Here is a 53,924-nt window from a genome sequence, read left to right as displayed (position 1 = left end):
GATGGCAGTGCACGGCCACGTCCCAGCCCTGCGCCGCCAGTTCAAGCGCGATGGCGCGGCCCAGGGGGGGCGCGCCGCCGGTCACCAGCGCCACGCCGCGGGCGGTGGCGCGCTGGCTACCAGTCTGGCTATGGGTCTGGTCAGCGGTCTGGCTGGCAGGAGTCTTGGATGCGGGCATTGCTACAATCGCAGGATGCAGAAAGCCGCTAGTTTACCCCTTCCCCCCGCCGACGCGCAGGCCGCGTCAGATACCCTTACGGCCCGCATTGGCGAATCCATCGATGCGGCCGGCGGCTGGATCGGCTTTGACCGCTATATGGCGCTGGCACTGTATGCGCCCGGCCTGGGCTATTACAGCGGCGGTTCGGCCAAGTTCGGGCGCGATGCCCGCGACGGCAGCGACTTCATCACCGCCCCGGAGCTGAGCCCGTTCTTCGCGCGCACGCTGGCGCGCCAGTTCGCGCCGCTGCTGGCACAGGGATTGCCGCGCATGCTGGAATTCGGCGCCGGCACCGGCCGGCTGGCGGCGGACCTGCTGCTGGGGCTGGAGCAGGAAGGCCAGTTGCCGGACACCTACGCCATCGTCGAACTCTCGGGCGAACTGCGCGCGCGCCAGCAGGCCACGCTGGCGCAGCGCGCGCCGCACCTGGCGGACCGCGTCACCTGGCTCGATACGCTGCCTGCCAGCTTTGAAGGCGTGATCGTCGGCAATGAAGTGCTGGATGCGATGCCGGTGCAGCTCTATGCACGCAGTGGCGGCCGCTGGCATGAGCGCGGCGTAGTGCACAGCGTAGCGCGCAGCGACGATGCCGCCCCCGCCTTCCGCTTCGAGGACCGCCCACTGGCCGATGCCGACGTGCCCGAGGCACTGCGCGCCATCCCCGGCGACCACGACCTCGTCACCGAGACCCATGCCGAGGCCGAGGGCTTTATCCGCGCGGTCGGCGCCATGCTGGCGCGCGGCGCGGCCTTCTTTATCGATTACGGCTTCCCGGCGGGCGAGTACTACCACCCGCAGCGCGCCGGCGGCACGCTGATGTGCCACTACCGCCATCACGCGCACCCGGACCCGTTCCTGTACCCGGGCCTGCAGGACATCACCGCGCACGTGAATTTCAGCGGCATTGCGCTCGCCGCGGTGGATGCGGGATTGAGCGTGGCGGGCTTTGCCTCGCAGGCGCGCTTCCTGATGAATGCAGGCATCACCGAGCTGCTGATGGCGCTGGACCCGTCCGACGCCCGCGCCTTCCTGCCGCAGGCCAATGCGGTGCAGAAGCTGCTGTCGGAAGCCGAGATGGGCGAGCTGTTCAAGGTGATCGCGCTCACGCGCGGCCTGGACGACAGCGAACCGATGGACGGCTTTGCCCGCGGCGACCGCTGCCATACCCTGTAACGGCACCGGAGCCGCCATGCTGCGCTGGACCCTGACCATTTTCCTGAGCGTGATCATCCTGTCCGCGGCGCTGCCATGGCTGCAGAAGATCGGGCTGGGACGGCTGCCCGGCGACGTGCGCTTCCGCGTTTTCGGGCGCGAATTCGTGCTTCCGTTTGCGTCGACGATCCTGATTTCGCTGATGGCGCTGGCGATCGGCAAGCTGCTGTAGTTTTCGGAATCACTTCGACGGCAGCGGCACGACCAACTTCAGGAACGCGCCGGCCAACGATCTACCCGATCCACTCAAGCGCTGGCCTCATTTCATGAATAGGAATCCGCGGGAACACCTCATGGAGTGATGGACCCGTGACATACGGGCACTTCCCCTTTCAGAAACGGGTCCTACGTTGAAGAGAGTGAGGAGGTGATCATGAGAAGCGCATCCACACAACGCTCGCCAGGCGACCGCAGGCCCGCTATCCATTTACGCCATGCCACCGTCTGCGCCCTGGCCGGTCTTGGCCTGGCCGTGTCGGTCCCCGCCGCCGCCAAGGTCGAGGGCGACACCATCATCCTCGGTGCCGCGGTTTCCCTGACCGGCAAGTACTCCACCAATGGCAAGAACACCCAGGACGGCTACAACCTTGCCGTGAAGCGCGTCAACGAGATGGGCGGCGTCAAGGTTGGCGGCAAGGCCTACCAGTTGAAAGTCCTCTACTACGACGACGAATCCACCTCGGCACGCGGCGCGCAGCTGGCCGAGCGGCTGATCAGCCAGGACGGCGTCAAGTTCGTGCTGGGGCCGTACAGTTCCGGGCTCACCAAGGCGATCGCACCAGTGACGGAGAAGTACAAGATTCCGATGGTCGAGGGCAACGGCGCGGACCGCAACCTGTTCACGCAGGGCTACCGCTACATGTTCGCGGTGCTCAACACCTCCGACTACTACCTGCGTTCGGCCGTCCAGCTTGCCGCCGAGGAAGCGCAACGGGCAGGCAAGTCGCCGAAGGACCTCAAGGTGGCCATCGCCATCGAGAACGACAACTTCTCGCAGGACGTGCGCGACGGCGTGGAAGAGGATGCGAAACGCCTCGGCATGAAGGTGGTGATCGACGACAAGCTGCCGCCCGAGCTGAACGACATGTCGGCCACGCTGGCCAAGGTGAAGGCGCTCAAGCCGGACATCCTGGTGGTATCCGGGCATGAGAAGGGCGCGGTGCTGGCGGTGCGGCAGGTGGCGGAGATGCGCATCGATGTGCCGATGCTGGCGCTGACCCACTGCGACTCCGCGCAGATCATCGAGAAGTTCGGCAAGAGCGCCGAATTCGCGGTGTGCGGCTCGCAATGGGACCGCACGCTCAGCTACAAGGACCGCTGGTTCGGCACGGCCGACCAGTACGCGCAGCGCTTCGAGAAGGAGTACCACTACGAGGCGCCATACCAGGCGGCCGAGTCCACCGCCGCGGTGCTGGCCTTCGTCGACGCCTTCGAGCGCGCCGCCTCGTTCGATACGGAGAAGGTCCGCGATGCCCTGGCAAAAACCGACCTGATGACGTTCTACGGCCCGCTCAGGTTCGACCAGAGCGGCAAGAACATCGCCAAGTCGATGGTGCTGTACCAGGTACAGGACGGCAAGTTCAAGGTGGTCGCGCCGGGCAAGTGGGCGTCGTCGAAGGTCATCTATCCGGCTCCTGCCTGGGCGCGGCGCAAATAGAGGGCTGCCGCGCGGCCTGACGCAGATGACCAATCTCGCGGTCCTGTTCCAGAGTCCTGAGCTGAACCTGCAGCTCGTAGTGGATGGCCTGCTGGCCGGCGCGATCTTTGCGCTGGCCGCCTACGGCATGGCGCTGGTATGGGGCGTGATGAACCTCATCAACGTGGCCCAGGGCGAGCTGGTGATGCTGGGCGGCTATATCGTGATCTGGCTGGTTGGCAAGGGCGTGCCCGCAATGCTGGCCGTGCCGGTTGCCGCAGCGGTGATGTATTGCGTGGGCTGGGGACTCTATCGCATCGTCATCTTCCGGCTGGTCGAGCGCGATCTCTTTGTCTCGGTGCTGGCCACCTTCGGACTGAGCATCGTGCTGCAGCAGCTCGCCAACCTTGCTTTCGGCGCCAACGTGCGCACGCTCGATGCGGGGCTGGGCAGCCTGTTGCTGCCGGTCGGACTGGTGGTGCCGAAGATCAAGCTGGCGGCGTTCGCCGCAGCCCTGGCGCTGGGCGCCGGCCTGATGCTGTTCCTCAGGCATTCGCGCCGCGGCCAGGCGATCCGGGCGACCGCCCAGAACGCGCGCGCTGCCCGTGTGCTGGGGGTGGACGCCGATCGCATCTACGCCTCGACCTTCGCCCTCAATGCCGCCATCTGCGGCGCGGCGGGTGGGCTGGTGGCAATGACCTGGATCATCCACCCCTACCTGGGCCTGCCCTATACCGTGCGCGCCTTCATGATCGTGGTGGTGGCCGGGCTGGGCAGCATGCTGCCGGTGCTCGGTGCGGGAGGCGGGCTGGGCATCGCCGAGAACTATGCCGGCTTCCTGCTCGGCACCGAATACCAGACCGCCTTCCTCTACGCGCTGCTGGTGGTGATCCTGGTAAGCCGCAACCTGATGCTGCGCCGGCGGCGCGGCTACCTGCGATGAAGCTGCACCTGCGCGGCGCGCGCCGGTCCGCATCGGATGTTCCCCCCACCTCCCCGGTGGCCTGGCTGGCGCTGCTCGCGGGCAGCCTGGGCGCGCTGATCGCGCCGTGGCTGTTCGCCGGCATCACCACGCAACTGACCTTTCTCTGGCTGATGGTGCTGTTCGCGCTGACGTGGGACGTCATGGGCGGGCAGATGGGCTACAACTCCTTCGGCAATATCGTGTTCTTCGGCGTTGGCGCCTATGTCTGCGCGGTGGTGCAGCGCGACTTCGGGCTGGGCTACTTCGCCGGCCTCGCGGCGGGTACCGGCCTGGCGGCGCTGGTGGCCGTGGCCGCGGCGCTGGCGCTGGGCCCGGCCATGCTGGGCTTGCGCGGCCATTACTTCGCCATCGGCACGCTGGGCCTGGGCATCGCCTGCGCCGATGGCGCCGCCGGCTGGGACTTCATCGGCGCGGGATCGGGCATGACGCTGCCGCTGTTCCCGGGCGCGGCCGGCAGCCGCGAGCCGTTCTTCTACTACGCGATGCTGGTGCTGGCCGTGGTGACCCTGCTGTCGCTGCGCTGGCTCTATGCGCGGCCATTCGGCCTCGCGCTCAATGCCATCCGCGACGACGAGGACAAGGCCGAGGCGCTCGGCCTGCACACCACGCGCTACAAGATCCTGGCCTGGTGCGTGTGCGCCGTCTTCCTCGGCATGGCGGGCGCCCTGACGGGCAACCTGGTGGGCTTCATCGATCCGCGCGAGCTGGCCTTTGCCGGCGCCACCTTCGGCGTGTGGATGGTGGTGATGGCAATCCTGGGCGGCAAGGGCACGCTGTGGGGGCCGGTGATCGGCGCCGCGCTGTTCCACCTGACCCAGGAGCTGTTCTGGACTTACCTGCTGAACTGGCAGCGCGTTGCGCTCGGCGTGCTGATCGTGCTGATCGTGGTGCTGTTCCCGACCGGCATCATGGGCTGGCTGCGCGATTACAGCGCAAACCGCCGCCCCATGACGGGGAGTGCCGCGCCATGACCGACCTGCTTGCGGTGCGCGGCGTCACCAAGCGCTTCGGCGGCGTTGTCGCCAACCATGACATCTCCGTGCAGGTGCCGCACGGCAGCATCGTGGGCCTGATCGGGCCGAACGGTTCGGGCAAGACGACCCTCTTCAATTCGATCGTCGGCTACCACCCGATCGACGGCGGATCGATCGCGTTCGACGGCCGCGAGATTTCGCGGCTGCGCGTTCCCGAGATCGCCCGCCTGGGCCTGGTGCGCACCTTCCAGCAGACGCGGGTGTTCGGCAAGATGAGCTGCCTGCAGAACCTGCTGGTCAGCGTGCCCCATATGCATGAAGGACTCGCCGCGATGTGCACGCGGCAGGCACCAGCAGTGACGGAGCGGGCCCGGCAGACCCTGCGCATGGCCGGGCTGCAGGACCACGCGGACCAGCGCGGCGCCGACCTGTCGTTCGGGCAGCAGAAGCTGCTCGAGATCTGCATGGCCCTGATGAACGAACCCAGGCTGCTGCTGCTCGATGAGCCGACCGCCGGCGTGAACCCGGTGATGATCGACAGCCTGATCGCACTGCTCACGGACATCAACGCGCGGCTCGGCATCACCCTGCTGGTGATCGAACACAATATGCGGGTGATGATGCAGCTGGCCGGCCACATCTATTGCCTGGCGCATGGCGAGGTGCTGGCGCAGGGATCGCCGGCGCAGATCACCACCAACCGCGCGGTGATCGAGGCCTACCTGGGAGGACAGCCATGAGCAGCGCGCACACCGCCCGGCCGGTTGTCCACGCGCCTGCCGCCGCGCTCGCCGCAGCGCTCTCGCGCCCCCGGCCAACGATCGAGCAACTCGAGCAACTGGCCGGCGGCACGCCGATGGTCGCGGTGGACAACCTGGTCGCCGGCTATGGCGGCATGGAGATCGTGCACGGCTTCAGCCTGCGCGTGGCGCGCGGCGGTTCGCTGTGCCTGATCGGCCCGAACGGCGCGGGCAAGTCCACCGTGCTGCGCGCCATCTACGGCCTGGCCCGGGTCATGTCGGGGACCGTCACCGTGGCCGGCGCGCCGGTCACCCACCTGCGTGCCGAGCGGAAGCTGCGGCAGGCAGGCGTGGCCTATGTGCTGCAGGAGGGTTCGATCTTCCCTGACATGACGGTCGAAGAAAACCTGCTGATGGGCGGGTACCTGATGCCGCACCCGCGCGATGCCAGGGTTGCGGCCGAGCGCATCTTCCAACGCCATGGCGCGCTCGCGCAACGGCGCGGCCAGCGCGCCAGCGTGCTCTCCGGCGGCGAGCGCAGGCTGCTCGAAATCTCGCGCGCGCTGATGATGGACCCCGCCGTGCTGCTGGTGGATGAGCCCTCGATCGGGCTGGAGCCGCGCTATGTCGATCTGGTGTTCGAACACCTGCGCCAGCTGCAGCAGGACGAGGGCAAGACCATCCTCCTGGTCGAGCAGAACGCCCGCAAGGGGCTCGCTTTCGCCGACCTCGGCTATGTCCTGGTGGCCGGCCAGCTGGCCATGGCCGGAACGGGTGGCGAACTGGGCCGGGATCCGGAGGTCGGCAGGTTGTTTCTTGGCGCCTGAGCCACCGCTGCGGCGCGGTGACGCCGTACAAGGAGATCCAAATGTTCAAGCATCTGCTCGTAGCGGTCGACGGCTCGGACCTGTCCGATACGGCCTACCGCAAGGCCATCGCGCTGGCCAGCTCGATACAGGCCCGCCTTACCGCGATCCAGGTCGTTGCGCACTATGACGTGATGCGCCTGCAGACCGCCATGCTCCAGGAAACCCGGCAACGCTTCATGCAGGAAGCCTACCGGCAGGCCGAGGCCTACCTGGCGACGATCGTGCAGGAGGCCGCCGCGGCCGGCGTGCCCTGCGAAACCGCCTGCCCCACCGGCGACCACATCTTCCAGGCCATCGTCGACGAGGCCGAGGCGAGGAAGTGCGACCTGATCGTGATGGCCTCGCACGGGCGGCGCGGGGTGCAGGCGCTGGTGATCGGCAGCGAGACGCAGAAGGTGCTCACGCACACGAAGATCCCGGTGCTGGTCTACCGCTAGTGTCCTGTTCCGCGAATACCTTGCCATGAAATCGCCCAGTTGGCCGCCATGCGTCGTTGCTCGTCGTTGCCATAGCTACGGCTATGGCGCCTCCTCGCGCCTAGCCTGACAGCCAACTGGACGATTTCACTTTGGCAAGTTATCTGCGCAACAGGACCTAGCGCGCCGGTGCGCCCGGTGCGCTGCGCTCAACCGCCGATGCGCGCCGCCACCGCCGCCACGCGCGCCGCTTGGACACGGTCGCGGATCTGGCCGACGTCATCGCCGCAGGCACGCGCGATCGCGCCGGCGTCGACCGCCGCCGCCGCTTCCAGCGCCGCCAGCAGGCGCGCCGCCTGCGGGTAGGCGCTCGACTCGAAGCCCTTGCGCCCGCGCAGGTCGGCCTCGCAGGCCTGCAGCGCCTCGGCGAAGCGTGCCGGCTTGCGCAGCGCATCGCAGCGCTCGAGCAGGCGCATCACCGCTGCGGCGCTGAACTCGAGCGAGCGGTGGATATTGCCGTGCTCGCGCGCCACCACCAGCGCCAGGTCGCGGCACTCATTGGGTACGCGCAGGCGCACGCAGACGTCTTCGAGCAGCTGCGCGCTGCGCGTTTCGTGACCGATATGGCGCGGCAGCACGTCCGCGGGCGTGGTGCCCTTGCCCAGGTCATGCACCAGCGCGGCAAAGCGCACCGTGAGCGGCGCGCCCATGGCGGCGGCCTGGTCGATCACCATCATCACGTGCACGCCGGTATCGACTTCCGGATGGTAATCGGCGCGCTGGGGCACGCCCCACAGGCGCTCCAGCTCGGGCAGCAGCCGCGCCAGCGCGCCGCATTCGCGCAGCACCTCGAACATGCGCGACGGCTTCGCTTCCATCAGCCCGCGCGCCAGCTCCTGCCAGACGCGCTCGGGCACCAGCGCGTCGACCTCGCCGGCGGCGACCATCTCGCGCATCAGCCGCATGGTCTCGGCGGCAACGCCGAATTCATGGAAGCGCGCGGCAAAGCGGGCCACGCGCAGGATGCGCACCGGGTCTTCGGCAAAAGCGTCGGAGACATGGCGGAACAGGCGCGCGGCCAGGTCACGCTGGCCGCCGTGCGGATCGATGACCGGGCCGGTCAGGTTACCGTCGGCATCGACCGCGCGCGCCATCGCGTTGATGGTGAGGTCGCGCCGCACCAGGTCGTCTTCCAGCGTGACATCGGGCTCGCAATAAAAGGCAAAGCCCTTGTAGCCCATCGCCGTCTTGCGTTCGGTGCGGGCCAGCGCGTATTCCTCTTTGGTGCGCGGATGCAGGAACACCGGGAAGTCCTTGCCGACCGGCTTGTAGCCGGCAGCTTCCATCTGCGCCGGGGTCGCGCCCACTACCACGTAGTCGCGATCCTGGCTGGGCTTGCCCAGCAATTCGTCGCGGATCGCGCCGCCGACGGCATACACCTGCATCGTTCTGGCCTCGTCATGTGCCGGCGCCCGGACCTGGCCCGCCGGCGGTATTGCTCAGTGGTTGATGATTATCGCATCGGGACGATCCGGGGCCAGCCGGTAAGGTTCGTCGTCGGCCAGGAAGTCGCGCTCCTCGCGTGCGCCTGCAATCCATTGCTGCATTGCCGGCAGCGCCAGCATGAAGTCGGCGTAGGCCTTGGCGTCCTCGGCGTCATCGGGCAGGTGGATGCCGTAGGTGGCAAAGCGGCTCACCACCGGCGCAAAGAACGCGTCGGCGACGGTGAACTCGCCGAACAGGAACGGCCCGTTCGCACCGTGCTGCTGGCGCAGCCCTTCCCAGATCGCGGCGATGCGCTCCACGTCGCGCTGCACCGCCACGTTCCAGCCGCGCCCGGGCAGCACCGCGGTCACGTTCATCGGCAACTGGCTGCGCAGGTTGCCGAAGCCCGAATGCATCTCGGCGCAGACGGCGCGCGCCACCGCGCGCTGGGCGCGGTCGGCCGGCCACAGGTTCTTTTCCGGGAAGCGCTCGGCCAGGTATTCGCAGATCGCCAGCGAATCCCACACCGTGACCTCGCCATCGACCAGCGCCGGCACCTTGCCCGCGGGCGAGTAGCGCGCGATCTCGGCGGCGAAGCTGCCGGTGAACAGGCGCACCTGCACTTCTTCGAAATCAATGCCGGCCTGGCGCAGCAACAGCCATGGGCGCAGCGACCAGGAGGAATAGTTCTTGTTGCCGATGACGAGCTTCATCGTGGGTCCTTGGGGGAGGAAACGGAGGGAGACGGCGCAGGCGCGGCGCCTGCGGGCCTGCAGGACGGCATGGCGGCCGCGCGCCGGACTGGTCATTCTGCCAGTGCTGCCGCCCGCGTCAAAGTGAATTGCGCTAGCAACCGATATGAAATCCGGTCACATAGGGCGCACCGGGACGCCGGCGCGTCAGCGGTGCACGCTGGCCCGCATATGCGTCATCGCGGTATCGCGGTTGCGCCCCGCCAGCGCGTCGGTCATGACCGACTCCAGGCTGGCCGGATGCAGGTTCAGTTCGGGTGCGACCGGGTGCTCCAGCACATTGTCGAGCTGCATCGAGTCGAGGTTGTCGCGCGACAGCATCGGTTCGCCCGGCATATGCTCCATGATGCTGGCCTGCACCCGTGCCAGCGCATCGGGCAGCGCGATCACCGGGCGCGGATGCCCGGAAGCGCGGCCGGCAAAGCGCACCAGCTCTTCCAGGGTATAGACCTGCGGGCCGCCCAGCTCATAGCCGTGGCCGATGGTGGCCGGGTTCACCATGGCATTCAGGTAGGCCTGCACCACATCCTGCACGAATACCGGCTGGAAGCGCGCATGCGCGCACGCCAGCGGCACCACCGGGGCCATCTGCTGCATGTGGGCGAACAGGTTCAGGAAATGGTCGTCGGGGCCAAACACCACCGAGGGCCGGAAGATGGTCCAGTCCAGCCCGCTGGCGCGCACCACGCGCTCGCCGTCGCCCTTGCTGCGCAGGTACATCGATGGCCCGTTGCTGTCCGCGCCCAGCGCGCTCATATGCAACAGCCGGCGCACGCCGGTGGACAGGCACGATGCCGCGATCTGCCGCACCATCTCCACATGCGCGCTGGCAAAGGCTTCGCCGTAGGGGTCGGCGCGCTCGCCGTGCAGCACGCCCACCAGGTTGACGACGATGCCATCCACGCCCAGCGAGCCGATGGCATCGTCCAGCGCGGCATTGTCGGCCAGGCCCAGCTCCACCACCTCCACGCGCGGCAGCAGCAGCAGGTGCTGCGCATGCTCGATATTGCGCGTGCCGACCACGATGCGGTCGGGGGCGATGGGCGAATCGGGGTTGGCGCCAGGCTCAAGCGGCGCGCCCGAGGCCGAGGCAGCCCCGGCCAGGCGCGAGACGAGGTGGCTGCCGATAAAGCCGGCGCCACCGATAACGAGGACGTTGCTGGTCTGCATGATGCCTCCGTGCCAAGAAAACTGCACGCCGCGGCACCCTGCGCCAGCCCGGGCCCGCCGGATCGTCCCGGCAGGGGCCGTCCTGCCCGCCCCCGCAGGGGTGACTTCAGGGCAGGCTGGTGGTAGTCACCGCCGACGGCGCGACCATGCCCAGGCGCGATTTCAGCGACTGCGGACGGCCACTCATCAATGCAGCATAGTACGTGGCGTTGGAAAGCACATTCTTCACATAGCCGCGCGTTTCATTGAACGGAATGGTCTCTGCAAAGATCGCGCCTTCCACCGGCCGCGCCAGTGTGCTGCGCCAGGCCTTGGGCCGGCCCGGGCCGGCGTTGTACGCAGCCGAAGCCAGCGTCCACGAACTGTCCAGGTCGGTCAGCACCATGTTCAGGTAATTGGTGCCAAGCAGGATGTTGATATTGGGATCGCCCATCATCGACGGCGAAAAGTCGTTCATGCCGATCTTGCGCGCGACGTACTTGGCCGTGGCCGGCATTACCTGCATCAGGCCATGTGCGCCCGCCGACGAGCGCGCATTCATGATGAAGCGCGATTCCTGGCGGATCAGGCCGTAAACCCACGCCATGTCCAGGCCGACATCGTCGGTGGCGCGCTGCATGATGTCGCGATACGGCATCAGGAAGCGCAGCGTGAAATCATGTTCGTTGCGGGTCCGGTCGGCGGAGTTGACGGTGCGGTCCAGCAGCTCCAGGCGGCGCGCATACTCGGCCGCGGCCAGCAGTTCGCGGTCGCTCATATTGCGCAGTTCCCAGTTCCACTCGCGGTTGCCTTCGAAGCGCAGGTTCATGTTGTAGAACTTCTGCGCCCGCTGAAAACCGGGGCGCGAACGCATGGCCATGGCCTCGGCGTCGCTGACGGTGGTGCGCGCCGGCAGCGTGATGCGGTTGCCCAGCTCTTCGCTGGCCAGCTGGCCGTAGAAGTTGAACTGGCCGGCGATCTGCTGGAAGTTCTGCTGGGCCTCGGTGTCGCGGCCGTCGGCCTTGAGCGCGCGGCCATACCAGTAGATCCAGGCCGGGTCCTTGGCGCGCAGTTCGGGGCGCATCAGCTCCACCGCCTGGCGCACCTGTTTCCAGTCGCCCTGGCGCAGCGCGGCGCGCACGCGCCACTCCTGGGTGTCGTCGGAGAGCCACTGGTTGCCGCCCAGGTCCATCTGGCGGCGGTAGTAGCCGGCCGCGTCGGGCAGCAGCTTCTTGGCCGCGAACTGGCCGATCACGCCCCAGGCCGCGCCTTGCTCGTCGCGCGACAGCGCGCCCTGGGCCGTGCCGAGGTAGGCGGCAGCCTGCGACGGGTCGTTGCGCGCCATCTTGACGATGGTGGCGAGCGTATCGCCATCCGCGCGCGCGTCGGGCACCAGCGCGAGGATCTTGCCGGCCAGCGTGACATAGTTCTGCTCCAGCGCCAGCCGCGCCTGGTAGGCGACGTCGCTGCGCTGGATCTGCTGGCTTTGCGCCAGGTAGCCGATCAGGTCGACACAGCCTTCGCCGTAGTACCTGGGGTCGCTCAGCACATTGCGCGCATCGGCGGCCACGTTCTGGCCCTTGAGCGCGCGCGACAGCAGCGCATAGCACTCGACCTGGGTATCGTCCTTGAGCGCGAACTGCGGGTATTCGACATCGAAATTGGCCCAGTCGCGCTTCTTGCCCAGCACCAGCAGCCAGTCATTGCGCATGCGGTCGGCAATGGCGTCGCCCTTGTAGCGCTGCAGGAACACGCGCACCTGGTCGTCGGGCGCATCGATGCGCGCCAGGCCGCTGGCGTCGAACAATTGCGGCTTGATGCGGAAGTACTCGACATAGGAGGGGACCGGGTAGTCCACCAGCGTGGCCGAGATCGCGTAGGCACGCTCCACATCGTTCTTGCGCGCGGCTTCGCGCAGCGCGGTGAAGGCCTCGTCGGGATCGCTCGGGATCACCGCCGCCTGCGGGCGCGACACCGCCTGCGGGCGCTTCTGCGCATGGACGGGCGTGACAAGCAGTGCACATGCCAGCGCGATCCAGGCGGCCCGGCCGGCACGCTGCAGATATACTCCCTTCAGCATTCTTTGCTTCCTTGTCGATGACGGCGGCGCCGGCGCCTGCAACCTTGTGCCCAGCCGCGGTTCCGCCGTTCGTGTTGGTTCGGACGAGGGGCATTATCCCACGCCATGTCATCCACTCCTGCCACGACCGCACCCAACCCCGCCGCCGAAGACCGTCGCGCACTGCGCACGCAGTTGCTGGCGCAGCGCGCCGCCCTGCCCGCACGCGCCGAAGCCGACGCGCGCATCGCCGCCGCGCTGTCCGGATTGCTGGCCGGCCTGGCCGCGCGCTGCCTCGGTTTCTACTGGCCGATCCAGCAGGAGTTCGACGCGCGCGACGCGGTCGGCATCTGGCTAGCCGCCATGCCTGGCCGCAGCGCCGCGCTGCCGTCGGTCAGCCGCCCGGGCGCGCCGCTGGATTTCCACCTGTGGACACCGGACACGCCCATGGCCACCGGCCACTACGGCATCCCGGTGCCGGACGGCACTGAGGCCGTGACGCCCGATGCCCTGCTCATTCCCTGTGTCGGATTCAGCCCGGACAAGTTCCGCCTGGGCTACGGCGGCGGCTTCTACGACCGCACGCTGGCGGCCATGGCGCAGCGGCCGGTGGCGATCGGCATTGGCTACGAAAACTGCCGGGCACCGTTGCAGGCGCAGCCGCATGACATCGCCATGGACTGGATCGTCACGGAATCCGGCGCGTTCTAACCTTGCTCGGCCTCGTCGCGCCGCACCAGCTCGTCCACCAGCGCACGCATGCAGCGCCAGTGCGAGCCCTCCCAGAACACGCGCCGGCACTGGTCGCAGGTGACAAAGCTGCGATGGCGCTCCAGCACCCCTTGCGGCACGCGCCCGGCCGCGCCCGCCGCATCCAGCGCGCGCAGCGGCGCATTGCAGTCCAGGCATAGCGAAAACGGCCGTGCGCTGCGCGCCAGGTCCAGCCGCGCAAAGATTTCCCGCACCTGCAGTTGCGACTTGATCGCGCGCACATAGCAGCCGTGGGTGATGCCGCGGCGCTTGAGCAGCTCGCGGTCGCGCGTCAGCACGACGCGGCCCTGGTCGACGGCGATGCGCTCGATCTCGCTGTCTTCGAAATGGTTGTCGTAGAGGGTGTCGAAGCCGGTCATGCGCAGCAGGTGCGCCAGGCCGCCCAGGTGCGCGTCGGCGACAAAGCGCATCACCCGCAGCGGCTGCTCGCGTACCCGCAGCAGCGGGGACACGTCGAGCCGTTCGAACTTGGGATAGACCGAGACCCGGTCGCCATCGCACAGCGGCCGCTCGAACCCGGACGATTCGCCATTGACCAGGATCAGCTCGACTTCGGTATGCGGCACGCCCAGCGCCTCGATCATGTGCTTGACCGTGGCGGCGCGCGCGCAGGCGCAGGACAGGTCACGCCGGCGCTGGTCCGGCGCGAGGAAGTCGTTCAGTTCCTCGTAGAAGCGGAAGGTGGCGGTGACCATGGTGCCGAGTATGGCACCGATCGCAGGCATCGTGGGAGCACCACAAGCGCCCGCAGCAGGCTCCCCTCTCCCGCACGCGGGAGAGGGAAGCAAACACTCAGCCCGCGTTCCCCAGCCGCAGCGCCGCCTCCACCGCCAGCTTCGCCCAGGGCGTCATCGCGCCGGGCGATTCCAGCGCCGCCGGCGGCAGGCTCAGGTAGTGGCGCATGGTGACCTCGCGCTTTGCCGACTGGTAGCGGAAGGGCTCGCTGCCCTCGGCCTCGAACTTGCCGCGCGTGGCGTCATCCGCCTTCAGGTAGCAGGTGCCTCCCGACACCAGCGCAAACATCAGCCCGTCATAGAACAGGCCATGGCCGCCAAACATGCGCTTGGCCGCAATGGGACCGATGCGCGCCGCCAGCGGCCCCATCAGCTCGAGCAGATGTTCGATGAAGGGATCGGGGCGGCGCGTGGCCATGGCGGGCTTTACAGCTTCAGGCGCTGCCAGATCGCCTTGGTGGCGCCGGCGGCATTGAGCGTGTAGAAGTGCAGGCCCGGCACGCCCGCGGCGAGCAGGCGCTCGCACAGCGCGGTGACCACGTCCAGGCCGAAGGCGCGGATCGATTCGCGGTCGTCGCCGAAGCTCTCCAGCCGCTTGGCCACCCAGCGCGGCACTTCGGCGCCGCACATCTCGGAGAAGCGCATCAGCTGCGAGTAGTTGGTGATCGGCATGATGCCCGGCACGATCGGCACCTCCACGCCCTGCGCCCGCACATCGTCGACAAAGCGGAAGTAGGCGTCGGCGTTGTAGAAGTACTGCGTGATGGCGGAGTCGGCGCCGGCCTTGACCTTGCGCACGAAGTTGTCCAGATCGTGGCGCGGGGACTTGGCCTGAGGGTGGTACTCGGGGTAGGCCGCGACCTCGATGTTGAACCAGTCGCCGGTCTCGGCGCGGATGAACTCGACCAGTTCGTTGGCGTAGCGGAACTCGCCGATCTCGCCCATGCCCGAGGGCATGTCGCCGCGCAGGGCGACGATATGGCGGATGCCGCCCTCGCGGTACTGCTGCAGGATCGCGCGGATGCTCTCGCGCGACGAGCCCACGCACGACAGGTGCGGCGCGGCCTCGATGCCTTCGCGCTGGATTTCCAGCACCGCGTCCAGCGTGCCCTGCTGCGTGGTGCCGCCGGCGCCGAACGTCACCGAGATGTACTTGGGCTTGAGCGGGGCCAGCTGCGCACGCGTGTTGCGCAGTTTCTCCGTGCCCTCCGCCGTCTTGGGCGGGAAGAATTCAAAGCTGAAGTAGCGGTCTTGCATAATGGTGGCGCGCCGCGTTGGCGCGGCGCGCGGTATGGGATTCGTGTCAGTGCAGGCCGCGTCAGGCGGTGCGTTCGCCCAGCAGCAGGCTGGCCAGCAGCCACGAGATCACGCTGTACAGGATGGAGCCCAGCAGGGCCGCCCAGAAACCGCCGACGGTAAAGCCCGACAGCAGGTTGCCGACAAACAGGAACAGCAGCGCGTTGATGACGAAGATAAACAGCCCCAGCGTCAGCAGCGTGACCGGCAGCGTCAGGATCACCAGGATCGGACGGATCAGCGTATTGACCAGGCCCAGCACCAGCGCCGCCAGCATCGCCGAGCCAAAGCTCTGGATGTGGATCGACGAGATGATGTACGGCAGCACGAACAGCGCAACAGCGTTGATGATCCAGACGACCAGTAATCTCATGACGGCTCCTTGAATGTGGTTTCTCCCCCTCTCCCGCAAGCGGGAGGGGGAGCCCTGCCTTCCTGTGCGGATCAGTAGCGGTAGTGGTCGGCCTTGTACGGGCCTTCCTTCTTCACGCCGATGTACGCGGCCTGCTGTTCGGTCAGCTCGGTCAGCTGCGCGTTCAGCTTGCGCAGCTGCAGGCGCGCCACCTTCTCGTCCAGGTGCTTGGGCAGCGTGTAGACGCCGACCGGGTACTTGCCGCTGTCGCGTTCCTGCCAGAGTTCGATCTGGGCGATGGTCTGGTTGGCGAACGAGCTGCTCATCACGTACGACGGGTGGCCGGTGGCGCAGCCCAGGTTCACCAGGCGGCCCTTGGCCAGGATGATCAGCTTCTTGCCGTCCGGGAACTTGACGTGATCGACCTGCGGCTTGATCTCATCCCATTCGTACTTCTCGATCGAGGCGATGTCGATCTCGTTGTCGAAGTGGCCGATATTGCAGACGATGGCCTGGTCCTTCATCTTCGCCATGTGGTCATGGGTGATGACATGGTAGTTGCCGGTGCAGGTGACGAAGATATCGCCATGCTCGGCGGCGTAGTCCATGGTCACCACGCGGTAGCCTTCCATCGCGGCCTGCAGCGCGCAGATCGGGTCGATCTCGGTCACCCACACCTGGGCCGACAGCGCGCGCAGCGCCTGTGCGCTGCCCTTGCCCACGTCGCCGTAGCCGGCCACGATGGCAACCTTGCCGGCGATCATCACGTCGGTGGCGCGCTTGATGCCGTCCACCAGCGACTCGCGGCAGCCGTACAGGTTGTCGAACTTGCTCTTGGTCACCGAGTCGTTGACGTTGATGGCCGGGAAGCGCAGTTCGCCCTTCTGGGCCATCTGGTACAGGCGGTGCACGCCGGTGGTGGTTTCCTCGGTCACGCCGCGGATGGCTGCCAGGTTGCGGCTGTACCAGCTCGGGTCCTTGGCCAGCTTTTCCTTGATCGCGGCGAACAGGTAGGTTTCTTCTTCGCTGGTGGCCTTGGCGATCACCGACTCGTCCTTCTCGGCACGCGCGCCCAGGTGCAGCAGCAACGTGGCGTCGCCGCCGTCATCCAGGATCATGTTGGGGGTGCCGCCATCCGCCCAGTCGAAGATGCGGTGGGTGAAGTCCCAGTATTCCTTCAGCGATTCGCCCTTGAACGCGAACACGGGCGTGCCGCCGGCGGCGATCGCGGCAGCGGCGTGGTCCTGGGTCGAGAAGATATTGCACGAGGCCCAGCGCACGTCGGCGCCCAGTGCCTTGAGCGTCTCGATCAGCACGGCGGTCTGGATCGTCATGTGCAGCGAGCCGGCAATGCGCGCGCCCTTGAGCGGCTGCGCCGCGGCGAATTCGTCGCGGATCGCCATCAGGCCGGGCATCTCGGTCTCGGCAATGGCGATTTCCTTGCGGCCCCAGCCGGCCAGGTTGATGTCGGCGACGAGGTAGTCTTGCTTCAGGTCGGTCACAGCGTTCATGTTTCACTCCCGGTGAAGAGTGGCACGCAGGTGACGAGTACGGGGAATCTGGCAGCCGTGGCATGGCGCAAGGGCACATGCAAAGCACGCGGATAGGTCGACTCGCCTCCGTGCGGACCACGGATCAGCGAGCGCCGTTGAAGACAGTCCGAGCCTGGCGGATGGCATGGGGCGGCTGTGCCGCCGGCCGCGCGATGTGCTTCGCAGGCCGCCATCCGTTGCAACGCTCCTCGGAGTGGCGGTATTGTAGCGTGCCCGGGCGCCTTGCGCACCGGCTCCCTCCGATTCCTGCACAGATGATCCCAACGCCACCCCGTACCCTGACCATCGCCGGTTCCGACTCCGGCGGCGGCGCCGGCATCCAGGCCGACCTGAAGACCTTTTCCGCGCTGGGCTGCTTTGGCATGAGCGCCATCACCGCGATCACCGCGCAGAACACGCTGGGCGTGACCGGCGTGCACGCCATTCCCGCCGACATGGTGGCCGCGCAGATCGATGCCGTGGCCAGCGATATCGGCGTGGACGCGGCCAAGACCGGCATGCTGGGCACCGCCGCCATCGTCGAGGCGGTGGCCGCGGCGGCGGACCGGCACGCCATCCGCAAGCTGGTGGTGGACCCGGTGATGATCTCGACCTCGGGCGCGACGCTGTCCGATGACGCCACCACGCAGGCCATGGTGCGGCTGCTGTTCCCGCGCGCGCTGCTGGTCACGCCCAACCTGCCCGAGGCTTCCTACCTGCTGGGCCGCAGGATCACGCGCCGTGCGGAGATGGAACAGGCCGCCGCCGACCTGATCGCGATGGGCTGCCCCGCGGTGCTGCTCAAGGGTGGCCACCTGGAAGACGGTGCCGCCGCCGGCGGCCTGGATGACCTGCTGATGCTGGCCGACGGCAGCGTGCGCGTGTTCACGCATCCGCGTGTCGATACCCGCAACCTGCACGGCACCGGCTGCACGCTGGCCGCCGCGATTGCCGCTCAGCTTGCGCGCGGCGATGCGCTGGAGGCGGCGGTGGGCACGGCGCTGGACTACGTGGCGCAGGCCATCGCGGCGGGCGCGGGGCTGCGGCTGGGTGCCGGCAACGGCCCGCTGAACCATTTGTTCGCGCCGCGCGCGCTGGGTTGACGGACATGCCGATGCTGGCCGATATCGACCTGCGCAGCGACCCGGCTGCCGCGTTCTACCTCAAGCATGAAGTTGTCGACGTGGTGTTCGCCACCGAACCCGGCGAGCTGATCAGCCGCGAGGGACCCAACCGCTACCAGCCTGGCGATGCGCTGATCACCAGCCGCGGCGGCGACCGCTGGTGCGTCTCGCGCGACCGCTTCGACCCCAAATACGAGGCCGTGCCGCCGCTGGCGCACGGCCAGGACGGCGCCTACCGCAACAAGCCGATCCCGGTACTGGCGCGCGAAATGCACGAGGCCTTCAGCATCGCGCGCAGCGCCGGCGGCGACGTGCTGCACGGCAAGCCGGGCGACTGGCTGATGCAATACGCGCCCGGCGACTATGGCATCACCGAGCGCGCACGCTTCGAACAGGTGTACCGGCCGCTGCAGGACTGAGCGGCCAGGCCGACGCCAGGGTCAGTTGCCGCCGGCGGACAGCGGCACCAGCTTGAATGCGGCCCGCGCCACGCACACCACTGTGCCGGCAGCATCCTTGACCTCGCCCTCGCAGAATGCAATGCGCGCGCCGCGGCGCAGGCAGCGCGCCTCCAGCGTCAGCTCGCCGCGCGCTGCCGCCAGGAAATGCGTGGACATGTCGATCGTGATCACGCCGGTTTCCAGCGGCGCATGCGAGCGCGCGGCTCCGCTCAGGGTGAAGTCCAGCGTCGCCATCAGCGTGCCGCCATGCACATCGCCACGGCTGTTGACCAGCGACGGGTGCGCCGGCAGCCGCGTGCGGCACAGGCCCTCCTCGATCTGAACCGGTTGCAGGCCGAAATAGCGCATCAGCGGCACGTCGATGCCGAAGTAGGGCTTTTCGGGCGTGCCGGGGGCGACGGGGATGATTTCGGGGGCGGTCTGGCTGGACATGATGGGGGATGCTGGATGGTTGGCGGGGAATGCTGCCCAACATCATAACGGCGGGGCCCCGTTCGGTTCCCGCGGCTGGGCGAATGTCGCACAAATCCTGGCGCCGCGCGCGCCCTTCAGAGCACCTTCCGCATCGCCACCCGCTGCCGCAGCCCCGCAGCACGCTGCGCCGCCAGCGCGTCGGCCAGCAGCGGACACAGCTCGTCGTCACGCAACTGGCGAAACCCGAGCGATGCATAGAACGGCGCATTCCAGGGCAGGTGGGCAAACGTGGTCAGGTTGAGCGAGTGCGATCCCCCCGCCCGCGCCCAGCCCTGCACCGCCCCTACCAGCGCCCGCCCGATGCCGCGGCGCCCGTGGTCGGGGTGCACATCCATTTCATCGAGATAGGCGCACTCACCGTTGCGGCTGGCCAGCGCAAAGCCGGCCAGTTCCCCATCGCGCTCGGCTACCCACAGGCGCGCTTCGCGCTGCGCGGCGGCCAGCACCGGCTCGGGCGTGCTGACCAGGCGCAGCAGCGCCGGCAGATCCGTATCAGGGAAGAGCGCCGCGGCGGCCAGTTCGATATCGGCCAGGCGCGGCACCTCGTCCGCCGCTGCCAGGCGGATGTGCGCAGCAGCAGCCATGGCTGGCTCCGCGCTCAGACAGCGGGGAACAGGCTGATCAGTTGGGCCACCGCGGCCGGCACGTCATCAGCCTCGGTCACCGCGCGCACCACGGCGGCACTGCCGACGCCGACGGCCAGCACCTCGCGCATATTGGCCGCGTTGACGCCGCCGATGCCCACCAGCGACGGGATCACCGGCTGCATCAGCTTCACGTAGGCGCGGAAGCGGCCCATGCCCTGCGGCTGGGTCGGCATCACCTTGGTGGTGGTCGGGAAGATCGCGCCCAGCGCCAGGTAGCTGGGGCGGATCGCGGCCACGCGCAGCATCTCGGCATAGCCATGGGTGGAGACACCCAGGCGCAGGCCCGAAGCGCGGATCGCATCGAGGTCGGCATCGTCCAGGTCTTCCTGGCCAAGGTGGATGCCGTAGATGCCGCTCTGATCGCCGCCGTTGGCGGCGCGGTAGTCGATCGCGGCCTGCCAGTGGTCGTTGACGAACAGGCGCGACGACGAGCCCTGCATGGCCTTCGCCGCGCGTGCGATCTCGGCACGCACCGCGGCGGGGTCGTCGGACTTGAAGCGCAGCTGCACCGTCGGCACGTTCAGCGGCGCCAGGCGCTCGATCCATTCGGCGCTTGGCACCACCACGTACAGGCCCAGCGCGGGGCACGGCGCGAACGGCGCCGCGGCCTGCTCGGGTGCCACCAGGGCGGCGTGCCGCACATGCGGGAAGCGGGCAAAGTCAGACGGCCAGTCGGCCGAGCCCGGCTCCCAGGCGCGCGCCAGGCACAGCGCGTCGTGCGCGGGGAAATGCAGCGACAGGCTGGCCAGCAGCACCGCGACGAAGGCGGGCGAATGCGGCTGGTCGGTGTCGGCGGCGACGGAGAAGACCCAAGTGCCCATCGGCGAGCGCACCGTGTCGATCCACTGGCCGCCCTCGCGGTCGGTCTCGATCAGCGTGGCGCCCGCGGCGGCGACGCGCGCGATCGTGCCTGCGTCGGCTTCGCCGTCGAACAGCAGCACGTCGTGGGCGCCGGGTTGCGCGGGCGCGTCGGCCAGGCGCCAGGCCTGCCACGGCTTGTCATCGACGCCGAAGGTCTCGCCATAGTGTTCCAGCACCGCCTGGCGCAGCGGGCCGTCACTGGCGGCATGCACGGCGCGGCGGGTCATGCGCGCTGCTCCGTGCTGTCGGCGTGCCAGAACGGCATGCCAACGACAGGGGTGCTGGCCTGCGCCACCTCGCGCTCGGGCATCGGCCCGGCCAGGTAGGCGGTGCGGCCGGCCTCAACGGCCTGCGCAAAGGCGCGCGCCATATTGACCGGGTAGGCGGCCTGCGCCACCGCGGTATTGAGCAGCACGCCGTCGTAGCCCCACTCCAGCACCTGCGCCGCATGCGACGGCAGGCCCAGGCCGGCATCGACGATCAGCGGGGTGTCGGGCAGGCGCTCGCGCAGCACGCGCATCGCGTGCGGGTTGACCGCGCCGCGGCCGGTGCCGATCGGGGCGGCCCAAGGCATCAGCGCCTGGCAGCCCACGTCGAGCAGGCGGCGGCACAGCACCAGGTCCTCGGTGCAGTACGGCAGCACCTTGAAGCCTTCCTTGATCAGGGTCTCGGCCACGGCCGGCAGGTTCAGCGTATCGGGCTGCAGCGTGTAGTCGTCGCCGATCAGCTCCAGCTTGATCCACGGTGTTTCGAAGACCTCGCGCGCCATCATCGCGGTGGTGATCACTTCCTGCGCGGTGAAGCAGCCAGCGGTATTGGGCAGCACCGGCACGTCCAGCGCCTTGAGCATCTGCCAGAAGGCCTGGCCGCCCTCGCCGGCGCCTACCGCGCCCTGGCGGCGCAGCGCGACTGTGATCATGGCGGGCCTGGAGGCCTGCACGGCCGCCTCCAGCGTGGCCGGCGACGGGTAGCGCGCGGTGCCCAGCAGCAGGCGCGAGCCGAACGACTCGCCATACAGCACGAACGGGTCGCGCAAGGTTTCGGAAGGTTCGAATGTCATGGGTCAGCCTCCCGTCACGGGTTGCACGAGGTCGATGCGGTCGCCGGCCGCAAGAATGGTGTTGGCGTGGGCGCCGCGCGGCACGAACTGGCCGTTGACCGCCGCGGCAAAGGGGGGCGCGATCTGCGCCGCGCTCACCGCGTCCGCCAGCGTGGCGGAATCGGCAAGGGCGAGCGGTCGGCCGTTGAGCAGGATTTCCATGTCAGTCATGCGTTAGTGCAGCAGCCCGCCAGGTGCGGCCATGGTTGCGGCGGCGGGCGCTTCGGTCACGGCTTCGATCATGCCAGGCCAGCGCAGCGCGGCCGGCACCGCATGGGCCGCGGGATCGCCCTTGAGCAGCGCGCCAACCACCGCGCATGCAGCCTCGGTCACCGCCGGCGCAATCAAAAAGCCATGCCGGTACAAGCCGTTGACGCGCACCACGCGCGCGCGCTGGTCCACGCGGATCGCCGGCAGGTGGTCGGGCCGCGTCGGGCGCCGCTGCACGTTCAGTTCCAGCACGCGCGCCTCGCCGAAGGCGGGATGCAGCGAATGCGCCGCCGACAGCAGCTCCAGCGCGGAACGCACGCTCATGGGCGAATCATCCTCGCTTTCCAGCTCGGTGGCGCCGATCACGTACAGGTCGTTGGGCTTGGGCGCGATATAGATCGGGTAGCGCGGATGCAGCAGCCGCACCGGCCGGTGCAGCCTGACGTCGGGCGCATGCACGCGCACCACTTCGCCACGCAGGCCGCGCAGGCCCGGCTTGTCGCCGCCCGGCTGCGCGGGCCACGCCGAGCGCGCGCCCAGGCCGCGGCAATCCAGCACCACGTCGGCACGGATGCCGAGCTTGGGCAGCGATTCGGCATCGACCTCGCCAGCCTCCCAGACGCAATGCACCCCTTCGCTGACCGCGCACGACAACAGCGCGCGCAGCGCGCCACGGTTGTCGAGCTGGCCTTCGCCGGCCAGCAGCAGGCCCTGCGGGAAGCGGCCCGCCAGCGCGGGCTCGACTTCGCCCACGCCCTTGCCGTCCAGCGCGCGCAGCCGCTGCGACACCAGTTCGGGCGGCGCCACCGCGCGCACGCGGCTGGTGAACAGCGACATCTCGGCGCGGTCACGCGCATGCCAGACCACCAGCGTGCCGTCCTCCTGGAAGAAGACCGGCTCAGGCAATTCGGCCAGCCACGCGCGCCACAGGTCGACGCTGGCGATGCCCAGGTCGACGATGCGGCGCTCGGCAATGGCCGATTCCGCCAGCGGCGCCAGCATGGCCGCGGCCACATAGGCGGCCGAGCCCGCACCGTCCGGACCGGCCCGCTCCACCAGCGCCACGCGGGCGCCGCTGCGTACCAGTTGCCAGGCGGCCAGGCGGCCGGCAAGACCGGCCCCGAGGATGGCGACGTCAAACGACTGCACTGCTGTCATGAGGGGTGTTGTACCGGACGGGCGTGCGGCCGCGCCGGCCTCCTTGTTGTCGGTGCCGCCGCGCGAGGCGCTGCGCGGCGGCGAAACACGAGCGGGCATGGGTGCGAAGCCATGCCCGTACTGCCAGTCACTGCATCACGAGTAGATCTTGCTGCCCTTCTTCAGGAACTCGATCGACTTCTCTTCCATGCCCTGCTTCGCTTCCTTGGGCAGCGACGCCGCGTAGTCGCGCACTTCCTGCGTGATCTTCATCGAGCAGAACTTCGGCCCGCACATCGAGCAGAAGTGGGCGATCTTGGCGCCCTCGGCCGGCAGCGTGGCGTCGTGGTACGAACGCGCGCGTTCCGGATCGAGGCCCAGGTTGAACTGGTCTTCCCAGCGGAACTCGAAGCGTGCCTTGGACAGCGCGTTGTCGCGCAGCTGCGCGCCGGGCCAGCCCTTGGCAAGGTCGGCAGCATGGGCCGCGATCTTGTAGGTGATGATGCCTTCGCGCACGTCTTCCTTGTCCGGCAGGCCCAGGTGCTCCTTGGGCGTGACGTAGCACAGCATTGCCGTACCCATCCAGCCGATATTGGCCGCGCCGATGCCGCTGGTGATGTGGTCGTAGCCGGGGGCGATGTCCGTCACCAGCGGTCCCAGGGTATAGAACGGCGCCTCGTAGCAATGCTTGAGCTCTTCGTCCATATTGGCCTGGATGCGCTGCAGCGGCACGTGGCCCGGGCCTTCGATCATCACCTGCACGTCGTGCTTCCACGCCTTGGCGGTCAGTTCGCCCAGCGTGCGCAGTTCGCCGAACTGGGCGTCGTCGTTCGAGTCCGCGATGCAACCCGGACGCAGGCCGTCGCCGAGGCTGAACGACACGTCATAGGCCTTCATGATCTCGCAGATCTCGTCGAAGTGCGTGTACAGGAAGTTTTCCTTGTGGTGTGCCAGGCACCACTTGGCCATGATCGAACCACCGCGCGAGACAATGCCCGTGACGCGGTCGGCGGTCAGCGGCACGTAGCGCAGCAGCACGCCCGCGTGGATGGTGAAGTAGTCCACGCCCTGCTCGGCCTGCTCGATCAGCGTGTCGCGGAACATCTCCCAGGTCAGGTCCTCGGCGATGCCGCCGGTCTTGTCCAGCGCCTGGTAGATCGGCACCGTGCCGATCGGCACCGGCGAGTTGCGCAGGATCCATTCGCGGGTTTCATGGATGTGCTTGCCGGTGGACAGGTCCATGATGGTGTCGGCGCCCCAGCGGATCGACCACACCATCTTTTCCACTTCCTCGGCCAGCGACGAGGTCACCGCCGAGTTGCCCAGGTTGCCGTTGATCTTGACGCGGAAATTGCGCCCGATCGCCATCGGCTCCAGCTCGGTGTGGTTGATGTTGGCGGGAATGATGGCGCGGCCCGAGGCAATTTCCTGACGCACGAATTCCGGCGTGATGTCTTCCGGACGCAGCGGCAGGCCGGCGCCCAGCGCGTTGCCGGGGTGCTGGCGCAGCAGCGCCTTGTAGTCGGGCTTGTCGTACAGCGCCTGCAGGTTCAGCGATTCGCGCAGCGCCACGTACTCCATTTCAGGCGTGATGATGCCGCGGCGCGCATAGTGCATCTGCGACACGTTGGCACCGGCCTTGGCGCGGCGCGGGTTGGTCAGCTGGGCAAAGCGCAGGTGCGCGGTGGCGGGGTCGTTGGCGCGGTCGCGGCCGTATTCCGACGACAGGCCCGGCAGCACTTCAGTGTCGCCACGCTCGTCGATCCACTTGGCGCGCACGGCGGGCAGGCCGGCCTTCAGGTCGATATGCACGTCCGGATCGCTGTACGGGCCCGAGGTGTCGTACACCGGGATCGGCGGATTCTGCATCTCGCCCTTGTCGGTGCGCGTCGACGTTTGCAGGATGGTGCGCAGCGGTACGCGGATATCGGGGCGGCTGCCGGTCAGGTAGGTCTTGCTGGAAGCCGGGTAGGCGAATTTCTGGTCGAGGTCGCTTTCGAGCGATTCGAAGGATGCAGCGGGGGCAGTACGGGCCATGGGTGTCGTCCTCTCTCTTGCGGGGTGGACGAAACCAGGAGCCTTGTGAGCGCTGCCCGGGGCCTGAGGCCTGAGGCGGCGAGTCCCGGAGGGACTGGAGACTTGGTCTTGTGAAACTTCCCACGCCGGTACTAGCCGGATCGGGTTCGAAGGGACTCTCTCAGCCGCACGGCCCATCCGTACAGCACCCCTGTTTCATCCAACGGGGTGAATTTAAGCACAAGGTGCCGGTGGGCGCCAGTGCCAGTTCCCTGCCGTTTGTGGTGCCACACCTGTTCGAAAAGGTATCGAATCGCGCATGCTGCGGCGCAATAATCACCCGCAAGGGGACAACCGCGCACTCAAACGCCGGCGACGTGCTCTACCATGCAGTAAGACGCGTCCATCTTCCGATCCCGCCATGACTGAAGCTGCCACCCACCGCGTGTTCAACCAGGTGCCCGATCTCGCGCACTACAACCTGTTCGCCACCGATCCGGCGCTGCGCGGCGCGCTGGAACGGCTGGGAGGCGGCTGGCACGCCGGCGCGCTGGGCCAGTTCGGCGCGCGCCTGGGCGAGCCGGAAGTCCAGCAATGGGCAGCCGATGCCAACCGCCACACGCCCGAGCTGCACACGCACAGCCGCACCGGCGAGCGCATCGACGCCGTGGATTTCCACCCGAGCTGGCACGCGCTGCTGGCCCTGTTGCGCAGCCAGCAACTGCAGGCCCTGCCCTTCGCGCAGCCGCGCGCGGGCGCATGGGCGGCGCGCACCGCCGGCTACTTCCTGCAGGCGCAGGTGGAATCCGGCTCGCTGTGCCCGCCCACCATGACCTTCGCCAGCATCCCGGTGCTGCGCAAGGAAACCGCATTGTTTGCCGAGCTTGAGCCGCGGCTGTATGCGACCGAGCACGATGCGCGCGACCTGCCGTGGCGCAGCAAGAGCGCGATCATGATCGGCATGGGCATGACCGAGAAGCAGGGCGGCTCGGACGTGCGCGCCAACACCACCGTGGCGCGCGCGGTGCGCGGCGAAGGCCGCGGCGCGGAATACGCGCTGACCGGGCACAAGTGGTTCTTTTCCGCGCCGATGTGCGATGCGCACCTGGTGGTCGCGCGCATGGGCGCCGAAGACGGCCCGCTGTCGTGCTTCTTCGTGCCGCGCTTTCGCGACGACGGCAGCAAGAACGCGGTGCTGATCCAGCGGCTCAAGGACAAGCTCGGCAACCGCTCCAATTCCAGCAGCGAGGTGGAATTCCGAGACGCCACCGGCATCCTGATCGGCGAGGAAGGCCGCGGCATCCCGACCATCATCGAGATGGCCACCGGCACGCGGCTGGACTGCGTGATCGGCAGCGCCGCGATCCTGCGCGCGGCCCTGGTGCAGGCGCTGCACCATGCGCGCCACCGCAGCGCCTTCGGGCGCCTGCTGGCCGACCAGCCGCTGATGCGCAATGTGCTGGCCGACCTGGCGCTGGAATCCGAAGCGGCCACGCTGCTGATGATGGAACTGGGCCACGCCTTCGAGCACGCTGACGATGATCCGCTCGCGGCGGCGTGGAAGCGCGTGGTCACCCCCGCGGCCAAGTTCTGGGTCTGCAAGCGCACGCTGGAAGCCACCGGCGAAGCCATGGAAGTCTGGGGCGGCAACGGCTACGTGGAAGAAGGCCCGATGGCGCGCCTGTACCGCGAGGCGCCGGTCAACTCGATCTGGGAAGGCTCGGGCAACATCATGTGCCTGGACGTGCTGCGCGCGATCCAGCGCAATCCCGACGATGCCGCACGCTTGCTGCAAGACCTGTCGCGCCGCGCCGGCGGCCATCCGGCGGTGCGCGCGGAACTGGCATCGCTGCAGGCGCTGCTGCGCCAGCCGCCGGAATTGCTGGAAGCCAGCGCCCGACGCTTTGCGCAGGGGCTGGTGCTGACCGCACAGGCCGCGCTGATGCTGGCGCATGCCGATACCGAGAATGCCGAGCTGTTCGTCGCCAGCCGGCTGGGACGGCAGCACGGGCGCGTGTTCGGCACCCTGGATGCGGATGCCGACGTGCTCAAGCGGGTGTTTTCGCGCGGCTTCGAAGGCTAGCGATTCAAGCCTCCATCGATTCCAGCACCCGCAGCATCACGCGCGGCGCGTAGCGGATCAGGTCATGCGCGCGCTCGCCGATCATGATGGCGGGTGCATTGATGTTGCCGCCGACCAGGGTCGGCATTACCGACGCATCGACCACGCGCAAGCCCTCGACGCCGCGCACGCGCAATTGCGGGTCGACCACCGCCATCGCATCCATGCCCATGCGGCAGGTGCCCACCGGGTGGTAGATGGTGTCGGCATGCTCGCGGATCATCTCGCGCACGGCAGCGTCGTCACTGCCATCGGCACGCAGGCCGGCGGAATAGAGTTCGCGCCCGCCGAAGCCGGCCAGCTGCGGCTGCGCAAAGATGCTGCGCACGATGCGAACGCCGGCGACCATGTCGTCCAGGTCGCGCGCATCGCTCAGGTATTGCGGGTCGATCAGCGGCGCGCGCCGGATATCGTGCGAGGCCAGCCGCACCTCGCCGCGGCTGCGCGGGCGCAGCACGCAGACATGGCAGGAATAGCCGTGGCCGAAGTTCAGCCGGCGCATGTGGTCATCGGCCATGCCGACCACGAAATGCAGCTGCAGGTCGGGTTCGGGCAGATCCGGGCGGCTGCGCAGGAAGCCGCCTGCCTCGGCGAAGTTGCTTGACATCATGCCGGTGCGCTCGCGGCGGTAGCGCAGCATTTCAGGCACCAGCCGCGCCAGGCCGCCGAACGACACGCCGAACAATTCAGGCACGGCCACGCGCTTGTGCAGCACGATGTCCAGGTGGTCCTGCAGGTTGGCGCCCACGCCGGGCAAGTCATGCACGACGGCGATGCCATGTTCGCGCAAGTGCGCGGCGGGGCCGACGCCCGACACCATCAGCAGCTGCGGCGAGCCGAACGTGCCCGCGCACACGATCACGTCGCGGCGCGCGCGCAGCAGTTGCCGGCGGCCCTCGCGCACCACCTGCACCCCGGCCGCATGGCGGCCTTCGAAGACAATGCGCAGCGCCTGCGTATCGGTCAGCACCCGCAGGTGCGCGCGGCCGCCATTGCAGGCCCGGTCGCGCTTGTTGCCACCGTGCAGGTAGGCACGCGCCGCGTTCCAGCGCTCGCCCGCGTGCTGCGTGACCTGGTACCAGCCCACGCCCTCCTGTTCTTCGCCGTTGAAATCGTCATTGCGCGGGAACCCCGCCTGCTGCGCGGCCTCGATGAAGCGTTCGGCAAAGGGGTTGGGGGTGCGCAGGTCGCTCACGTGCAACGGCCCGTTGCCGCCGTGCAGCGGGTCGTCGTCGCTGCCGGCCAGGCGTTCATTGCATTCGGCGCGGCGGAAGTACGGCAGCACGTCGTCCCACGACCAGCCGTCGCAGCCGGCGGCGGCCCACGCGTCATAATCGGCGGCGCGGCCGCGCGTGTAGATCATGGCGTTGATCGAGGAACTGCCGCCCAGCCCGCGCCCGCGCGGCTGGTAGCCGCGGCGGCCGTTCAGGCCTGGCTGCGGCACGGTTTCATAGCCGTAGTTGCGTGCCCCCGCGCGCGGCAGCAGCGCGGCAAGCGCCGCGGGTGTGCGTACCAGCACATGGTGATCGTGGTGCCCGGCCTCGACCAGGGCAATGGTGTCGTCGCCGCTGTCGGCAAGCCGCCCCGCCAGCGCACAGCCCGCCGAGCCCGCGCCGACGATGACGTAGTCAAAGGTGGTTTCCATCTGTCTCCCCGCGAGTCCGCAGGCGGCGCGCGTGCGTGAGCCGGGCCGCGCCGGTGCATGCGCGCCCTGTCCGTCCAGCGGATGGCAAGCTGTGAGATTCAGTGTAGGCGCTAGCCCGGACGGTGGAGAAGCCCGGTGGCGCGGGCCGCCGGCGCTGCGCAGACGGGCGTTTGAATTGCCCTTCTGGTAGGAAACTTCCATTGCCATGGCTGGCACGCTACCTTATCGTGCGCGGGAACACGCGGACCGCTGCAGCGCCACCCGCCGCGATCCACATCCACTTTCCCCGCACGTCCCGTGCCCAGGAGCGCAGCAATGCGAGAAGTCCCCGACCTGTCGTCCGTCTTTGGCGCCATGCACGCCGCGTCGCGGCGCGACCAGCTGCCCGCCTGGGCCGTGCGCGCCGACCGCCTGCAGCGCCTGCGCCGGCTGGTGACAGAAAACGAGGCTGCGATTGCCGCCGCCATCCACGCGGACTTCACCAACCGGCCGCGGCAGGAAACCGCGCTGCTGGAGGTATTCCCGAGCCTGGGCGGCATCGACGACGCGCTGCGCCACGGCAAGCGCTGGATGCGCGTGCGCCGCGCCGCCACCGGCTTCTGGTTCCGCCCGGGCCGCTCGCGGCTGGTGCCGCAGCCGCTGGGAGTGGTGGGCATCGTGGTGCCCTGGAACTATCCGCTGTACCTGACGGTGGGGCCGCTGGCCGGCGCGCTGGCGGCGGGCAACCGCGCCATGGTGAAGCTGTCGGAATACACGCCGCGCTTTGCGGCCTTGTTCGCGCAACTGGTGCCGCAGCACTTTGCGCCGGACGAGATCATGGTGGTCAATGGCGATGCCGAGGTGGCGAGCGCCTTTACCGCGCTGCCCTTCGACCACCTGCTGTTCACCGGCTCGACCGCGGTCGGCCACCATGTGATGCGCGCGGCGGCCGCCAACCTGACCCCGGTGACGCTGGAACTCGGCGGCAAATCGCCGGCGATTATCGGCGCCGGTGCCGACCTGCCACGTGCGGTGGAGCGCATCCTGGTGGGCAAGCTGATGAACGCGGGCCAGACCTGCATCGCGCCAGACTACGTGCTGGTGCCGGAAGACCTGCGCGAGCAACTGGTGGAAGCGGCACGCCGGTGCGTGGACCGGCTCTATCCGGACCTGGCGCGCAACCGGGACTACACCAGCATCATCAGCCCGCGCCACTTCGCGCGCCTGGCGGCGCTGGTGGATGAAGCCGCGGCGCAAGGCGCGACCGTGGTGCCGCTGTCCGATGCCCAGCCGGACGCGCAGGCGCGGCGCCTGCCACCGGTGCTGCTGCTGGATGTTCCCGAAGGCGTCACGGCGATGCGCGAAGAGATCTTCGGGCCGGTGCTGCCCGTGGTGACGTACCGCACCCTGGACGAGGCGGTGGACTACATCAATGCGCGCCCGCGACCGCTGGCGTTGTACCTGTTCGAGCGCGACCGCGGCGCCATCGGCCATGTGATGAACCAGACCGTTGCCGGCGGCGTCACGGTCAACGACACGCTGTTCCATATCGCCCAGGACGGCCTGCCCTTCGGCGGGGTCGGCGCCAGCGGCATGGGCGCCTATCACGGCCAGGCGGGCTTCGACACCTTCTCCAAGGTGAAACCGGTGTTCCACCAGGCTGGCCTGAACGGCGCAGGACTGCTCAAGCCGCCCTACGGCAAGACCTTCGAAACCATGTTGCGCCTGCTTCTGCGTTGATCAGGACACCAGCATCGGCCGCCCGAGCATGCGCGACAGCACCGCCTCGGGCGAGTGGGTGTGGTCGGAAATCGCCTGCGGCGCCAGGTAGATGGTCTGCTCCATCATCGCCCGTCCGCGCATGGCCGCGTGCAGCAGCTGGTCGCTGAAGACGATCCAGGTGGAACCCGGCGGGAAGTGGAATTCCTGCTGCGGCACCTTGGCCTGGTAATCCAGGTCGGCCTTGGCCAGGTCATGCAGCTGCAGCATGCGGTGGTCGTATTCCGAGCGCTTGCGCTTGGTGATATGCAGCAGCTTCATCAGCGCCGCCTGCCCCGGCCACAGGCCATGGGTCTTGGGCACGAACTTCTGCGCAAAATCGCCGAACGGCTCACCCACGCGCCACACGCGCGCCGCGGCCGGGTCGATGTTGTGGAACACGCGCAACAGGCGCTTGCCCAGCATCGGGTTGGACGGGAACGAGTCCACGTGCAGGCGGGTGTCATCCTTGCGCCAGCTGACCGGGCGCCCGGCGATCTCGCTGGGCCGCAGCGAGGTGCCGGCGCGCGTCATGTGCGGGATGTATTCCGGGAACAGCGTGCGCACCAGCAATTCGCTGTTGTCGGCGTAGCGGCGGATCAGCGTGTACAGGTCCGCCAGGTCCTGCGGGCTGCCCTGGGCGCCGCGCACCGCGGTGTCGTCGGCGCGCAGGTTGATGTTCTTGGACTTGCCGTCGGAATAGCGGCTGTCCAGGAAGCGCTCTTCGCCCGGCTGGAAACGGAAATTCAGGTTCGGGAAGTACAGCACGGCGCCCTGCTCCAGCTCGCGGCGCAGCGTGGCGCGTTCCTCGGCCGTGACCTGCGGCGCCCAGTCGGCATACGGCTGCGGGCGGATCAGGTTGAGCTGGCCGGCGGCGGGCGGCCGGGTTGAAGTCGAGGGGGCAAGGACAGGCGCTTCGGACATGGCATCCTCTGGAAACGGTCACCAGTGTTTGGGGTGGGCCGCCGGCGTGGCGGCTGGGGATGGCGGGATTTTACTCCCTGCCGCCCGCCGTGGCGCCGGCGTCACGCGGCGACTGGACCAGGATCAAGCCCGCGTAAAAAAACCCCGCTGGCCCTTGCGGGCCGGCGGGGCTTGCCGTCAGTGCTGCTGGCGCGGGTGGCGCTTACAGGCCGGCCGCGGCGCGCAGGGCAGCCGCCTTGTCGGTGGCTTCCCACGAGAATTCCGGCTCTTCGCGGCCGAAGTGGCCGTAGGCGGCGGTCTTCTCGTAGATCGGGCGCAGCAGGTCCAGCATCTGCACGATGCCCTTCGGGCGCAGGTCGAAGTGCTCCTGCACCAGCTCGGCGATCTTGGCGTCGGGGATCTTGCCGGTGCCTTCGGTGTAGACCGTCACGTTGATCGGGCGGGCCACGCCGATGGCGTAGCTGACCTGCACCTGGCACTGGCGCGCCAGGCCCGAGGCCACCACGTTCTTGGCCACGTAGCGCGCGGCGTAGGCGGCCGAGCGGTCGACCTTGGACGGGTCCTTGCCCGAGAACGCGCCGCCACCGTGGGGCGAGGCGCCGCCGTAGGTATCGACGATGATCTTGCGCCCGGTCAGGCCGCAGTCGCCCTGCGGGCCGCCGATGACGAAGCGCCCGGTCGGGTTCACCAGGTACTTGGTTTCCTTCAGCATCTCGGCCGGCAGCACCGGCTTGATGATTTCCTCGATCACGGCTTCGCGGATCTGGGCCTGGGTGATGTCGGGCGAATGCTGGGTCGACAGCACCACGGTATCCACGCTGTGCGGCTTGCCGTCGACATAGCGCACCGTCACCTGGGACTTGGCGTCCGGGCGCAGCCAGGGCAGGCGGCCATCGCGGCGCAGCAGCGACTGGCGCTCGACCAGGCGGTGGGCGTAGTAGATCGGGAACGGCATCAGTTCCGGGGTCTCGTCGCAGGCGTAGCCGAACATCAGGCCCTGGTCGCCGGCACCCTGGTTGAGGTAGTCGTCGGAAGCACGATCCACGCCCTGGGCGATGTCGGGCGATTGCTTGTCATAGGCGACCAGCACCGCGCAGCCCTTGTAGTCGATCCCGTACTCGGTATTGTCGTAGCCGATGCGCTTGATGGTGTCGCGCGCGATCTGGATATAGTCGACGTTGGCGGTCGTGGTGATTTCCCCGGCCAGCACCACCAGACCGGTGTTGCAAAGCGTCTCAGCTGCCACACGCGCGTACTTGTCCTGGGCCAGGATGGCGTCCAGGACGGCGTCGGAAATCTGGTCGGCGACCTTGTCGGGATGGCCTTCGGAGACGGATTCCGAAGTAAAAAGGAAGTCGTTTGCCACGAACTTATTCTCCAGGTTGGCTATTGCGTGCCAGCCCGATCGGTTCATGGCGGCGACGCTTTAGCGGTATTTCAAGCAGCCCGGTTAGAGCCGCATCGCCCCGCAAGTTGTCAGTTAACTCGGCGATACACGCTATTATACGCGCCTGCCGGACTCGTTGCAGCGCGCCAGGGGCGCCGGCGCAACACCAGCGCCGCCTTGGCGCGCGCTGGCCGTGCGCCTTGCCGGATGTCGGCACGCTGCGCGCGGATCTGAATACCGCCATCGAAAAAAACGCCTGTTGGCCCGCCCGTTTTCCGGCACGGACGCGCGACAGGCTCGCTTTTCGCGCCTGATGACCTTTCTTTTCTGGCTGATCTCCCGTTTTCCGCTCCGCCTGCTTCAAGCCTTGGGAGGCGTGCTTGGGCTAGTCGCGGCGAGACTGCCCGGCCGCTATAGCCAGCGCCTGAGGGAAAACTTCCGCCTCGCGTTTCCGGATGCGACCGACGCGATGATCGACGAAGCCGGCCGCTCGGCCGGGCGCATGATCATCGAGATGCCTTACTTCTGGAGCCGCAGCCAGATCGGCGCGAAGCTGCATGGCTTCGACGACGACATGTGGCCGGCCTTGGGGGCGCTGCAAGCGCGCGGCAAGGGGCTCATCATCCTGACGCCGCACCTGGGCTGCTTTGAAGTGCTGCCTCAGTCCCACGCCTTGCTGCGCCCGGTCACCGCCCTGTTCAAGCCGCCGCACCAGCCGTGGCTGCGCGACTGGATCGAGAAAATGCGTACGCGCCCCAATATGCACATGGCGCCGGCCACGCCACGCGGCGTGCGCATGCTGGTCAAGGCACTCAAGCGCGGCCAGGCGGTGGGCATCCTGCCGGACCAGGTCCCGACCGGCGGTGAAGGCAACTGGGCGCCGTTCTTTGGCAAGCCGGCCTACACCATGGCGCTGGTGCACCGGCTGCAGCAACTGACGCAGGCGCCGGTGGTGGTGGTGTTTGCCGAGCGGCTGCCGCGCGGCGCGGGCTATCGCGGCCACTACCGCGTGATCGACGGCGGCGGCATGCTGCCCGAGGATGCCGCCGAGGCCGCCGGCGTGATCAACCGCCATATCGAACAACTGGTGGCCATGGCGCCCACGCAGTACCTGTGGGGCTACCACCGCTACAAGCATCCGGCCGGCGCCGAGCTGCCGCCTGACTATGCCGCCAGCACCGCGACCAAGACGACCACTGATCCTTCCCTTTCATGAGCCGCGTGTTCACCTGGCTCGGCATCGGACTGCTGACGGTGCTGGGCAAGCTGCCATATCCGTTTGTTGCCCGCTTCGGCGAAGGACTGGGCCGCCTGCTCTACCTGGTCCCCAGCGAACGCCGCCGCGTGGTGCGGGCAAACCTGCGCCTGTGCTTCCCTGACAAGACCGAGGCCGAGATCGACGAACTGTCTCGCGAGAGCTTCCGCATCCTGTTCCGCAGCTTTGCCGAACGCGGCATCTTCTGGACCGGCAGTGAAGCGCAGATGCGCCGCTGGGTGCAGATCGACGACCAGGCCGACCTGGTGGCGCTGGATGGCACCCCGCATATCCTGGTGACGCTGCACCTGTCGGGCGTGGAAGCCGGTGCGATCCGGCTCACCATCCACCTGCGCGAGCATCTCGACCGCTCCGGCGCGTCGCTCTATACCAGGCAGAAGAACGACCTGTTCGACCACTTCCTGAAGCGCGCGCGTGGCCGCTTCGGCGCCAACATGATCTCGCGCAACGACAGCGCGCGCGACATCCTGCGCTGCCTGAAGAAAGGCGAGGCGCTGCAGCTGATCGCCGACATGGATTTCGGCGAGCGCGACTCGGAGTTCGTGCCGTTCTTCGGCGTGCAGGCGCTGACACTGACCTCGGTGTCGCGGCTGGCGCGCCTGACCGGGGCCAAGGTGGTGCCGATCTATACCGAGATGCTGCCCGACTACCAGGGCTATGTGCTGCGCATCCTGCCGCCCTGGGAAGACTACCCCGGCGCAAGCGTCACCGACGACACGCGCCGCATGAATGCCTTCTTCGAGGACTGCATCCGCCCGCGCGTGCCCGAGTACTACTGGGTGCACAAGCGCTTCAAGCACCGCCTGCCGGGCGAGCCCGAGATCTACTGAGCGCGCCGGCACGTCCGGCGCCGCGCAGCTACAATCCCCACCATGAAACTCCAGTTCACCAAGATGCACGGCGCGGGCAACGACTTTGTCGTGCTCGACGGCATCCACCAGCAGATCGACCTGACCCCGGCGCAATGGCGTGCGCTGGCCAGCCGGCATTTCGGCGTTGGCGCTGACCAGATCCTGATCGTTGAAAAGCCGTCCCGCCCCGATGTCGACTTCCGCTACCGCATCGTCAATGCCGATGGCAGCGAGGTGGAGCACTGCGGCAACGGCGCGCGCTGCTTTGTGCGCTTTGTCACCGACAAGGGCATGACCGACAAGCGCTCGGTGCGCGTCGAGGTGATGAACGGCGTCATTACCCTGACGCTGCAGGACGACGGCCAGGTCACAGTGGACATGGGTGCGCCCGAACTGGAACCGGCGCGCGTGCCGTTCCGTGCCGAAGGCCTGCCCACCCGCGCGGAAGGCGCGGACACGCTCTACGGCCTGGAGGTCAACGGCCGCACCGAATGGATCTCGGCGGTATCGATGGGCAATCCGCACGCGGTGCAGGTGGTGGACGACGTGGAGAACTTCCCGGTGCTGCAGGACGGCCCGGTGGTGGAGCACCATGCCGCCTTCCCCAACCGCGTCAATGCCGGCTTCATGCAGGTGCAGGACCGCCATGCCATCCGGCTGCGCGTCTACGAGCGCGGTGCCGGCGAAACCCTGGCCTGCGGCACCGGCGCCTGCGCGGCCGTGGTGGCCGGCATCCGGCGCGGCCTGCTGGACTCGCCGGTGCGGGTGCATACCCACGGCGGCGAACTGACCATTGCCTGGGACGGCGGCGCGGAACCGGTGCGCATGACCGGCCCGGCCACCACCGTGTTTGAAGGCAGCATTGACCTGGCAGCCCTGCCGGCCTGACCATAGGGGCTGTGCGCCCCTGTCCACACGCCCCGCATTCCTTGCCGCGGAGCCCCGGCCGGGGCGCCCATTCCCTTGATCTTGCTGGTCAGACCGATGGAGCGCCCATGCCGCTGGACGATTTCCGCATTACCTCGGGCAAGCGTTTTCGCCTTGCCGGCTTCGACCCGGGCAGCAAGCCGCTGTCGTGCGGCAAGAAAGAAGAAGACCTGGCCCGCATCATCGAGCTGAGCAACGCCCTCGACGCGCAGCAGGACATCTTCTACGCCGAGCACCGGCGCAAGCTGCTGGTGGTGCTGCAGGGCATGGATACCAGCGGCAAGGACGGCACCGTGCGCGGCGTGTTCCGCAGCTTCGATCCGCTGGGCATCCGCGTGGTGGGCTTCAAGTCCCCGTCGCCGGAGGAACTCGCGCGCGACTACCTGTGGCGCATCCACCTGCAGGTACCGAAGACGGGCGAGATCGTGGTCTTCAACCGCAGCCACTATGAAGACGTGCTGATCACGCGCGTGCACAACTGGATCGACGCCGCCGAGTGCGAGCGGCGCTTCCGCCAGATCCGGGACTTCGAGTCGATGCTGACCGAGACCGGCACCACCATCGTCAAGTGCTTCCTGCACATATCCCGCGACGAGCAGAAGGCACGGCTCGAAGCGCGCCTGGCAGACCCGGATAAACACTGGAAGTTCGACACCAACGACCTCGCCGAGCGCAAGCACTGGAAGGCCTACATGGACGCCTACGAGGCTGCCATCATGGCGACCAGCACGCCCGAATGCCCGTGGTACGTGGTGCCGGCCGACTCCAAGACACACCGCAACCTGATGGTGGCGGAGATCCTGACCAAGGTCTTCGAGGACCTGAAGCCGGCCTACCCGCCCGCCCGGCCGGAACTGGCCAGTATCAAGGTCGACTGAGCCGCCCGGCCGCCTCAGCCACCGTTGCCGCGGTGCACGTCGTGCGTGACGAAGGGGTGCTCGCGGCTGGGCATCGCCAGCCATTGCGGGTGGCGCAGGGTCTGGCGGATATCGTCCAGCCCGCTGGTCCAGTGCTCATGCATGGTGAGCGCGCCGAACTGGTAGTCCTTGGCCAGGTTCTCGAACGACTTGTCGCGGTAGATCAGCTGGATCACGTTGCGGCGCGCGTCGCAGGCCTGCTCCGCCGCGCGGCGGTACCAGGCGTTGTCGCGCTTTGACGGCGGCACCAGCGCCATCACCTCGTTGAGCATGCGGCGCATGTTCTGCTGCTCGCGCATGTAGTCGGTAATGGCCCGCGTGCGGCTGGAATACTGGATGTCCTTCTGGCGCTCGGCCACGTCGACCAGGTCGTGCGGCAGCTTGCCGCGCGCGCTCCACAGGTCGACCTGGAAGATCAGCGCATCGCGCCGCGGCTGCGCGGTCAGCACCTCGGCCAGCGGTGTGTTCGACACCAGCCCGCCATCCCAGTAGTACTCGCCATCGATCTCCACCGCCGGAAAGCCCGGCGGCAGCGCGCCCGAGGCCATGAAATGCTCGGGGCAGAGCTTGTCGCGGGTATTGTCGAAGTAGGCGAAATTGCCGGTGCGCACATTGACCGCCCCCACCGAGACGCGCATCAGGTCGGGGCGGTGGTTGATCAGGTCGAAGTCGGCAAAGCGCTCGAGCGTCGCCTTCAGCGGCGTGGTGTCGTAGAAGCTGACATGGCTCGGGTCCGAGTAGCGCGACATCAGCTCCGGCCAGCCGCGCGGCTGGAAGAAGCCACGCTGGCCTTCCAGCATGGCACGCGCTGCATGCAGGCCATCGAACCAGATCCGCATTGGCTCGGGCCAGCCTTCGGCATGGTCGGCGAACCAGGTGTGCGACAGGCTGGGCAGCCACGGCTGCGCGCAGATGTACTCCCAGAAGGCGCGCAGTTGTTCCACGCGGCGCTGGGGCGGATTGCCGGCGATGATGGCGGCGTTGAGCGCACCGATCGAGATGCCGGCAACCCAGTTCGGGTAGATGCCGCCCTCGGCAAGGCCCTGGTACACGCCGGCCTGGTAGGCCCCGAGCGCGCCGCCGCCCTGCAGCACCAGCGCGCGCACGGCATAGGCCTCGTGCGCCGGCCGGTCCGGGGCCTTGGCGGCCCGGCGCACCGGCTTGCGCGGCTGCACCTGCGCGCCGCGCTCGGCCAGCGAATCGCCATTGCCGGCCGATTCCGCCCTTGTGGATGGCGTTGCCGCCTGCTGCCCTGCCCGTTCCTGCCGCTCTTTTGCCGCCACGCCGCGCCCCCTCCCAGTCTGAAAGTCAGCCGTCCGCCCGCTGTCCGCGGATTGGGCACCGGTGTCCGGCGCCCATGTTCATCAACGGATTCAGACGCCGTAGCGCTGACGATAGGCCGCCACGGCCTCGCGCGAAGCCCCCAGCGCCGGGGCCTGCGACGCATCCAGGTACGCCAGCAGGTCCTTCAGGCTGGCGATCGCGATCACCGGGATGCCGAATTCGCGCTGCACGTCCTGCACGGCGGAATGGGTGCCGACCTGCTCGGCGGTACCGCTCTTTTCCATGCGGTCCAGTGCGATCAGCACCGCGGCCGGCTCGGCGCCGGCGGCGCGGATCATGTTTACCGATTCGCGCACCGAGGTACCGGCGGAGATCACGTCGTCGACGATGACCACCTTGCCCTGCAGCTTGGCCCCGACCAGGGTGCCGCCTTCGCCGTGGTCCTTGGCTTCCTTGCGGTTGTAGGCGAAGCCGACATCACGTCCCATGCCCGCCAGCGCCACCGCGGTGGCCGACGCCAGCGTGATGCCCTTGTAGGCCGGCCCGAACAGCACGTCGAACTGCACGCCCGAGGCCAGCAGCGTTTTGGCATAGAATTGCGCCACCTCGCCCAGCATCGCGCCCTGGTTGAACAGGCCCGCGTTGAAGAAGTAAGGCGACTTGCGGCCGGCCTTGGTGACGAACTCGCCAAACGACAGCACGCCCGCATCGAGCGCAAAGCGGATAAAGGTCTGGCTGAGGTCGGCACCCGCGGGCGGTTTCTGCTGCGTCATCATTTCTCTCTGAATTCAAAATTTCCCCGAATGTTACGGATTATCAGCGCCAACCTCAACGGCATCCGCTCCGCGTCGAAGAAGGGCTTTTTCGACTGGATGGGCAAGCAGGACGCAGACATGGTCTGCGTGCAGGAACTGAAGGCACAGGCCGCCGACATGACGGAAGCGTTCCTTGCGCCACATGGCTACCACGGCTATTTCCATTACGCCGAGAAGAAGGGCTACAGCGGCGTAGGCCTCTACACGCGGCATCAGCCCGAGCGCGTGGTTACCGGCTTCGGCATTCCCGAGTTCGACAACGAAGGCCGCTATGTGGAAGTGCAGTACCCGCACCTGGCGGTGATCTCGGTGTACGTGCCGTCCGGCTCCAGTGGCGAGGAGCGCCAGCAGGCCAAGTTCCGCTTCATGGAGTCCTTCCTGCCGCACCTGCTGCAACTGAAGGCAAGCGGGCGCGAGATCGTGCTGTGCGGTGACGTGAACATTGCGCACAAGGAAATCGACATCAAGAACTGGAAGGGCAACTTGAAGAACTCAGGCTTCCTGCCGGAAGAACGCGCCTGGATCGGCGAACTGTTCGACACCCACGGCTATGTCGACGTGTTCCGCAAGCTGGACCCGCGCCCTGACCAGTACACGTGGTGGAGCAACCGCGGCCAGGCCTACGCCAAGAACGTCGGCTGGCGCATCGACTACCACCTTGCCACGCCCAGGATCGCCGACACCGCGCATCTTTGCTCGATCTACAAGGACGAGAAGTTCAGCGACCACGCGCCGCTGTCGATCGACTACGACTATCCGCTCTGAGCACTGCGCTTACGCCGCCCGAATCTCTTCGAGTAGTTCCGGGTGGCGGTCAAGCAGCTTGAGCAGCTTGACCAGCGCCAGCGGCGGCTTGGTCCGGCCGGTCTCGTAGCGCGAGAACGCGTTGACCCCGCCGCCGAAGATCTCGGCAGCTTCGCGCTGGTCAAGGCGGAGTTTCTTGCGCACGCCGGTGATATAGGCCGGATCGACAAGCGAGGCGTTGACCTGCTTGTTGAAGGCGAGCATCGCATCGCTCACCCAGTCGCTGCCGCGAGGCAGCACGCCCTCGCCGCACTTGGGACACCATTGCCCCGGCACATCGCGAATTACGGTTGTTTCACCACGATACCTATAAGGCATGTCGCGAATCCCCGCCTCGAGATCCGCGCCACCGCACTCAGGACACTTCATCTGGCCTCTCCTTTGACTGTCTGCGCCGCTGCTACCTCAACTTGAAGGAGATGACCCGCACCTCATCGGTGACCGTGAGCTTCACATTCAAGGCGCCTTGCGGCGTGACAGGCCTGTAGACGTCCTGCCAAACCCTGTGGTCTTCATATGTTGTCATGCTCTTGTAGAAGTCCGCCGGACCCAGCTGCATCAGGATTTCGCGGCTCCATCGCAGACCCATCATCGCCGCATGGGAATAGGCCGCAAACGTCATTTCCATCTTGCCGGCTGCCAACAATGCCTTCACGTCCCATAGCCTGTAATGCGCCGTCCCCTTTTTCATGAAAATTAACCCACTTGGTTAAATCCCGCAAGCCCGGAACAGCGCCAGATCGCAACAAATCCCATCGGTACAAACCCCTGCGATCAGCCCCCATCCCCGCTACAATGCAGGTTCCCTACCGCATGCGGCAGGGGACATTTCGCATTTCCCGCACTTCATTGAGTGAGTCAGCCATGGTTTTCAAAGTGTTCGTCGATGGTCAGGAAGGCACCACCGGTCTCCGGCTGCTTGACTATCTTTCCGGCCGTTCCGACGTGGAACTGCTGCGCATTGCCGATGACAAGCGCAAGGACCCGGCCGAACGAGCACGATTCCTGAACGCCGCCGACGTCGCTTTCCTGTGCCTGCCCGACGTGGCCTCGCGCGAGGCGGTGTCGCTGGTGACCAACCCGAACACCTGCGTGATCGACGCCAGCACGGCGTTCCGCACCACCGACAGCTGGGCCTACGGCCTGCCCGAGCTGGCGCGCGGCCAGCGCGAGAAGATCCGCGCCAGCAAGCGCATTGCGGTGCCGGGCTGCCACGCCAGCGCCTTCGTGCTGGCGGTGCGTCCGCTGGTGGACGCCGGCGTGCTGCCGGCCGACTACCCGGTTTCGGCGTTTTCGCTGACCGGCTACAGCGGCGGCGGCAAGTCGATGATTGCCGAGTTCGAAGCCGGCGGTAACCCGAAGCTGGACAGCCCGCGCCCGTACGCGCTGGGCCTGGAACACAAACACCTGCCCGAGATGCGCGTGCAGGCCGGCCTGGCGCAGGCGCCGGTCTTCAACCCGATCGTCGGCAACTTCCTGAAGGGCCTGGCGGTGACGGTGCCGGTGTTCACGGACCGGCTGGCGCGCAAGGTCAGCCCCGAGCAGATCGTCGAGATCTACCGCAAGCACTATGAAGGCGAGCAGTTCGTGCGCGTGATGCCGTACAACAGCGCCGACAACCTCGATGGCGGCTTCTTCGACGTGCAGGCCAACAACGACACCAACCGGGTCGACCTGTTCGTGTTCGGCAATGCCGAGCGCCTGAACCTGGTGGCCCGCCTGGACAACCTGGGCAAAGGCGCGGCCGGCGCGGCGGTGCAATGCATGAACGTGCATGTGGGCGCCGACGAGGCCACGGGGCTGCGCGCCTGACGCAGCGGCAAGCCCTGAATGAGGAAAAAGCCGGCATTGCCGGCTTTTTTCATTTGCGCCAGCGGACCGCTCAGCGTTGCAGCGGCTTCTGCCGGTCGTCGTCGCCGCTGTCCACCGGCGCTCCGCCCAGGCCCGCCATGTTGGCGCGGTATGGCGGCAGCCTCTCCACCGTGGTATTGCTCGCGCGCGCATAGAGCGGCAGCACCTCCGGCAGGTGCTTCTCCAGGTCGGCGATGCGGCTGCGCCCGGACGGATGCGTGGACAGGAACTCGGTGCCGGACTGGCTCACCTTGCCCATCTTCTGCCACAGCGACACCGCGGCGCGCGGATCATAGCCGGCGCGCGCGGCGATATCCATGCCGATCAGGTCCGCCTCGGATTCATCCGCACGCGAGAAGCGCAGCGTCAGCAGGTGGGCGCCGGTGCCGAGCGCCATATTGCCAAGGTTGCCGAAGCCGAACAGCTGCGAGATCACGTTGGCGCCGAGGTTGGTGATCTCGGACTTGGCGGCGCGCTCGCGCGCATGCTCCTGCAGCGCGTGGGCGATCTCGTGGCCCATCGCCATGGCGATCTCGTCGTCGGTCAGCTTGAGCTGGTCGAGCAACCCGGTATAGAAGGCGATCTTGCCGCCCGGCATGCAGAACGCATTGACCTGCCTGGAGCCGATCAGGTTGATCTCCCACTGCCACTGCCGCGCGCGCTCGTTCCAGCGTGCGGTCTGCGGCAGCAGCCGCTTGCCGATCGTGCGCAGGCGCACCAGCTGCGGGTTGTCGGCGGCGGCCAGTGCATGCTTGGCGATGGCTTCCTGCTTGAGCTGCTCATATTCTTGCGCGGCCTGCTGCTCGATGGCCTCGACCGGCACGATCTTGCGCACGGCCGAGCCGCTGCGGTCCAGCCGGATGCCGCCAGCCTCGCTGTCCTGCGCCTGGGCGGGCAGGCACCAGGCCATGGGCGCCGCCACCGCGGCCAGCGCCAGCGCGCGCACCAGCCGGTCACGGGTAGGACGCTGAACACCTTGCAGGCGGCGGAGCATTTGCGGTTCCTCGGACGCAGTGGAAGACCAGGCAGGCGGATCGGTGATCCGCGGCAACGATGCCGTGCCGCATGTGGCGGGCAGGCAAACAGGTGATGCAATAATACACGGCGCCCGCGCAGCCGCGCGGCGCTTCACGCCGGCCCGTTCATGACCTTCCAGACCTACCTCGATATCTTCCGCAACCGCCGCATCGGCGCCATGCTGGCGCTGGGCTTCGCCTCCGGGCTGCCGCTGGCGCTGACCTCCGGCACCTTGCAGGCATGGATGACGGTCGAGGGGCTGGATATCAAGACCATCGGCTTCTTCTCGCTGGTGGGCCAGGCCTATATCTTCAAGTTCCTGTGGGCGCCGCTGATGGACCGCTACACGCCGCCGCTGCTGGGGCGGCGGCGCGGCTGGCTGCTGGTGACGCAGGTGGGGCTGGTGCTGGGCATCGCCGGCATGGCCTTCTGCCCGCCGCGCGAGGCGCTGTGGACGCTGGCCGCGCTGGCCACGCTGGTGGCCTTCCTGTCGGCCTCGCAGGACATCGTCTTCGACGCCTACAGCACCGACGTGCTGCGCCCGCCCGAGCGCGGCGCCGGCGCGGCGGTCAAGGTGTTGGGCTACCGGCTGGCGATGCTGGTTTCGGGCGGCCTGGCGCTGTGGCTGGCCGACCGCGTGCTGGGCTGGCAGCAGACCTACCTGCTGATGGCGGCACTGATGGGCGTGGGCATCGTCACGCTGCTGTGGGCGCCGGAACCGGACGTCCCCGCGCGCGCGCCGCGCTCGCTGGAAGAGGCGGTGGTAGGGCCGCTGCGCGACTTCTTTGGCCGCCAGGGCGCATGGTGGCTGCTGCTGCTGATCGTGCTGTACAAGCTCGGCGACGCCTTTGCCGGCAGCCTGTCGACCACCTTCCTGATCCGCGGCGTGGGCTTCTCGGCGGGCGAGGTGGGCATCGTCAACAAGACCCTGGGGCTGGCCGCCACCATCATCGGCGCGCTGTTCGGCGGCACGCTGATGGTGCGCCTGGGCCTGTACCGCTCGCTGATGCTGTTCGGCGTGCTGCAGGCGGTGTCTAACCTGGGCTACTGGATCCTGGCGGTGACGCCGCCGCACCTGTGGACCATGGGCGCGACCATTGCGGTCGAAAACCTGTGCGGGGGTATGGGCACGGCGGCCTTCGTGGCGCTGCTGATGACGCTGTGCAACCGCTCGTTCTCGGCCACTCAGTACGCGCTGCTGTCGGCGCTGGCGTCGGTGGGCCGGGTCTACGTGGGGCCCTCGTCGGGCTATATGGTCGAGGCCTGGGGCTGGGCGCCGTTCTACCTGGGCACCGTGGTGGTGGCGCTGCCCGGCGTGATGCTGCTCTGGGCCATGCGCCACACCGTGCATCGCTACGAGGCCCAGGCGCGCGAAGCGATCGCCTGAGCCCGCGCCTGCCTCATTCCTTGTAGTAGACGACCTGATGCGAGCTGGCGATCAGCTCGCCGCCGGCACTCCATAGCTGCGCGCGCTGGTCGAAGAAGCCCTGCCTGAACACCTGCGCCTGCGCGCTGGCCAGCACGTGGCTGTCGCCCAGCGCAGCCAGCGTGGCCGCATCGGCATGGAAATAGGTGGTCATCGAGACCGTGCCGGCCGGTACGAAGCCCGCGCGCTTGAGGAAGATGCGCGGGTAGAAGCTGTCGGCCCAGGCCGCCACCGCGGCAAAGTCCGGCGTGCGCGCCGGCGCGTCGCGCAGCCAGAACTGCGTCAGGCTGTCCGGGTGCTCGGTGCCGGCCTCGGCAGTCGGCTTGGCGCCGCGCACCGGGCGCATGTCGTAGGACTTGAGCCAGCGCACCGGCGCAAACCCGCTCATGGGCGGGAGGGCGTCGGCCGCCGGCACCTCCGGCATCAGCGCCTCACCGCAGGCCCAGGTCTCGCGGCGCACCGCAAACATGGCGGTGGCGGTGGTGGCCACGGCATCGCCCTGACGCAGTTCCAGCGTCCAGTGCTGGGTCGAGCGGTTGGTGCGCACCGGGCGCGCCTCGATCTCGAACGGCCCCTCGGCGATCGGCCCGGCAAAGTTGACCGTCAGCGAGACCGGGTCGCCCAGGCGCTGCGGATGGTCCAGCGCCGCCTGCAGCAGCGTGGCGGCGGTGATGCCGCCGAACGGGCCGATCATGTTCCAGTACTCGGGCGTGGTGCGGCCCAGGAAGCGGTGCTCGCCGGCCGGCTCCAGCGCCAGCGCGTCGTCAAAGGGATGGAGCGGGCTGGCGGCGGTGGCCGCCTGGGTCTGGGGCGCAGTGGACATGGCTGGTATGGGTTGGTGACTCGCAGGGAATAGCACGATCGTTCGATGTGCTGCCTACACTAACCGTAGTCAGCGTTCGGGTCAAGACGTCAATCTTCCAGCCGCTGGCACCGTGGCGCCCGCATCAGCCTTGCACCCGCCGCCGCAGCGGCAGGCTCCAGCCCAGTTGGTTAGCGACCACGCCCAGCAGCACCAGCGCCATCCCGGCGATCTGCAGCGGACCCAGCACCACGCCGAACACCATCACGTCGATCACGATCGCCACCAGCGGATAGATGAAGGACAGTGTCGCGATCGACACCACGTTGAGCCGCTGGAACGCGCCATACAGCAGCGTGTACATCACGCCCGTATGCACCAGCCCCAGCGCCAGCAGCGCGGCCCAGGTGCCGGTGCCATAGCTGCCGGCCGCGGGATGTGCCAGCGGCGCCAGCATCAGCACGCCCAGCACCATCTGCAGCCCGGCAATCTGGCCTGGCGGAATCGCCTGCAGCCGCCGCGTGGCCAGGGTCGTCACCGCATACAGCAGTGCCGCCAGCAGGCCCAGGCCGATACCGGCCAGCATCGCAGTGCCAGTGGCGCCATGCTCAAGCCCGGTGATCAGCATCACCCCGGCAAAGGCCAGCACCAGCCACGGCAGTCGTGCGAACGGGAACGGCTCGCGCTGGATCACCGAGGTCAGCAGCAGCAGGAAGAACGGCTGGGTGTGGTAGACCACCGTGGCAATGGCGATGCCGCTGTACGCATACGCCGAGAACAGCGCCAGCCAGTTGAGCACCAGTGTGACGCCGCCCAGCGCCAGCCAGCCAAGCTGCGCGCGGCTCATCCGAACCCAGCCGCGCTGCAGCGTCAGCACGCCCAGCAGCGCCGCGCCGCCGAACAGGCAGCGGAAGAAGACCACATCGAGCGGCGGCTGGCCGCTGGTGACCACGAACCAGCCGATGGTGCCAGACAGCAGCATGGCCGCGACCATGCGCCAGGCGCCGCCTGGCAAGGGTTGTTGCGAGGGCATGACGGACTCCGGTCAGACAATGGCCGCATTGTTCCATCATGCGATCTGCTCAACAATCCCGTCAGAGATCAATTAGTATTTGATTTGAAGTCAAAAAAAGAGGACGTGCCATGCCGGATATGCCACTTAATGCGATGGCCGTGTTTGCGCGCGTGGTCGAGTGCGGCAGCTTCTCGGCTGCCGCACTCGACCTGGGCATGACGCCGTCGGCGGTCAGCCGGCACGTCTCCCGGCTCGAAGCCACGCTCGGCGCCAGCCTGCTGCAGCGGACCACGCGCGCCTTTGCACTGACTGAACTGGGCCAATCGGTCTACGCCGCCTGCGCCCGCATGACCGCGGCAGCGCGCGACGTCACCGCGCTGGCCGGCGAGCACGGCGGCACGCCGCATGGCGTGCTGCGCGTGAGCGCGCCGGTCTCGTTCGGGCAGGCCTGGCTGGCGCCGCGGCTGCCGGCGCTGCTGGCCAGATACCCGGGGCTGGACCTGCAGCTGACGCTGGCCGACCGCATGGTCGACCTGGTCGAAGAAGGGATGGACGTGGCCGTACGCATCGCGCGCGAACTGGCACCCGGGCTGGCCGCGCGCCCGCTGCGCGAGGTGCGCTACCGGCTGGTGGCCTCGCCCGGCTACCTGGCCCGCCACGGCACGCCGGCCACGCCCGCCGACCTGCCCGCCGCACGCTGCCTGTACCTCGGCTACGGCAACTTCGGCGAGCGCTGGGCCATGCGCCACCAGGCCAGCGGCGAGAAAGTGGAGGTGCGCATCCCGCCGCGCCTGACGCTGAACAACAGCCTGGCGATCATGAGCATGGTGGAGCGCGATGCCGGCATCGGGCTGGTGCCGGACTTCTCATTGGGCGATGCGCTGGACCAGGGCCGGGTCGTCACCGTGCTGGCCGACTGGGACATCCTCGAGCCCTACATCGGCACGGCCTACGCGGTCTACACGCCCACCCGGCATGTACCGCCCAAGGTGCGCGCCTTTGTCGATCACCTGGCCGGCACCGCCGGCGACGCGCCGCGCTGACGCCTCAGGCCGCGCAGACCCGGTACACCGCCAGGCTGCCGCGCCAGTTGCCGCCCCAGTTGACGGTCACGCCCTCGTGCATCACCACGCGGTCGATCACGCGCAGGCCGACCTTGGGCGCCAGCGCCTCGAAGTCGCTGATGGTCAGCACGCGCACGTTGGGCGTGTTGTACCACTGGTAGGGCAGCGATTCCGACACCGGCATGCGGCCGCGGAACACCGACAGCCGGTGCGGCCAGTAGCCGAAGTTCGGGAACGACACGATGCACTCGCGCCCCACCCGCAGCGTGTCGCGCAGCACCTGCGCGGTGTTGTGGATGGTCTGCAGCGTCTGCGACAGGATCACGGTGTCGAAGCTCTTGTCCTCGAACAGCGCCAGCCCGCCCTCCAGGTTCTGCTGGATGACATGGACGCCCTTCTGCGCGCACGCCAGCACGCCTTCGTCGCGGATCTCGATGCCGTAGGCCTGCACGTCGAGCTCGTCCTGCAGCACGCGCAACAGGCTGCCGTCGCCGCAGCCCAGGTCGAGCACGGTGGAATGGGGTTCGATCCAGCGCGCGATCGCGCGGAAGTCGGGGCGCAGCGCCAGGATATTGGGATTGGCCAGGGCGTTCATGCGCCGATCTCCTCTGCGATGCGGTCGTAGTAGGCGCGCATCAGGTTGTGATAGCGCGGGTCGTCGAGCAGGAAGGCGTCGTGGCCGTGCGGCGCATCGATCTCGGCGTACGAGACCGGGCGCTTGTTGTCCAGCAGCGCCTTGACCAGCTCGCGGCTGCGGCTGGGCGCGAAGCGCCAGTCGGTGCCGAAGCTCGCCACCAGGAAGCTGGCCTGGGTCTGCGCCATCGCGCGCGTCAGGTCGCCGCCGAAGGCCAGCGCCGGGTCGAAGTAGTCGAGCGCGCGCGTGATCAGCAGGTAGGTGTTGGCGTCGAAGTACTCGGCGAACTTGTCGCCCTGGTAGCGCAGGTAGCTCTCCACCTGGAACTCGACATCGAAGGAGAAGCGGATGTCGTCGGTCTTCAGCTCGCGGCCGAATTTCTCGGCCATGTCCTCGTCCGACAGGTAGGTGATATGGCCGATCATGCGCGCCACGCGCAGGCCGCGCTTGGGCTTGACGCCATGCGCGTAGTAGTTGCCGCCGTGGAAATCAGGGTCCGACAGGATGGCACTGCGCGCGACCTCGTTGAAGGCGATGTTCTGCGCCGACAGCTTGGGCGTGGACGCGACCACAATGCAGTGGCGCAGGCGTTCCGGGTACAGCAGGCTCCAGGCCACCGCCTGCATGCCGCCCAGGCTGCCGCCCATCACCGCGGCGAACTGCGTGATGCCGAACGCGTCGGCCACGAGCGCCTGCGCATTGACCCAGTCCTCCACCGTCACCACCGGGAACGCCGCGCCGTAGGGCGCGCCGGTGGCCGGGTTGAGGCTCATCGGTCCGGTCGAGCCGAAGCATGAGCCCAGGTTGTTGACGCCGATGACGAAAAAGCGATTGGTATCGAGCGGCTTGCCGGGCCCGACCATGTTGTCCCACCAGCCCACGTCGCGCGGGTCTTCCGCATAGACGCCGGCCACATGGTGCGAGGCATTGAGCGCGTGGCACACCAGCACCGCGTTGGAGCGGGCCGCATTGAGCGTGCCATAGGTCTCGACCATCAGGTCGTAGCCGGCAATGGACGAGCCGTTGCGCAGCTTCAGCGGCTCGGCAAAGTGCATGCGCTGCGGCGCAACTACGCCGACCGAATCGGGCGGCAGGTCGAACGCGGCAGGCGCGGCGGTCGGCAGGGCGACATCAGTCATGGAATCCGGCCCGTGGCGAACGGGCATAAAAAAACCCGACCGGCATTTGCGTATGAAGCGTCGCAGCCAAGTCGGGATTCACTGGATTCCTTGCGGGATTCCGCGTGCCGGCGCCATCCACTACCGTGGTGGCATGGGGCGCCGACCCAACCTCTTTAGCCGCATTTATAGTGGCAACCCGGAACTTGGTCCCTTGGCTGCCGCGCGCCCGCAAGCCAGTCATCAAATCGGCGCGACCGGGCAATTATAGAGCAATCGGCCCGGCATGTTGTTTTCAGCCCAGCAAGACCCGCAGATGCGCCTCGGCATAGTGCGACGGCGACTTGCGGAAGCCGCTCTTGGCGTAGCGGTGCCACTGCCCCTGCACCGCCGCCATGATCAGCGCCGCGCGCGCCGGGATGTCGGCGTCCGCCGGGAACGCGGCCTGTGTCACCGCCATCTTCAGGCACTGGCGCAGCGAGGCCTCGATGCGGTCCACCACCTGGTTGATGCGCTCCTGCAGGCGTTCGTGCTCGCCCACCAGCGCCTCGCCGGTCAGCACGCGCGTCATGCCCGGGTTCTTCTCGGCAAACGACAGCAGCATGCGCACGATGGCATGGGCCTGGCGCAGGCCGTGCTCTTCCTTGTCGGTGATCTGGTTGATCAGGCCGAACACGGTCTGCTCGATAAAGCCGATCAGGCCCTCGTACATCTGCGCCTTGCTGGCGAAATGGCGGTACAGCGCCGCCTCGGACACGCTCAGGCGCGCAGCCAGCGCCGCCGTTGTGATCTTCTCCCCGCGCGGGTGCTCCAGCATGGTGGCCAGCGTCTGCAGGATCTGCACGCGGCGCTCGCCCGGGCGCGGGCGCTTGCGCACCTGCGTGGCCGGCGGCTGGCCTCCGTCCTGCGCATCCTGCGCACTGCCTGAAATGACCGCCTCTGGCTCGCGCCCGTTGCTTTGCGTCATGACCCGATTCTCCGCATTCGTCGTTGGAGTTGATGCATCGATTGTACTTTTATGTCCACATAGGCCGGCCGGTTCGGCACGCGGGCGCGCACGCGCCGCACGTTGTCGGGCTGCGCCTGCGGTGCCTGGGTCTCCGCGGCCACCAGCGTCACCGACTGCTCCTGCGCGGCGTGGCCGACATGGCGCCGGTCCTCCGCCTCCAGCGTCGAGCGTACCGCGGCATCGCGCCGGCTGCCGTCATCGCGCACCGCAGGCACCTCATGCGGGCGCGGTGGCGCGATCGTGCGCAGGTAGCCCGTCACCCACGCGGTGCGGATGCCGGTGCCGGCATAGCGCTTGAGGTGCGACACGGTGTCTTCCACCAGCACCGCGCGATGTGGCGCGATGCGGGTCTGCACCAGCAGCCGGCGCAGCATGCGGCGGTCCGGCTTGGGCCGCAGGTGGCCATGCACCCACATCTGCTCGATTGCCACCACGCGCTCGAAGCAATGCCGTATGCCCGCTATCTCCAGCACCGCCCGCGCGTAGTCCTGCGGCGCATTGGTGACCAGGATCTTGCGCCCCGGCAGGCGCCGCAGGTGCGCGGCCAGCCCGCGCCGCACCCGCACCATGTCGGCCAGCGCCGGGAATTCATGCGCGGCGCGCAGGAAATCAGCCGGATCCACGCCGTGGTGCCGGATCATGCCGAGCAGCGTGGCGCCGTAGCGCTGCCAGTAGTCCACGCGCACGCGGCTGGCGGTGGCCTCGTCGCAGCCGAGCACGCGCGCCACGTAGTCGGTCATCAGCCGGTTGATGGCCGGGAAGATCGCGTGCGAGGCGTCGTGCAGGGTGTTGTCGAGATCGAACAGCCAGACCGTATTGCCCGAGGTATTGCCCGCGGGGTGGCGGCAGAGGCGAGCGCGGACACGGCGCGGAGAACGAAGACTGGAAGGCACGCCGGGCAACTCGGAGGGTGATGGGATGTCCGGGGCGGCCGGCCGCTGCCGGCACCGCCCCGAGGCTCCGCTCAGTGCGAGCGGATCATGGTGCCGAAGGCCTGCTCGGTCAGGATTTCCAGCAGCAGCGAATGCTCGATGCGGCCGTCGATGATGTGCACCGAATGCACGCCGCTCTTGGCCGCATCCAGCGCCGACGAAATCTTCGGCAGCATGCCGCCCGAGATGGTGCCGTCGGCGAACAGCTCTTCGATCTCGCGCGCGGACAGGTCGGTCAGCAGGTTGCCCTTCTTGTCCATCACGCCCGGGATGTTGGTCATCATCACCAGCTTCTCGGCCTTCAGGATCTCGGCCATCTTGCCGGCAACCACGTCGGCGTTGATGTTGTAGGCCTGGCCGTCGTCGGAGAAGCCGATCGGCGAGATCACCGGGATAAAGGCGTCGTCCTGCAGCGCCTTGACCACCGCGGGGTTGATCGCCTCGATGTCGCCGACGTAGCCGATATCGATGAACGCCCCCGGGTTCTCGCGGTCGGGCATCTGCAGGCGCTTGGCGCGGATCAGGCCGCCGTCCTTGCCGGTCAGGCCCACGGCCTGGCCGCCGTACTGGTTGATCAGCATCACGATGTCCTGCTGGACTTCACCGCCCAGCACCCACTCGACCACTTCCATGGTCTCTTCGTCGGTGACGCGCATGCCCTGCACGAAGGTGCCGACCTTGCCGACCTTCTTCAGTGCCTCATCGATCTGCGGGCCGCCGCCGTGCACCACCACCGGGTTCATGCCGACCAGCTTGAGCAGGATCACGTCGCGCGCGAAGCCATGCTTGAGCTTCTCTTCGGTCATGGCATTGCCGCCGTACTTGACCACGATGGTCTTGCCGTGGAACTTGCGGATATACGGCAGGGCCTCGGCGAGGATCTCGGCTTTCAGCGCGGGAGCAATGGCGGCCACCGTGGTTGCGGCAGGCCCGGGGTTGTCGGCGTTCATGGGGGACATCCGTGAGAATCAACAGGTATGATGGCTAATCGGCCACGTAGCCAGGGATAACCAACGGGGATCGCCCGAAAGTGCGCCATCCGGCCATGGCAGGCGCCGATTTTACAAGAAACCGCGCGGGGCGCGAGTCAACCGGCCGAACGTGGTCCCGCGAACCGCCTGCAAGCGCCCCACGGGGCACCAACGCGTTCCGTCCACGCAACAACGTGCCGCCACCACTCAGCCGTTTGGCCTGCGCCGCGGCACAGCGTTCCCCATCTTGACCATCATGCCCGCCGCCAGCCGCCTCTTGCCAGCCCGGATCCCCGATTTCCCGCCAGCGCCGGGAGACCTGCCATGAGCGACGCCTCGACCGTGCTGACCGGCCAGCTGCGCCCGGTCGAACATTGCAGCCGCTGCGGCGCGGGCTTTGTCTGCGGCTACGTGGCGGGGCTGCCCGAGTGCTGGTGCGCCAGCCAGCCGCTGCTGCCGGCGCGGCGCATCGTGCCGGGCCAGCACTGCCTGTGTCCGGCCTGCCTGGCAGCGCGCCGGCAAGCGGCTCAGGAACCAGATTCCGCCGCTGGCTGAGGCGCCGGCCCGGGCCCTGCGGCGCTGCCCCACTGCATCACCAGCATCCCCGCCACGATCAGCGCCGCGCCCGCCAGCCGCGCCGGCGTGAGCGCGCGCACCGCAAAGCCGGCCAGCCCGAACTGGTCCACCAGCAGCGCCGCCAGCACCTGGCCCGCCACCACCGCGGCGATAAAACCCGCGGCGCCCAGCTTCGGCGCCATCATCAGCGCGGCCGAAATATAGAACACCCCCAGCACCCCGCCGATCCAGAGCCAGCCAGGCGCACGCGCCAGTGCCGCTGGCGCCGGCAGCGGCACGCGCATCAGCCACAGCACGGGCAACAGCGCCGCCAGGCTGACCAGCAGCGACACCAGCGTGGCCGACAGCGGATGCCCGAGCGTGCGCCCGAGGGTGGCGTTGGCGCCGGCCTGGAAGGGGATCGCCGCGCCGGCCAGCACGGCCGTGCCAAGCGGCAGCCAGAGTGAAACCGGGAGGGAAAACGGCAACTGGGTGCCTGACATGAAGCGCTCCATAGGGCAAGATGCGATGCCAGCAGTTTGAAATATCGCAATGCGAATTTCCAATTCTGCTTTCGTACGTTTATTATTCGCCGAATGAATAGCCTACGCGGAATCGACCTCAACCTGCTGGTGGTGCTCGAAGCACTGCTGGCCGAGCGCCATATCTCCCGCGCCGCGCTGCGGCTGCACCTGAGCCAGCCGGCGGTCAGCCACGCGCTCGGGCGCCTGCGGCAGCTGCTCGACGATCCCATCCTGGTGCGCGGCAAGGGCGGACTGGTGCTGAGCGCGCGCGCCCATGAGCTGTCCGGCCCGCTGGCCGAGGCGCTGGCGCAGGTGCGCATCCTGCTGGGGCCGAGCGGCTTCCAGCCAGCCACCGCGCGGCGCAGCTTCCGCCTGGCCATGTCCGACTACGGCGCGCTGGTGGTGCTGCCGCGGCTGCTGCGCGCGGTGCGCAAGGCCGCGCCCAATATCGACCTGGTGGTGTCGCAGGCCAGCCGCGAAGGCATGACCGCCCAGGTCGCCGATGGCGAGATCGACATGGCGCTGGGCGTGTTCACCCACCAGCCCGAAGGCGTGAAATCCGCGGAGCTGTTCTGCGAGAGCTATGCCTGCGCGGTGGATGCCGCCACCGTGCGCGACACCGGCCGGCTCGACCAGGTGGCCTACCTGGCGCGCTCGCACGTGCTGGTGGCCACGCACAGCGAACGCATGGACGCGATCGACACCGCGGTGGCCAAGCTGGGCGGACGGCGCAAGATCGCCTGCGTGGTGCCGCACTGGAGCGTGGCGCCGGCGCTGATCGCCGGGACCAACCTGGTGCTGACCACGGCGCGGCGCAGCCTGGCCGCGCTGGAAGAGGACCCGCGCTACGCCGTGTTCGCGCCGCCGTTTGCGCTCGACGACTTCACCTTCAGCATGATCTGGCACGAGCGCACCGAAGCCGATCCCGCCCACGCCTGGCTGCGCGAGCGCGTGCTGGCCGCGGCGGCCAGTCAGGAATCGGAAGAGCCGATCAGCTTGCGCGGCTGACGGCGCCCCCCCGGCTTGGCTGTGTACAGACCGGAGACATGGGTAACAGGTGTTCGGAGACATAGGTGACACGTGACCTGCGCGCATCATGATGCGCG

At 68.1% G+C, this 53,924-nt stretch carries 56 protein-coding genes and 2 riboswitches (1 of these 58 running past the window's edge); of the genes, 23 read left to right on the top strand and 33 right to left on the bottom strand.

The genetic code is table 11. The features are described from left to right. Window positions 1-178, bottom strand: the 5' end (the start) of a protein-coding gene (locus tag AC3WVS_RS27755) for an SDR family oxidoreductase (RefSeq protein ID WP_492321190.1). Its footprint begins 677 nt before the window's first position; the window shows 178 of its 855 coding nt (coding positions 1-178); it begins with the start codon at window positions 176-178; its stop codon lies beyond the left edge, outside the window. A gap of 15 nt (window positions 179-193) precedes the next feature. On the opposite strand from AC3WVS_RS27755, the gene AC3WVS_RS27750 reads away from it, so the two are divergent. The 8 genes from AC3WVS_RS27750 to AC3WVS_RS27715 all read left to right on the top strand — a co-directional run bounded on the left by AC3WVS_RS27750 (window position 194) and on the right by AC3WVS_RS27715 (window position 7,073). Beyond that, window positions 194-1,393 carry a class I SAM-dependent methyltransferase gene (locus AC3WVS_RS27750; RefSeq protein WP_492321189.1) on the top strand — a complete coding sequence of 400 codons (1,200 nt, stop codon included), beginning with the start codon at window positions 194-196 and terminating at the stop codon, window positions 1,391-1,393. A gap of 16 nt (window positions 1,394-1,409) precedes the next feature. Then, window positions 1,410-1,604 carry a DUF2905 domain-containing protein gene (locus AC3WVS_RS27745; RefSeq protein ID WP_492321188.1) on the top strand — a complete coding sequence of 65 codons (195 nt, stop codon included), beginning with the start codon at window positions 1,410-1,412 and terminating at the stop codon, window positions 1,602-1,604. Window positions 1,605-1,805: 201 nt separating this feature from the next. Beyond that, complete coding sequence (locus AC3WVS_RS27740) at window positions 1,806-3,089, top strand: amino acid ABC transporter substrate-binding protein (protein WP_492321187.1); 1,284 nt, start codon at window positions 1,806-1,808, stop codon at window positions 3,087-3,089. A gap of 25 nt (window positions 3,090-3,114) precedes the next feature. After that, entirely contained in the window at window positions 3,115-4,011 is an 897-nt protein-coding gene (locus AC3WVS_RS27735; RefSeq protein ID WP_035820609.1) for a branched-chain amino acid ABC transporter permease, read from the top strand. Beyond that, window positions 4,008-5,024, top strand: coding sequence for a branched-chain amino acid ABC transporter permease (locus AC3WVS_RS27730; RefSeq protein ID WP_492321186.1), 1,017 nt, complete (start codon window positions 4,008-4,010; stop codon window positions 5,022-5,024). The genes AC3WVS_RS27735 and AC3WVS_RS27730 overlap by 4 nt, the downstream gene beginning before the upstream one ends. Next, window positions 5,021-5,767, top strand: a complete 747-nt coding sequence (locus tag AC3WVS_RS27725; RefSeq protein ID WP_492321185.1) for an ABC transporter ATP-binding protein — start codon at window positions 5,021-5,023, stop codon at window positions 5,765-5,767. The genes AC3WVS_RS27730 and AC3WVS_RS27725 overlap by 4 nt, the downstream gene beginning before the upstream one ends. After that, window positions 5,764-6,594: an ABC transporter ATP-binding protein gene (locus tag AC3WVS_RS27720; RefSeq protein WP_492321184.1), complete on the top strand. Its 831-nt coding sequence runs from the start codon at window positions 5,764-5,766 to the stop codon at window positions 6,592-6,594. Before AC3WVS_RS27725 ends, AC3WVS_RS27720 begins: the two co-directional genes overlap by 4 nt. Before the next feature lie 41 nt (window positions 6,595-6,635). Next, window positions 6,636-7,073 (top strand): universal stress protein, encoded by a 438-nt coding sequence (locus AC3WVS_RS27715; protein ID WP_492321183.1) that lies wholly within the window; start codon window positions 6,636-6,638, stop codon window positions 7,071-7,073. Between the two features lie 188 nt (window positions 7,074-7,261). Here AC3WVS_RS27715 and AC3WVS_RS27710 read toward each other — a convergent pair whose 3' ends face one another. The 4 genes from AC3WVS_RS27710 to AC3WVS_RS27695 all read right to left on the bottom strand — a co-directional run bounded on the left by AC3WVS_RS27710 (window position 7,262) and on the right by AC3WVS_RS27695 (window position 12,518). After that, window positions 7,262-8,497: a multifunctional CCA addition/repair protein gene (locus AC3WVS_RS27710; protein WP_492321182.1), complete on the bottom strand. Its 1,236-nt coding sequence runs from the start codon at window positions 8,495-8,497 to the stop codon at window positions 7,262-7,264. Window positions 8,498-8,551: 54 nt separating this feature from the next. Next, a complete protein-coding gene (locus AC3WVS_RS27705; RefSeq protein WP_492321181.1) occupies window positions 8,552-9,250 on the bottom strand; it encodes a glutathione S-transferase family protein in 699 nt (232 codons plus the stop codon). 186 nt (window positions 9,251-9,436) lie between these two features. Next, complete coding sequence (locus AC3WVS_RS27700) at window positions 9,437-10,459, bottom strand: complex I NDUFA9 subunit family protein (RefSeq protein ID WP_492321180.1); 1,023 nt, start codon at window positions 10,457-10,459, stop codon at window positions 9,437-9,439. Window positions 10,460-10,565: 106 nt separating this feature from the next. Next, a complete protein-coding gene (locus tag AC3WVS_RS27695) occupies window positions 10,566-12,518 on the bottom strand; it encodes a lytic transglycosylase domain-containing protein (protein WP_492321179.1) in 1,953 nt (650 codons plus the stop codon). A 105-nt stretch (window positions 12,519-12,623) separates the two neighbouring features. On the opposite strand from AC3WVS_RS27695, the gene AC3WVS_RS27690 reads away from it, so the two are divergent. Next, window positions 12,624-13,208 (top strand): 5-formyltetrahydrofolate cyclo-ligase, encoded by a 585-nt coding sequence (locus AC3WVS_RS27690; protein WP_492321178.1) that lies wholly within the window; start codon window positions 12,624-12,626, stop codon window positions 13,206-13,208. Here AC3WVS_RS27690 and AC3WVS_RS27685 read toward each other — a convergent pair. The 5 genes from AC3WVS_RS27685 to ahcY all read right to left on the bottom strand — a co-directional run bounded on the left by AC3WVS_RS27685 (window position 13,205) and on the right by ahcY (window position 17,161). Then, window positions 13,205-13,963, bottom strand: coding sequence for a Mut7-C RNAse domain-containing protein (locus AC3WVS_RS27685; protein ID WP_492321222.1), 759 nt, complete (start codon window positions 13,961-13,963; stop codon window positions 13,205-13,207). The two genes, AC3WVS_RS27690 and AC3WVS_RS27685, sit on opposite strands and share 4 nt — an antisense overlap. 97 nt (window positions 13,964-14,060) lie before the next feature. Next, window positions 14,061-14,420 carry a TfoX/Sxy family protein gene (locus AC3WVS_RS27680; protein ID WP_492321177.1) on the bottom strand — a complete coding sequence of 120 codons (360 nt, stop codon included), beginning with the start codon at window positions 14,418-14,420 and terminating at the stop codon, window positions 14,061-14,063. 8 nt (window positions 14,421-14,428) lie between these two features. Beyond that, window positions 14,429-15,259 carry a methylenetetrahydrofolate reductase [NAD(P)H] gene (gene metF / locus AC3WVS_RS27675; protein WP_115711511.1) on the bottom strand — a complete coding sequence of 277 codons (831 nt, stop codon included), beginning with the start codon at window positions 15,257-15,259 and terminating at the stop codon, window positions 14,429-14,431. 61 nt (window positions 15,260-15,320) lie between these two features. Beyond that, window positions 15,321-15,671 (bottom strand): phage holin family protein, encoded by a 351-nt coding sequence (locus tag AC3WVS_RS27670; protein ID WP_011614424.1) that lies wholly within the window; start codon window positions 15,669-15,671, stop codon window positions 15,321-15,323. Window positions 15,672-15,742: 71 nt separating this feature from the next. After that, window positions 15,743-17,161, bottom strand: coding sequence for an adenosylhomocysteinase (gene ahcY / locus AC3WVS_RS27665; protein ID WP_492321176.1), 1,419 nt, complete (start codon window positions 17,159-17,161; stop codon window positions 15,743-15,745). A gap of 122 nt (window positions 17,162-17,283) precedes the next feature. Beyond that, window positions 17,284-17,399, bottom strand: a riboswitch (S-adenosyl-L-homocysteine riboswitch). A 58-nt stretch (window positions 17,400-17,457) separates the two neighbouring features. Between ahcY and thiD the strand changes: the two genes are divergently transcribed. Both thiD and AC3WVS_RS27655 read left to right on the top strand, forming a co-directional pair. After that, on the top strand, window positions 17,458-18,285 hold the full coding sequence (gene thiD / locus AC3WVS_RS27660; RefSeq protein WP_492321175.1) for a bifunctional hydroxymethylpyrimidine kinase/phosphomethylpyrimidine kinase: 828 nt from the start codon (window positions 17,458-17,460) through the stop codon (window positions 18,283-18,285). A 5-nt stretch (window positions 18,286-18,290) separates the two neighbouring features. Next, window positions 18,291-18,725 (top strand): PGDYG domain-containing protein, encoded by a 435-nt coding sequence (locus AC3WVS_RS27655; protein ID WP_011614421.1) that lies wholly within the window; start codon window positions 18,291-18,293, stop codon window positions 18,723-18,725. 21 nt (window positions 18,726-18,746) lie between these two features. On the opposite strand, the gene AC3WVS_RS27650 is transcribed toward AC3WVS_RS27655, so the two are convergent. From AC3WVS_RS27650 to thiC, 7 genes are all read right to left on the bottom strand, one after another. Further along, window positions 18,747-19,199, bottom strand: coding sequence for a PaaI family thioesterase (locus AC3WVS_RS27650; RefSeq protein ID WP_456803365.1), 453 nt, complete (start codon window positions 19,197-19,199; stop codon window positions 18,747-18,749). Between the two features lie 116 nt (window positions 19,200-19,315). After that, window positions 19,316-19,825, bottom strand: a complete 510-nt coding sequence (locus tag AC3WVS_RS27645; protein ID WP_492321174.1) for a GNAT family N-acetyltransferase — start codon at window positions 19,823-19,825, stop codon at window positions 19,316-19,318. A 14-nt stretch (window positions 19,826-19,839) separates the two neighbouring features. Further along, window positions 19,840-20,976, bottom strand: coding sequence for a thiamine phosphate synthase (locus AC3WVS_RS27640; RefSeq protein WP_492321173.1), 1,137 nt, complete (start codon window positions 20,974-20,976; stop codon window positions 19,840-19,842). Beyond that, window positions 20,973-21,809 (bottom strand): thiazole synthase, encoded by an 837-nt coding sequence (locus tag AC3WVS_RS27635; protein WP_010813326.1) that lies wholly within the window; start codon window positions 21,807-21,809, stop codon window positions 20,973-20,975. Before AC3WVS_RS27635 ends, AC3WVS_RS27640 begins: the two co-directional genes overlap by 4 nt. A gap of 3 nt (window positions 21,810-21,812) precedes the next feature. After that, window positions 21,813-22,010: a sulfur carrier protein ThiS gene (gene thiS, locus AC3WVS_RS27630; RefSeq protein ID WP_011614418.1), complete on the bottom strand. Its 198-nt coding sequence runs from the start codon at window positions 22,008-22,010 to the stop codon at window positions 21,813-21,815. Between the two features lie 12 nt (window positions 22,011-22,022). After that, a complete protein-coding gene (locus tag AC3WVS_RS27625; RefSeq protein WP_011614417.1) occupies window positions 22,023-23,216 on the bottom strand; it encodes an FAD-dependent oxidoreductase in 1,194 nt (397 codons plus the stop codon). Between the two features lie 135 nt (window positions 23,217-23,351). Then, window positions 23,352-25,232 carry a phosphomethylpyrimidine synthase ThiC gene (gene thiC, locus AC3WVS_RS27620; protein ID WP_492321172.1) on the bottom strand — a complete coding sequence of 627 codons (1,881 nt, stop codon included), beginning with the start codon at window positions 25,230-25,232 and terminating at the stop codon, window positions 23,352-23,354. A 100-nt stretch (window positions 25,233-25,332) separates the two neighbouring features. Then, window positions 25,333-25,434: riboswitch (TPP riboswitch) on the bottom strand. Window positions 25,435-25,632: 198 nt separating this feature from the next. Between thiC and AC3WVS_RS27615 the strand changes: the two genes are divergently transcribed. After that, on the top strand, window positions 25,633-27,294 hold the full coding sequence (locus AC3WVS_RS27615) for an acyl-CoA dehydrogenase family protein (RefSeq protein WP_492321171.1): 1,662 nt from the start codon (window positions 25,633-25,635) through the stop codon (window positions 27,292-27,294). Window positions 27,295-27,298: 4 nt separating this feature from the next. Here the strand turns inward: AC3WVS_RS27615 and AC3WVS_RS27610 are convergent, their stop codons facing one another. After that, complete coding sequence (locus AC3WVS_RS27610; protein WP_439668492.1) at window positions 27,299-28,978, bottom strand: GMC family oxidoreductase; 1,680 nt, start codon at window positions 28,976-28,978, stop codon at window positions 27,299-27,301. Between the two features lie 315 nt (window positions 28,979-29,293). On the opposite strand from AC3WVS_RS27610, the gene AC3WVS_RS27605 reads away from it, so the two are divergent. Further along, the gene (locus AC3WVS_RS27605) at window positions 29,294-30,697 is read left to right on the top strand and encodes a coniferyl aldehyde dehydrogenase (RefSeq protein ID WP_492321170.1); all 1,404 of its coding nucleotides are present in this window, start codon (window positions 29,294-29,296) and stop codon (window positions 30,695-30,697) included. Here the strand turns inward: AC3WVS_RS27605 and kdoO are convergent, their stop codons facing one another. Both kdoO and metK read right to left on the bottom strand, forming a co-directional pair. Beyond that, the gene (gene kdoO, locus AC3WVS_RS27600) at window positions 30,698-31,639 is read right to left on the bottom strand and encodes a Kdo hydroxylase KdoO (protein WP_492321169.1); all 942 of its coding nucleotides are present in this window, start codon (window positions 31,637-31,639) and stop codon (window positions 30,698-30,700) included. Window positions 31,640-31,841: 202 nt separating this feature from the next. Then, entirely contained in the window at window positions 31,842-33,005 is a 1,164-nt protein-coding gene (metK, locus tag AC3WVS_RS27595; protein WP_029047350.1) for a methionine adenosyltransferase, read from the bottom strand. Window positions 33,006-33,339: 334 nt separating this feature from the next. Here metK and AC3WVS_RS27590 point away from each other — a divergent pair, with 334 nt between their 5' ends. From AC3WVS_RS27590 to AC3WVS_RS27575, 4 genes are all read left to right on the top strand, one after another. Beyond that, entirely contained in the window at window positions 33,340-34,242 is a 903-nt protein-coding gene (locus AC3WVS_RS27590) for a lysophospholipid acyltransferase family protein (RefSeq protein WP_492321168.1), read from the top strand. Then, a complete protein-coding gene (locus AC3WVS_RS27585; RefSeq protein ID WP_492321167.1) occupies window positions 34,239-35,132 on the top strand; it encodes a lipid A biosynthesis lauroyl acyltransferase in 894 nt (297 codons plus the stop codon). Before AC3WVS_RS27590 ends, AC3WVS_RS27585 begins: the two co-directional genes overlap by 4 nt. 42 nt (window positions 35,133-35,174) lie before the next feature. After that, window positions 35,175-36,041: a diaminopimelate epimerase gene (dapF, locus tag AC3WVS_RS27580; protein WP_492321166.1), complete on the top strand. Its 867-nt coding sequence runs from the start codon at window positions 35,175-35,177 to the stop codon at window positions 36,039-36,041. A gap of 107 nt (window positions 36,042-36,148) precedes the next feature. Further along, window positions 36,149-36,958, top strand: coding sequence for a polyphosphate kinase 2 family protein (locus tag AC3WVS_RS27575; RefSeq protein ID WP_492321165.1), 810 nt, complete (start codon window positions 36,149-36,151; stop codon window positions 36,956-36,958). Window positions 36,959-36,972: 14 nt separating this feature from the next. Here the strand turns inward: AC3WVS_RS27575 and AC3WVS_RS27570 are convergent, their stop codons facing one another. Continuing rightward, window positions 36,973-38,280, bottom strand: coding sequence for a patatin-like phospholipase family protein (locus tag AC3WVS_RS27570; RefSeq protein WP_492321164.1), 1,308 nt, complete (start codon window positions 38,278-38,280; stop codon window positions 36,973-36,975). A gap of 90 nt (window positions 38,281-38,370) precedes the next feature. Continuing rightward, window positions 38,371-39,057, bottom strand: coding sequence for an orotate phosphoribosyltransferase (gene pyrE, locus AC3WVS_RS27565; RefSeq protein WP_492321163.1), 687 nt, complete (start codon window positions 39,055-39,057; stop codon window positions 38,371-38,373). A 27-nt stretch (window positions 39,058-39,084) separates the two neighbouring features. Between pyrE and AC3WVS_RS27560 the strand changes: the two genes are divergently transcribed. After that, a complete protein-coding gene (locus AC3WVS_RS27560; protein ID WP_492321162.1) occupies window positions 39,085-39,861 on the top strand; it encodes an exodeoxyribonuclease III in 777 nt (258 codons plus the stop codon). 9 nt (window positions 39,862-39,870) lie between these two features. Here AC3WVS_RS27560 and AC3WVS_RS27555 read toward each other — a convergent pair whose 3' ends face one another. Continuing rightward, complete coding sequence (locus AC3WVS_RS27555) at window positions 39,871-40,269, bottom strand: type II TA system antitoxin MqsA family protein (protein ID WP_492321161.1); 399 nt, start codon at window positions 40,267-40,269, stop codon at window positions 39,871-39,873. Between the two features lie 31 nt (window positions 40,270-40,300). After that, a complete protein-coding gene (locus AC3WVS_RS27550) occupies window positions 40,301-40,591 on the bottom strand; it encodes a type II toxin-antitoxin system MqsR family toxin (RefSeq protein ID WP_492321160.1) in 291 nt (96 codons plus the stop codon). A gap of 173 nt (window positions 40,592-40,764) precedes the next feature. Between AC3WVS_RS27550 and argC the strand changes: the two genes are divergently transcribed. Beyond that, window positions 40,765-41,712 carry an N-acetyl-gamma-glutamyl-phosphate reductase gene (gene argC, locus AC3WVS_RS27545; RefSeq protein WP_492321159.1) on the top strand — a complete coding sequence of 316 codons (948 nt, stop codon included), beginning with the start codon at window positions 40,765-40,767 and terminating at the stop codon, window positions 41,710-41,712. Between the two features lie 70 nt (window positions 41,713-41,782). Here argC and AC3WVS_RS27540 read toward each other — a convergent pair whose 3' ends face one another. Continuing rightward, on the bottom strand, window positions 41,783-42,745 hold the full coding sequence (locus AC3WVS_RS27540; protein ID WP_492321158.1) for a M48 family metallopeptidase: 963 nt from the start codon (window positions 42,743-42,745) through the stop codon (window positions 41,783-41,785). A gap of 150 nt (window positions 42,746-42,895) precedes the next feature. Between AC3WVS_RS27540 and AC3WVS_RS27535 the strand changes: the two genes are divergently transcribed. Beyond that, window positions 42,896-44,155, top strand: coding sequence for a muropeptide transporter (locus AC3WVS_RS27535; RefSeq protein WP_492321157.1), 1,260 nt, complete (start codon window positions 42,896-42,898; stop codon window positions 44,153-44,155). Window positions 44,156-44,168: 13 nt separating this feature from the next. Here AC3WVS_RS27535 and AC3WVS_RS27530 read toward each other — a convergent pair whose 3' ends face one another. Both AC3WVS_RS27530 and AC3WVS_RS27525 read right to left on the bottom strand, forming a co-directional pair. After that, the gene (locus AC3WVS_RS27530; RefSeq protein WP_492321156.1) at window positions 44,169-45,017 is read right to left on the bottom strand and encodes an acyl-CoA thioesterase; all 849 of its coding nucleotides are present in this window, start codon (window positions 45,015-45,017) and stop codon (window positions 44,169-44,171) included. Between the two features lie 124 nt (window positions 45,018-45,141). After that, a complete protein-coding gene (locus tag AC3WVS_RS27525) occupies window positions 45,142-46,029 on the bottom strand; it encodes a DMT family transporter (RefSeq protein ID WP_010813304.1) in 888 nt (295 codons plus the stop codon). A gap of 110 nt (window positions 46,030-46,139) precedes the next feature. On the opposite strand from AC3WVS_RS27525, the gene AC3WVS_RS27520 reads away from it, so the two are divergent. Continuing rightward, window positions 46,140-47,054, top strand: coding sequence for a LysR family transcriptional regulator (locus tag AC3WVS_RS27520; RefSeq protein ID WP_492321155.1), 915 nt, complete (start codon window positions 46,140-46,142; stop codon window positions 47,052-47,054). A gap of 4 nt (window positions 47,055-47,058) precedes the next feature. Here the strand turns inward: AC3WVS_RS27520 and metW are convergent, their stop codons facing one another. The 5 genes from metW to argB all read right to left on the bottom strand — a co-directional run bounded on the left by metW (window position 47,059) and on the right by argB (window position 51,718). Next, the gene (metW, locus tag AC3WVS_RS27515) at window positions 47,059-47,670 is read right to left on the bottom strand and encodes a methionine biosynthesis protein MetW (RefSeq protein WP_010813300.1); all 612 of its coding nucleotides are present in this window, start codon (window positions 47,668-47,670) and stop codon (window positions 47,059-47,061) included. After that, window positions 47,667-48,848: a homoserine O-succinyltransferase MetX gene (gene metX, locus AC3WVS_RS27510; protein ID WP_011614402.1), complete on the bottom strand. Its 1,182-nt coding sequence runs from the start codon at window positions 48,846-48,848 to the stop codon at window positions 47,667-47,669. The genes metW and metX overlap by 4 nt, the downstream gene beginning before the upstream one ends. 274 nt (window positions 48,849-49,122) lie before the next feature. Further along, entirely contained in the window at window positions 49,123-49,794 is a 672-nt protein-coding gene (gene slmA, locus AC3WVS_RS27505) for a nucleoid occlusion factor SlmA (RefSeq protein ID WP_492321154.1), read from the bottom strand. Then, the gene (locus AC3WVS_RS27500; protein ID WP_492321153.1) at window positions 49,791-50,729 is read right to left on the bottom strand and encodes a pyrimidine 5'-nucleotidase; all 939 of its coding nucleotides are present in this window, start codon (window positions 50,727-50,729) and stop codon (window positions 49,791-49,793) included. The genes slmA and AC3WVS_RS27500 overlap by 4 nt, the downstream gene beginning before the upstream one ends. Before the next feature lie 71 nt (window positions 50,730-50,800). Further along, a complete protein-coding gene (gene argB, locus AC3WVS_RS27495) occupies window positions 50,801-51,718 on the bottom strand; it encodes an acetylglutamate kinase (RefSeq protein ID WP_010813296.1) in 918 nt (305 codons plus the stop codon). Between the two features lie 345 nt (window positions 51,719-52,063). Between argB and AC3WVS_RS27490 the strand changes: the two genes are divergently transcribed. Continuing rightward, window positions 52,064-52,294, top strand: coding sequence for a cysteine-rich CWC family protein (locus AC3WVS_RS27490; RefSeq protein ID WP_492321152.1), 231 nt, complete (start codon window positions 52,064-52,066; stop codon window positions 52,292-52,294). On the opposite strand, the gene AC3WVS_RS27485 is transcribed toward AC3WVS_RS27490, so the two are convergent. Beyond that, window positions 52,267-52,797 carry a DMT family transporter gene (locus tag AC3WVS_RS27485; protein ID WP_492321151.1) on the bottom strand — a complete coding sequence of 177 codons (531 nt, stop codon included), beginning with the start codon at window positions 52,795-52,797 and terminating at the stop codon, window positions 52,267-52,269. The two genes, AC3WVS_RS27490 and AC3WVS_RS27485, sit on opposite strands and share 28 nt — an antisense overlap. Before the next feature lie 93 nt (window positions 52,798-52,890). On the opposite strand from AC3WVS_RS27485, the gene AC3WVS_RS27480 reads away from it, so the two are divergent. Continuing rightward, a complete protein-coding gene (locus tag AC3WVS_RS27480) occupies window positions 52,891-53,826 on the top strand; it encodes a LysR family transcriptional regulator (RefSeq protein ID WP_492321150.1) in 936 nt (311 codons plus the stop codon). Window positions 53,827-53,924: the final 98 nt, after the last annotated feature.

The organism is Cupriavidus sp. CPT47-8839-RL05A, from assembly GCF_058792255.1.
This window is presented reverse-complemented; position numbering and strand designations above follow the sequence as displayed.

Coding starts and splice junctions, on each gene's coding strand:
- dapF (WP_492321166.1), top strand. CDS start 35,175: ATGAAACTCCAGTTCACCAAGATGCACGGCGCGGGCAACGACTTTGTC.
- AC3WVS_RS27615 (WP_492321171.1), top strand. CDS start 25,633: ATGACTGAAGCTGCCACCCACCGCGTGTTCAACCAGGTGCCCGATCTC.
- AC3WVS_RS27625 (WP_011614417.1), bottom strand. CDS start 23,216: ATGACAGCAGTGCAGTCGTTTGACGTCGCCATCCTCGGGGCCGGTCTT.
- AC3WVS_RS27590 (WP_492321168.1), top strand. CDS start 33,340: ATGACCTTTCTTTTCTGGCTGATCTCCCGTTTTCCGCTCCGCCTGCTT.
- AC3WVS_RS27730 (WP_492321186.1), top strand. CDS start 4,008: ATGAAGCTGCACCTGCGCGGCGCGCGCCGGTCCGCATCGGATGTTCCC.
- argB (WP_010813296.1), bottom strand. CDS start 51,718: ATGAACGCCGACAACCCCGGGCCTGCCGCAACCACGGTGGCCGCCATT.
- AC3WVS_RS27690 (WP_492321178.1), top strand. CDS start 12,624: ATGTCATCCACTCCTGCCACGACCGCACCCAACCCCGCCGCCGAAGAC.
- AC3WVS_RS27725 (WP_492321185.1), top strand. CDS start 5,021: ATGACCGACCTGCTTGCGGTGCGCGGCGTCACCAAGCGCTTCGGCGGC.
- AC3WVS_RS27485 (WP_492321151.1), bottom strand. CDS start 52,797: ATGTCAGGCACCCAGTTGCCGTTTTCCCTCCCGGTTTCACTCTGGCTG.
- AC3WVS_RS27750 (WP_492321189.1), top strand. CDS start 194: ATGCAGAAAGCCGCTAGTTTACCCCTTCCCCCCGCCGACGCGCAGGCC.
- thiD (WP_492321175.1), top strand. CDS start 17,458: ATGATCCCAACGCCACCCCGTACCCTGACCATCGCCGGTTCCGACTCC.
- AC3WVS_RS27685 (WP_492321222.1), bottom strand. CDS start 13,963: ATGGTCACCGCCACCTTCCGCTTCTACGAGGAACTGAACGACTTCCTC.
- AC3WVS_RS27555 (WP_492321161.1), bottom strand. CDS start 40,269: ATGAAGTGTCCTGAGTGCGGTGGCGCGGATCTCGAGGCGGGGATTCGC.
- ahcY (WP_492321176.1), bottom strand. CDS start 17,161: ATGAACGCTGTGACCGACCTGAAGCAAGACTACCTCGTCGCCGACATC.
- AC3WVS_RS27715 (WP_492321183.1), top strand. CDS start 6,636: ATGTTCAAGCATCTGCTCGTAGCGGTCGACGGCTCGGACCTGTCCGAT.
- AC3WVS_RS27720 (WP_492321184.1), top strand. CDS start 5,764: ATGAGCAGCGCGCACACCGCCCGGCCGGTTGTCCACGCGCCTGCCGCC.
- AC3WVS_RS27740 (WP_492321187.1), top strand. CDS start 1,806: ATGAGAAGCGCATCCACACAACGCTCGCCAGGCGACCGCAGGCCCGCT.
- AC3WVS_RS27480 (WP_492321150.1), top strand. CDS start 52,891: ATGAATAGCCTACGCGGAATCGACCTCAACCTGCTGGTGGTGCTCGAA.
- slmA (WP_492321154.1), bottom strand. CDS start 49,794: ATGACGCAAAGCAACGGGCGCGAGCCAGAGGCGGTCATTTCAGGCAGT.
- AC3WVS_RS27700 (WP_492321180.1), bottom strand. CDS start 10,459: ATGCAGACCAGCAACGTCCTCGTTATCGGTGGCGCCGGCTTTATCGGC.
- AC3WVS_RS27670 (WP_011614424.1), bottom strand. CDS start 15,671: ATGAGATTACTGGTCGTCTGGATCATCAACGCTGTTGCGCTGTTCGTG.
- AC3WVS_RS27605 (WP_492321170.1), top strand. CDS start 29,294: ATGCGAGAAGTCCCCGACCTGTCGTCCGTCTTTGGCGCCATGCACGCC.
- metW (WP_010813300.1), bottom strand. CDS start 47,670: ATGAACGCCCTGGCCAATCCCAATATCCTGGCGCTGCGCCCCGACTTC.
- AC3WVS_RS27550 (WP_492321160.1), bottom strand. CDS start 40,591: ATGAAAAAGGGGACGGCGCATTACAGGCTATGGGACGTGAAGGCATTG.
- argC (WP_492321159.1), top strand. CDS start 40,765: ATGGTTTTCAAAGTGTTCGTCGATGGTCAGGAAGGCACCACCGGTCTC.
- AC3WVS_RS27705 (WP_492321181.1), bottom strand. CDS start 9,250: ATGAAGCTCGTCATCGGCAACAAGAACTATTCCTCCTGGTCGCTGCGC.
- AC3WVS_RS27745 (WP_492321188.1), top strand. CDS start 1,410: ATGCTGCGCTGGACCCTGACCATTTTCCTGAGCGTGATCATCCTGTCC.
- AC3WVS_RS27680 (WP_492321177.1), bottom strand. CDS start 14,420: ATGGCCACGCGCCGCCCCGATCCCTTCATCGAACATCTGCTCGAGCTG.
- AC3WVS_RS27585 (WP_492321167.1), top strand. CDS start 34,239: ATGAGCCGCGTGTTCACCTGGCTCGGCATCGGACTGCTGACGGTGCTG.
- kdoO (WP_492321169.1), bottom strand. CDS start 31,639: ATGTCCGAAGCGCCTGTCCTTGCCCCCTCGACTTCAACCCGGCCGCCC.
- AC3WVS_RS27635 (WP_010813326.1), bottom strand. CDS start 21,809: ATGACATTCGAACCTTCCGAAACCTTGCGCGACCCGTTCGTGCTGTAT.
- AC3WVS_RS27535 (WP_492321157.1), top strand. CDS start 42,896: ATGACCTTCCAGACCTACCTCGATATCTTCCGCAACCGCCGCATCGGC.
- AC3WVS_RS27710 (WP_492321182.1), bottom strand. CDS start 8,497: ATGCAGGTGTATGCCGTCGGCGGCGCGATCCGCGACGAATTGCTGGGC.
- AC3WVS_RS27695 (WP_492321179.1), bottom strand. CDS start 12,518: ATGCTGAAGGGAGTATATCTGCAGCGTGCCGGCCGGGCCGCCTGGATC.
- thiC (WP_492321172.1), bottom strand. CDS start 25,232: ATGGCCCGTACTGCCCCCGCTGCATCCTTCGAATCGCTCGAAAGCGAC.
- AC3WVS_RS27540 (WP_492321158.1), bottom strand. CDS start 42,745: ATGCTCCGCCGCCTGCAAGGTGTTCAGCGTCCTACCCGTGACCGGCTG.
- AC3WVS_RS27560 (WP_492321162.1), top strand. CDS start 39,085: ATGTTACGGATTATCAGCGCCAACCTCAACGGCATCCGCTCCGCGTCG.
- AC3WVS_RS27525 (WP_010813304.1), bottom strand. CDS start 46,029: ATGCCCTCGCAACAACCCTTGCCAGGCGGCGCCTGGCGCATGGTCGCG.
- AC3WVS_RS27575 (WP_492321165.1), top strand. CDS start 36,149: ATGCCGCTGGACGATTTCCGCATTACCTCGGGCAAGCGTTTTCGCCTT.
- AC3WVS_RS27610 (WP_439668492.1), bottom strand. CDS start 28,978: ATGGAAACCACCTTTGACTACGTCATCGTCGGCGCGGGCTCGGCGGGC.
- AC3WVS_RS27640 (WP_492321173.1), bottom strand. CDS start 20,976: ATGACCCGCCGCGCCGTGCATGCCGCCAGTGACGGCCCGCTGCGCCAG.
- AC3WVS_RS27490 (WP_492321152.1), top strand. CDS start 52,064: ATGAGCGACGCCTCGACCGTGCTGACCGGCCAGCTGCGCCCGGTCGAA.
- thiS (WP_011614418.1), bottom strand. CDS start 22,010: ATGGAAATCCTGCTCAACGGCCGACCGCTCGCCCTTGCCGATTCCGCC.
- AC3WVS_RS27655 (WP_011614421.1), top strand. CDS start 18,291: ATGCCGATGCTGGCCGATATCGACCTGCGCAGCGACCCGGCTGCCGCG.
- metF (WP_115711511.1), bottom strand. CDS start 15,259: ATGCAAGACCGCTACTTCAGCTTTGAATTCTTCCCGCCCAAGACGGCG.
- metX (WP_011614402.1), bottom strand. CDS start 48,848: ATGACTGATGTCGCCCTGCCGACCGCCGCGCCTGCCGCGTTCGACCTG.
- AC3WVS_RS27650 (WP_456803365.1), bottom strand. CDS start 19,199: ATGTCCAGCCAGACCGCCCCCGAAATCATCCCCGTCGCCCCCGGCACG.
- AC3WVS_RS27645 (WP_492321174.1), bottom strand. CDS start 19,825: ATGGCTGCTGCTGCGCACATCCGCCTGGCAGCGGCGGACGAGGTGCCG.
- pyrE (WP_492321163.1), bottom strand. CDS start 39,057: ATGATGACGCAGCAGAAACCGCCCGCGGGTGCCGACCTCAGCCAGACC.
- AC3WVS_RS27735 (WP_035820609.1), top strand. CDS start 3,115: ATGACCAATCTCGCGGTCCTGTTCCAGAGTCCTGAGCTGAACCTGCAG.
- AC3WVS_RS27530 (WP_492321156.1), bottom strand. CDS start 45,017: ATGTCCACTGCGCCCCAGACCCAGGCGGCCACCGCCGCCAGCCCGCTC.
- AC3WVS_RS27520 (WP_492321155.1), top strand. CDS start 46,140: ATGCCGGATATGCCACTTAATGCGATGGCCGTGTTTGCGCGCGTGGTC.